The organism is Citrobacter sp. wls829 (genome assembly GCF_005280825.1).
In the GTDB taxonomy this organism is placed as follows: Bacteria; Pseudomonadota; Gammaproteobacteria; order Enterobacterales; family Enterobacteriaceae; genus Citrobacter; species Citrobacter gillenii.
In genome coordinates this window covers 1-57,671 of record NZ_SZWP01000055.1, presented here as the reverse complement: position 1 = coordinate 57,671, position 57,671 = coordinate 1, and the positions used below count along the sequence as shown (strand labels likewise).

The window sequence follows — 57,671 nt, the reverse complement described above, 5'->3', positions numbered from 1 at the left end:
GGCGCCAATTTTATTGCCTCGGGCCACCGCCTGATGCAGTGAGTGCCCTTCCAGCAGTGCGCTGATGACGCCGACCGCAAAGCCATCGCCCGCGCCGACGGTATCGACCACGTTGTCGACCTTCACCGGTGCGACGCAGCCCTGCTCGCCGTTGGCTGCCTTATACCAGGCGCCATCGGCACCCGTTTTAACAATCACTGCCTTCACGCCGTGGCGCAGATAAAAGTCAGCGATGCCTTCAGGCGTCTGTTGTCCCGTCAAAATCATGCCCTCTTTTAACCCCGGCAGAACCCAGTCGGCCTGGAATGCGAGTCGGTTGAGTTTCTCCACCATCTCCGCTTCGCTATTCCACAGCACCGGGCGTAAATTGGGATCGAACGAGATAGTCTTTCCCTGGGCTTTCATGGTGCGGGCGGTATGGGCCAGCAGTTCGTAAGAACTGGCGGACAGCGCTGCCGCCACGCCACTCAGGTGCAGGTGGCGTGCGCTGGAGAAGTACGCTTCGTGATAATCCTCCATGCCAAGATGGCTGGCGGCTGAGCCTTTGCGAAAATATTCCACGATGGGATCGGTTCCATTTTCGACTTTAGATTTCAGCTGAAAGCCGGTTGCGTAGCGTCCATCCAGGGTGACTCCCTGCGCATCAATCCCTTCTTTTTCCAGCGACTTAATAATAAAACGGCCAAAACTGTCGTGACCTACGCGACTCACCCAGCCGACCTTCAGGCCCAGACGGGCAAGGCCGGTTGCCACGTTAAGCTCTGCGCCCGCGACCCGTTTGATAAATGTCTCTACATCCGCCAGTTCGCCGGTTTGCGTGGCGACAAACATCGTCATTGCTTCGCCAATGGTGACGACATCCAGTGAATTTTTCATGTGTTACTCCTCGCGTAGCAGTTCGACGTAGTGACGGGTCACCGCCGCTAAGTCGTGCCCTTCCAGGGGGAATTCAATGCCGCGCGGGACGTCCGTGGGCAGCGTGTTTAACAGTGCCAGCCAGCGCGGGTCTGCCCGATCGGGCGCAACGGCACGGAAGCTGTCGAGATGCGGAGTGGCGGCCTTCACATGGATATATCCCACGGTTGAGGCGAGCGCCTGCGCGGCGTCTTCGGGGGAGTCGCCGACCCACAGCCAGTTGCCCATATCAAAGGTCAGGGATACCGGCAGCTCCTGCTTCTGGCAGGCATCCCTGAAGTGCAGCATAGGCTGCAGGCGTCCGCAGGGCGTTTGATCGTTCTCGACCACCAGTTCCATACCGCTGTCGTTGAGCCACTCACGCAGTGTGTCGAATTGCTGAGTATGGGAAAAATGACCCAGAGAGACTTTTAACCATAACGCCTGCAACGTTTGGGCTTCCTGAAGGAGCGCCGGCAGGTGGGGATTGAGATGACCATCTTGTAGAAATAGCGGTTCTGGCGCGGAGTAGCAGGCCAGCAGGCCGAAGATTTCAATCGCGGATGCCAGGGTTGGCAGCGTTTTAAGCTCGGTGTCGCTCAGCATTTCGCGGCGAATTTCAACGCCGTCAGCACCAGCTTCAGCAATAATAGGCAGCATGGCAGCTTGCCCGCCTGCTGCATGCACCTGGTCGTAACCGTAAGCAGCGGTGACCACCATAATTTTTCTTTTCATGGAAACTCCAAATCGTGCGTTCTTGCTATAACGCTAGATGGAACCGGTTCCAAAGAAAAGACTATGATGCCGAATTTATGATCACCATCACGAAGGAAATTTAACGGGCGGTAGACCCGCGAACGATCAGCTCACCGGAGAAAACCTGTTCCTGAACAGCATCCGATTTACCATCGATCCGGCGTACAACCTGCTCGACGGCGGTATAGCCAATCTGCCAGGTGGGCTGCTTCAGGGTGGTGATGCCGACGCCAGCCAGTTCGGCCCATTCCAGTTCGTCAAAACCGAGCAGGCCGATGTCGCTGCCCCAGTTGAGGCCAATACGCTTCAGCGAGCGGGCCACCTGCAGCGTGAGCGCGCCGTTGGCAGAGATAACGGCCTTACGCATTCCGCGATGCTGCTGATGAAACTGACGCAGCGTGTCATCCAGTTGCGTATTTTCCGCCAGCGAAACCTCGGCATTTTCGGCGATAACGCCGGGATATCGCGCCAGCGTGGCGCGAAAAGCAGTCAGACGTTCGCGTCGGGTGTTAACCATCCCCAACGGCTCGCTGAGGAACAGAATAGCTTCGAAGCCTTGTTCAATCAGGTGCTCAGTGGCAGCTGTCGCCGCCTGGGTGTTATCCAGACCGACCATATCACAGGCGAAATCCGGAATTTTACGATCAATCAACACCATCGGTAGTGCAGACTGTTGCAGGCGGTTCAGCCCTTCTTCGCGCATGCCGACGGCATTCACCACAATCCCCTCAACCTGATAGCTACGCAGCAGATCGAGATAATGCAGCTCCTGGTCCACTTCGTTGTTGGTATTACAGACCAGCGGGGTAAAGCCTTTTTCGCGACAGGCAGCTTCGATACCGCTTAACACGTTAACGGAGTAGGGGTTGGTAATGTCGGCGATAATCAGGCCTATCAGGCGGGTACGGCCATGCTTCAGGCCTCGTGCCATCAGGCTGGGGCGATAGTCGAGTTCGGCAATGGCGTGTTCAATGCGGGCCAACAGCGCGTCGGAAAGCAGATGCTTCTCACCGTTGAGGTAGCGTGAAATGCTGGTCTTACCCGTTTTTGCGGCTTTCGCCACATCGCTGATGGTGGCACGTGTTGATTTGCTCATCGCTGATTTCCCTGAATTTAGTGTGAACACCTTATCGTGAAAATCAACGATGGCAAGTGCTTCATGCCGGATAAGGCGCAGCCTGTCTCCGGCACAAAACGTTACTGAATTGGACTCAACGTGATCTCTACGCGGCGGTTTTGTGCTTTACCTTCCGCGGTGCTGTTGCTGGCTATTGGATTCGCCGGGCCCATTCCACGGGTGCGGATACGGTTAGCTTCCACACCCTGAGTGATCAGGGCGCTGGCAACGGAGTCCGCACGCTGCTGTGACAGACGCATGTTCAGATCCTGGCTGCCGGTGCTGTCGGTGAAGCCCAATACGTTGACCGCGGTTTTATTGTACTCTTTCAGTACCATAGCCACGCCGGTCAGGGTGTTGGCCCCGGCAGGTTTCAGGTTGGCGCTGCTGCTGTCGAAGGTGACGTTGTTGGGCATATTCAGAATGATGTTATCGCCACTGCGCGTCACGCTCACGCCGGTTCCCTGCATTTTTTCGCGCAGTTTTGCTTCCTGCACGTCCATGTAGTAACCGATACCACCACCCACGGCGGCCCCTGCGGCTGCGCCAATCAACGCGCCTTTGCCGCGATCTTTCTTCGACGAGGAGAGCGCGCCAATGCCCGCACCCACCAGCGAACCAATGCCCGCCCCCATGCCGGATTTACCCGCTTCGCGTTCACCGGTGTAAGGGTTTGTTGTGCAGCCAGAAACCGCCAGGGCGCCGCTCACGATGGCAGCAATCACAAATACACGTTTCTTCATCTTAATTCCTTAATGACTTTTTTATTCTTTACCACAGCGACTGTGGCGGTTGATTATGACGTGTGAACATGAAGAAAATTCCAGGGAAGACTCTGAAATTTGTAAGTAACATTGAACGGCATAATAAATAAGCCGTCACATCGCATTCAGGAGCGCCATCTTGGCTAATTCACCCGCACATTACTCGGTATTAACCGCCGCCCACTGGGGACCCATTCTTGTTGAAACCGATGGCGACACGGTTTTCTCCTCGCGTGGCGCATTGCCCACTTCACAGCCCAATTCGTTGCAGACCGTGGTGCGCGATCAGGTACACAGCAAAACGCGGGTGCGTTTTCCGATGGTGCGTAAAGGCTTTCTGGCCTCGCCGGAGGCCCCACAGGGTGTGCGCGGGCAGGATGAGTTTGTCCGTGTCAGCTGGGATGAGGCGCTGAATCTGATCCATACCCAGCATAAGCGCATTCGCGACAGTTACGGTCCGTCCTCCATTTTTGCCGGTTCGTACGGTTGGCGTTCGAACGGTGTGTTACACAAGGCCGCGACCCTGCTGCAGCGGTATATGGCGCTGGCGGGTGGTTATACCGGCCATTTGGGGGATTACTCAACGGGGGCGGCGCAGGCCATCATGCCGTACGTCGTGGGCGGGAACGAAGTCTATCAGCAGCAGACCAGTTGGCCCGTCGTACTGGAGCACAGCGACGTGGTGGTGCTTTGGAGCGCGAATCCGCTCAACACCCTGAAGATTGCCTGGAACGCCTCTGATGAGCAGGGGCTCGCGTACTTTGAGGCGTTACGCAACAGCGGTAAACGCCTGATCTGCATTGATCCGATGCGATCGGAGAGCGTGGATTTCTTTGGTGACAAAATGGAGTGGGTCGCCCCGCATATGGGTACCGATGTCGCCCTGATGCTCGGCATTGCCCATACGCTGGTGGAAAACGGCTGGCAGGACGAGGCGTTTCTTGCCCGCTGTACCACCGGTTATGAACGATTTGCCGACTATCTTGTGGGGAAATCCGATGATGTCGCCAAAACGGCAGAGTGGGCTGCGGAGATTTGTGGTGTACCTGCGGCGAAAATACGTGAACTGGCAGAAATATTTCACCAAAATACCACCATGCTGATGGCCGGGTGGGGTATGCAACGTCAGCAGTATGGTGAACAAAAGCACTGGATGATCGTCACGTTGGCCGCCATGCTTGGGCAAATTGGCACGCCTGGCGGTGGTTTTGGTCTCTCTTATCATTTTGCTAACGGCGGCAATCCGACGCGTCGCGCGGCGGTGCTCGCCTCCATGCAGGGGAGCGTAAAAGGTGGCACCGATGCGGTGGATAAAATCCCGGTTGCGCGCATCGTTGAGGCTCTGGAGAACCCCGGAGGGTTCTACCAACACAACGGTATGGACCGCCATTTCCCGGACATCCGTTTTCTCTGGTGGGCGGGCGGGGCAAACTTCACCCATCATCAGGATACCAATCGTCTGATTCGCGCCTGGCAAAAGCCAGAGCTGGTGGTGATCTCCGAGTGTTTCTGGACTGCGGCGGCGAAGCATGCCGATATCGTTTTGCCCGCCACCACCTCTTTTGAGCGCAACGACCTCACCATGACCGGTGATTACAGTAACCAGCATCTGGTACCGATGAAGCAGGTTGTGCCGGCACGCGATGAGGCGCGTAATGATTTTGATGTCTTTGCTGAACTCAGCGAGCGCTGGGAGCAGGGCGGGTATGAACGGTTTACGGAAGGCAAAAGCGAGCTGGAATGGCTGGAGACCTTTTACAAGATTGCCGGGCAGCGCGGGGCCAGCCAGCAGGTGACGTTGCCGCCCTTTGCCGAGTTCTGGCAGGCCAACAGGCTTATCGAAATGCCGGAAAGTGCCGTCAACGCGCAGTTTATTCGCTTTGCTGATTTTCGCCGTGACCCGCAGGCGCATCCGCTGAAAACTGACAGCGGCAAAATCGAAATCTACTCGCAGAAGATTGCAAGTTACGGCTACGCGGATTGTGCAGGGCACCCGATGTGGCTGGCGCCGGATGAATGGTTCGGTAATGCTGAGCCCGAGCAATTACAGGTGCTGTCGGCCCATCCGGCGCACCGTTTGCACAGCCAGTTGAATTACAGCACGTTACGCGAGCAGTACGCGGTGGCGGATCGCGAGCCGGTGACCATTCACCCGCAGGATGCGAGGGCGCGGGGGATTGCCGATGGCGACACGGTCAGGGTGTGGAATCATCGCGGGCAAATTCTGGCCGGGGCGGTGGTGACGACAGGCATCAAAGCGGGCGTGATTTGTATTCACGAGGGCGCCTGGCCAGATTTGGACCTGTCCGCAGGGGGTATTTGTAAGAATGGCGCGGTGAATGTGCTGACCTGCGATCTCCCCAGCTCGAAGCTGGGGAATGGCTGCGCGGGCAACACCGCGCTGGCGTGGCTGGAAAAGTACACCGGGCCCGCACTGGCGCTTACGGCGTTTGATCCGCCTGCCAGTTCATAATCCACGTGGGGTGATGCGTCTCTTCCTGCCATGCGCTGTCTTCAATACGAAAACCCAGCGCATGGTAGAAATTCACCGCCGACTGGTTCTTCTGATAAACCTCAAGGCTGAGTAACGAAAAGCGCTGCTGGACATGCTGCACCAGCGCTTTGCCGATCCCGCTTCTGATGGCGGTAGGTTCAACAAACAGTGCGCCCAAAAAGCGCGCTTCCATCACGCTGGCAAAGCCTTTGAGCTGGCCGCTTTCCTCCCATACCCAGGTTTGTGCTGCGGGCAGGTAGACATCGCGTACGATGGGTTCACTCTCACGCCAGTAGCGTTCTTCAATAAACGGATGAGCATAAATCGTGCTATCCATCCACAGCGCCAGAATCGGCGCCAGATCGTCAGGCGTTGATTGGCGAATCATGTTGACCCTCCGGGTAGCAAATACAGCCGGTGACATGGTCGTTGACCAGCCCGCATGCCTGCATAAAGGAGTAACAGATGGTGGTGCCGACAAACTTAAAGCCGCGCTTTTTTAACGCTTTTGAGAGCGCGTCAGACGCAGGGGTTGAGGTGGGGATGTCGCTCAGGCTGGCGGCGCGCGTCAGCTGCGGTTGATGATCAACGAACGACCAGACAAACTCGCTAAACGGTTCGCCGTTTTTCGCCATCGCCAGGTAGGCGCGTGCGTTGCCGATAATGGCCTGAATTTTCCCTCGATGACGAATAATACCGGCATCCAGCACCAGCCTTTCGACATCATCTTCGGTCATCGCGGCAACGGCGACAGGATCGAAATGGTGGAAAGCATGACGATAGTTTTCCCGTTTCTTCAGGACGGTTATCCACGATAACCCCGCCTGCTGCCCCTCCAGACAGATCATCTCGAACAGCTTTTGACCGTCGGTTTCGGGGACACCCCACTCCTTGTCGTGATAGGCAATGTATAGTGGATCCTGACTGACCCAGCCGCAACGCTGCATATTCTTCCTCGCTGTTTTTACTGGCGTAAAAATTTCATTCGGCTCGCCTTGACGCGCCCGCTAAAAAGACAATATTTAATACAGGGCCTAATGTGCCCGATATCCTTCACACAATGACAATAATATCGCCGAATTCGGCTCTTTTCTGGAGTCGCGTTGATGATTATAAGAAACAGTAGTGGTCGCCAGAGGTTCAACCTTCTGGTGAGCGTCGTGGTCTGTGCGCTGTCTACCCATACGGCCTATGGCTGGCAACAAGAATATATCGTTGATGCTATGTCAGGTCATACGGCTGAACGTTATACATGGGACAGCGATCACCAACCACGCTATAACGACATACTTGAAGAACGCATTCGTTCCACGAAGAGCGTGGCGGGTCCGGTGGTGAACCTGGCGGACCAAACGACGCTGGATACGACCAGCGGTATGAGTATGGGCTGGAATTTCCCCGTGTCCAGACAAGTGACGACCGGCCCGATCGCAGCCCTACATTATGACGGTTCGGCAACGTCCACCTATAACGAGTTTGGCGACAGTGCGACGTCCGTCACGCAGACCGATCCGTTATGGCATGCCAGCGTCAGCACCTTAGGCTGGCGGGTTAATTCGCAGTTTGGCGATGTGCGTCCGTGGGCGCAAATCAGCTATAACCAGCAGTTTGGCGAGAATATCTGGAAGGCGCAATCGGGCCTAAGCCGGATGTCTGCGGCGAGTCAGGACGGCAACTGGCTGGATGTTACCGTGGGGGCTGATATGCTGCTCAATCCGCATATGGCGGCCTATGCTGCGCTCTCTCAGGCGGAAAATAGCACCAATAACAGTGACTATATGTACACCATGGGAGTAAGCGCTAAATTTTAACGCGAACATGCGTAAATAAAACAACTCCGTTACAAATTAGAATCAATAATCACACGCGTCTCAGTGATAGCGGGTACTCACTTGTGTGAAAAAATCCGGTCCTCTCACTTTTTGTCTCGTCATTCATTCCGCAATCCAGGCATTTCATTCCGTTCTGATGGCACTTCATGCCGTTTTCCCCTCGTCATAAATGCACTTCGGTATGGTTGTTGGCAGAGAATTTCCCATTTTGCTTATGCAGGAATACTGCCATGAAAACTTCTGATTATCAGCGTACCCGGTGGCTGACCCTGATCGGCACCATCATTACCCAATTTGCCTTAGGTTCGGTTTACACCTGGAGCCTGTTCAATGGCGCGCTTTCTTCAAAGCTGGATGCGCCGGTCAGCCAGGTGGCTTTCTCCTTTGGCCTGTTAAGCCTGGGCCTGGCGATTTCTTCTTCTGTCGCCGGGAAACTTCAGGAACGTTTTGGCGTGAAACGCGTCACCATGGCATCCGGTATCCTGCTGGGCGTGGGCTTCTTCTTAACCGCACACTCTGACAGCCTGATTATGCTGTGGCTGAGTGCGGGTGTACTGGTGGGCCTGGCGGATGGTGCGGGCTACCTGTTAACGCTGTCCAACTGCGTAAAATGGTTCCCTGAGCGTAAAGGGCTGATTTCCGCCTTTGCTATCGGCTCTTATGGCCTCGGCAGCCTGGGTTTCAAGTTTATCGACACTCATCTGCTGGAAACCGTCGGGCTGGAGAAAACCTTTGTTATCTGGGGTGCCATTGTGCTGGTGATGATCGTCTTTGGCTCTACGTTGATGAAAGATGCACCAAATCAGGAAGTAAAAACGGTGAATGGCGTGGTCGAGAACGACTACACTCTGGCGCAATCGATGCGCAAACCACAGTACTGGATGCTGGCAGTGATGTTCCTGACCGCGTGTATGAGTGGGCTGTATGTCATTGGTGTGGCAAAAGATATTGCACAAACTCTGGCGCATATGGATGTGGCGACAGCGGCCAATGCGGTGACGGTGATTTCCATCGCTAACCTGTCAGGCCGTCTGGTGCTGGGCATCCTGTCCGACAAGATTTCCCGTATTCGCGTTATCACCATTGGTCAGGTTGTTTCGCTGGTCGGTATGGCGGCGCTGTTATTCGCACCGCTGAACGAAGCGACCTTCTTCGCGGCGATTGCCTGCGTTGCCTTTAACTTTGGCGGTACGATTACCGTATTCCCGTCCTTGGTCAGTGAGTTCTTTGGCCTGAATAATCTGGCTAAAAACTATGGGGTTATCTATCTGGGCTTCGGGATTGGCAGCATCTGTGGGTCCATCATCGCTTCCCTGTTTGGCGGTTTTTACGTGACCTTCTGTGTCATCTTCGCGCTGTTAATCATCTCGCTGGCGCTGTCTACCACCATTCGTCAGCCTCAGCGTAGCGTATTTACCGAGGCGCACGCCTGATTCTATTAGTGGTGTCATTAATACCTGGCGCATATATTTACAAAAATATATGCGCCATTTTCATTCTCTATAAGCACTTTTGCGTTTACCTGTGGTCTACTTACTCGCGCCCGTAGACATTTCAAACTCTGCCGTTGTCGCATCTTTCACCTGCCCGGTCTAACTGACTGTAAGTAGGGTTTTTTATCCCGTTTTCCAGGTTTTATTGATGAGATATATTAAGTCGATGACGCAGCAGAAGCTCAGTCTCTTGCTGGCAATCTATATCGGTCTGTTTATGAACTCCGCTGTATTTTACCGTCGTTTTAGCGGATATGCGTACGAGTTCACCGTCTGGAAAGGAATCTCTGCGGTTGTTGAATTAGCCGGCGCGGTGCTGGCAACCTTCTTTTTACTTCGTCTTCTCTCTTTATTTGGCCGACGCGCCTGGCGTGTACTGGCGACCTTTGTGGTGCTGTGTTCCGCAGGTGCCAGCTATTATATGACCTTCCTGAACGTGGTGATCGGTTACGGCATTATTGCCTCGGTTATGACCACCGATATTGATTTATCGAAGGAAGTTGTGGGCTGGCATTTTATTGCGTGGCTGGTTTCGGTCAGTATTTTGCCGTTGCTCTTAATCTGGAATAACCGCTGTCGCTACACCCTGATAAAACAGCTGCGCACGCCAGGTATGAGATTTCGCAATGTGGCGGTCGTTTTGCTGGCGGGGATCATGGTATGGGCGCCGATTCGTCTGCTCAGCATGCAGCAGAGATCCGTCGAGCGTGAAACCGGCATCGATTTACCCAGCTACGGCGGCGTCGTGGCAAACTCCTATCTGCCGTCAAACTGGCTCTCCGCGTTAGGGCTGTATGCCTGGGCGCAGGTTGATGAGTCCTCAGACAACAAATCGCTGATGAACCCGGCGAAAAAATTCACTTATGTTGCCCCCAAGAATCTCGATGACACCTACGTGGTGTTTATTATTGGTGAGACCACGCGCTGGGATCATATGGGGATTTTTGGCTACGAGCGAAATACCACACCAAGGCTGGCTCAGGAGAAAAACCTGGCGGCATTCCGTGGGTATTCATGTGATACCGCGACCAAGTTGTCGCTGCGCTGCATGTTTGTACGTCAAGGTGGTGCGGAAGAAAACCCACAGCGGACGCTGAAAGAACAAAACGTTTTTTCCGTACTCGGTCAGTTAGGGTTTAAAACAGACCTTTACGCGATGCAAAGCGAGATGTGGTTCTACAGTAATACCATGGCGGAAAACATCGCCTATCGTGAACAAATTGGCGCAGAGCCGCGTAACCGTGGCAAAACGGTTGACGATATGCTGCTGATTACCGAAATGCAGCAATCCTTAAAGCAGAATGACAGCGGTAAGCGCCTGATTATTCTGCATACCAAAGGTTCACACTTTAACTACACGCAGCGCTACACTCGCGAGTATGCACAGTGGAAGCCTGAGTGTGTGGATGTCGATAGCGGCTGTTCGAAAGAACAGATGATTAACTCTTTCGACAATTCGGTGACCTATGTCGATCACTTTATTACCAAAGTGTTTGATCAACTGCGCGATAAGAAAGCGATAGTGTTCTATGCCGCCGATCACGGTGAGTCTATTAACGAACGTGAGCACCTGCACGGTACGCCGCGTAAAATGGCGCCGCCAGAGCAGTTCCGCGTGCCGATGATGGTGTGGATGTCGGATAAGTATCTGGAAGACCCCGATCATGCGAAGGCGTTTGCTCACCTGAAGCAAGAGGCGGATATGAAGGTCCCGCGCCGTCATGTGGAACTGTATGACACCATTTTGGGTTGTCTCGGTTATACCTCGCCAAACGGCGGTATAAATGAGAACAATAACTGGTGCAACGTTCCGGGCGGGCAGAAAGTCGCGGCGCAGTAACCGGCCTGCTGACTTTCTCGCCGATCGAATGGCATTTTGACACGAAGGGATTGACGGGCGCGCACCTGAGCAGTAAGATGCGCCCGCATTCGGTGATTGGCGCAGCCTGGTAGCGCACTTCGTTCGGGACGAAGGGGTCGGAGGTTCGAATCCTCTATCACCGACCAAATTCAAAGCCCTGCTCAACGAGCAGGGCTTTTTGCATTTGAAGCCGAGAGGATGAGAACCTCCGGGGGCAAGAGGTTCGACTCGAGCGGTAGCGAGAGACATTTGAAGCCGAGAGGATTTGTAGGCCTGATAAGCGCAGCGCCATCAGGCAATTAAAGCGCGTGGGAGTCTGCATCGCCGGATGGCGGCGCAGACGCCTTATCCGGCCTACGGGCTGCTTCCCCGTTTCATCTTCATTTCGCCTGCAAAAATTGTGTACCACTTCCCACTGTCTGTTAACGATTCTGTGACATATTCCATTGTCTTTTTTTATATTTGCTTGAATCTTTTTTTGCGTTACTTATGGCTGAACCTAGCATTTTCCGCTGTGCGCTTTAACGTTCATGGTATTAATCGCTCAGATATGCAGCATTCATTAAGAAATTTTTCACATTTTGCATAAATGTTAATCACTAAACGTTGCTAAATATGAAGATATTTATTCTGGTATAGGCCGCGTAGCACAAATTTCCCTGCTGAAAATGCCCCTCTGCACTTTTTTTAATCTTTGTTTGCGAATTCTCACCGTTGGCGTAAATCACGGTTACCTGTATTGACGTTTTCACATTCTGTTGACAGATTGTAGGGCATGAGGGGCATTTCATGGAGAATCCGCACTGCAACTCAGTCGCTTATGTGAACGGAATCCCCATCCTCTTAACGCCGACCCGGCCGGGTAAAAAACAAAAAAGGCCAGGCGGTGCAAACCCACTGCAAAGGGTAAAACAACAAACATCACATTTGGAGCAGAAGAATGAGTATTTCCTTGAAGAAGTCAGGGATGCTGAAGCTTGGTCTGAGCCTGGTGGCTATGACCGTCGCAGCAAGCGTACAGGCTAAAACTCTGGTTTATTGTTCAGAAGGATCTCCTGAAGGCTTTAACCCACAGCTTTTCACTTCTGGCACAACCTATGATGCCAGCTCAGTACCGATCTATAACCGCCTGGTTGAGTTCAAAACCGGTACGACTGAAGTGATCCCGGGCTTGGCTGAGAAGTGGGAAATCAGCGAAGACGGTAAAACCTATACCTTCCACCTGCGTCAGGGCGTGAAGTGGCAGGACAATAAAGAATTTAAACCGACGCGTACCTTCAACGCTGATGACGTGGTGTTCTCTTTTGACCGCCAGAAAAACGCCCAGAACCCGTACCATAAAGTCTCTGGTGGTAGCTATGAGTACTTCGAAGGGATGGGCTTGCCGGATCTGATCAGTGAAGTGAAGAAAGTCGACGATAACACAGTCCAGTTCGTACTGACCCGCCCGGAAGCACCGTTCCTGGCAGATCTGGCGATGGACTTCGCGTCTATTCTTTCCAAAGAATATGCCGACAACATGCTGAAAGCCGGCTCCCCGGAGAAAGTGGATCTGAACCCAATCGGTACCGGTCCGTTCCAGATGCAGCAGTACCAGAAAGACTCGCGCATTCTGTATAAAGCGTTCGAAGGTTACTGGGGCACCAAGCCGAAGATCGATCGTCTGGTCTTCTCCATCACCCCTGACGCATCCGTGCGTTACGCCAAGCTGCAGAAGAATGAGTGCCAGGTGATGCCGTACCCGAACCCGGCTGATATCGCGCGCATGAAGCAGGATAAAAACCTCAACCTGCTGGAGCAGGCGGGCCTGAACGTGGGTTACCTGTCTTTCAACACCGAGAAAAAACCGTTTGATGACGTGAAAGTGCGTCAGGCGCTGACCTACGCGGTGAACAAAGAAGCGATCATCAAAGCGGTATATCAGGGCGCAGGCGTTGCAGCCAAGAACCTGATCCCGCCAACCATGTGGGGCTATAACGACGACGTTAAAGACTACAGCTACGATCCGGAAAAAGCCAAAGCGCTGCTGAAAGAAGCGGGCCAGGATAAAGGCTTCACCGTTGAACTGTGGGCGATGCCGGTACAGCGTCCGTACAACCCGAACGCACGCCGTATGGCTGAAATGATCCAGGCGGACTGGGCGAAAATTGGCGTCCAGGCCAAAATCGTCACCTACGAGTGGGGCGAGTACCTCAAGCGTGCCAAGTCTGGTGAGCACCAGGCGGTGATGATGGGCTGGACCGGGGACAATGGGGATCCGGATAACTTCTTCGCCACCCTGTTCAGCTGTGCGGCAGCGAAAGACGGCTCCAACTACTCTCGCTGGTGCTACAAGCCGTTTGAAGATCTGATTCAACCAGCCCGCGCGACCGACGACCACAACAAGCGTGTTGAACTCTACAAACAAGCTCAGGTAGTGATGCATGACCAGGCGCCTGCGCTGATCATTGCTCACTCCACCGTGTATGAGCCAGTGCGTAAAGAAGTCAAAGGCTATGTGGTTGATCCATTAGGCAAACACCACTTCGAAAACGTCTCTATCGAATAATTAAAACTCAGGGGTGTTCATGCACCCCATGCCTGGCGGCGCTACGCTTGCGCAGGCCTACGAGAGTAGGCCGGATAAGCGTAGCGCCATCCGGCGTAGTGCTTTACCCACAGTTGTTTATGCGTGGGATAAGATTTGTGAGCAATACAGATTCACGGTTCCAGGCCGTGCGTCATTAGAGAGAATCCGGGTTATGTTGCAGTTCATTCTCCGACGTTTGGGACTCGTCATCCCTACGTTTATCGGTATCACTCTTCTCACTTTTGCCTTCGTCCATATGATCCCCGGCGATCCGGTAATGATCATGGCGGGTGAGCGTGGGATCTCCCCTGAGCGTCATGCTCAACTGCTGGCTGAACTCGGTCTGGATAAACCGATGTGGCAGCAGTACCTCCATTACATTTGGGGGGTTATGCATGGTGACTTAGGCATTTCGTTAAAAAGCCGCTTGCCGGTGTGGGAAGAGTTCGTGCCGCGCTTTAAAGCGACGCTGGAACTCGGTGTCTGCGCCATGATGTTTGCCACCGCGGTAGGCATTCCCGTTGGTGTACTCGCCGCGGTTAAGCGTGGTTCCATTTTTGATCACACCGCTGTGGGTCTGGCACTGACCGGTTACTCCATGCCTATCTTTTGGTGGGGCATGATGCTGATCATGCTGGTTTCCGTGCAGTGGAACCTGACGCCGGTTTCCGGGCGGGTGAGCGACATGGTGTTCCTTGATGACTCCAACCCGCTGACCGGGTTTATGCTGATCGACACCGCCATCTGGGGTGAAGAGGGTAACTTCATTGATGCCGTGGCGCATATGATCCTGCCTGCGATGGTGCTGGGCACCATTCCTCTGGCCGTTATCGTGCGTATGACCCGTTCGTCAATGCTGGAAGTGCTGGGCGAAGATTACATTCGTACCGCGCGCGCCAAGGGGCTGACGCGGATGCGCGTGATCGTCATTCATGCTCTGCGCAACGCCATGCTGCCCGTGGTGACCGTTATCGGTCTGCAGGTCGGTACGCTGCTGGCTGGGGCTATTCTGACCGAAACCATTTTCTCGTGGCCGGGTCTGGGGCGCTGGCTGATTGATGCGCTGCAACGCCGTGATTATCCGGTAGTGCAGGGCGGTGTATTACTGGTAGCGACGATGATTATTCTCGTCAACCTGCTGGTAGACCTGCTGTACGGCGTGGTGAACCCGCGTATTCGGCATAAGAAGTAAGGGGCCATCATGTCACAGGTTACTGAAAATAAAGTTATTGCTGCACCGGTGCCGATGACCCCGTTGCAGGAGTTCTGGCACTATTTTAAACGCAACAAAGGTGCGGTCGTTGGCCTCGTTTATGTGGTCATCGTGCTGTTTATTGCAATTTTCGCCAACTGGATTGCGCCCTATAATCCGGCGGAACAGTTTCGAGATACGCTGCTGGCACCTCCTGCGTGGCAGGAAGGCGGCTCGTGGGCGCATCTGTTTGGTACTGACGACGTAGGGCGCGATGTGCTGTCGCGCTTGATGTACGGTGCACGCCTGTCGCTGCTGGTCGGCTGTCTGGTGGTGGTGCTCTCGCTGCTGATGGGCGTGATTCTCGGGCTGGTGGCCGGTTATTTCGGCGGCATCGTTGATAACGTCATCATGCGAGTGGTCGATATCATGCTGGCACTGCCGAGCCTGTTGCTGGCTTTGGTGCTGGTGGCGGTATTTGGCCCATCGATAGGTAATGCGGCGCTGGCACTGACGTTCGTGGCGCTGCCGCACTATGTGCGTCTGACACGTGCCGCCGTGCTGGTGGAAGTGAACCGCGACTACGTCACCGCCTCTCGCGTGGCGGGTGCCGGTGCGATGCGCCAGATGTTCGTCAATATTCTTCCTAACTGTCTTGCGCCGCTGATTGTTCAGGCGTCGCTCGGCTTCTCTAACGCCATTCTCGATATGGCCGCGCTTGGCTTCCTGGGCATGGGCGCGCAGCCGCCAACACCGGAATGGGGCACTATGCTCTCCGACGTGTTGCAGTTCGCGCAAAGTGCCTGGTGGGTCGTGACCTTCCCGGGTCTGGCGATCCTGCTGACGGTGCTGGCATTTAACCTGATGGGTGACGGTCTGCGTGACGCGCTCGATCCCAAACTGAAGCAGTAAGAGGTTCGAGATGGCGTTATTAAATGTAGACAAATTATCTGTACATTTCGGCGACGTTGGCGCCGAATTCCGTGCCGTAGACCGCATCAGCTACAGTGTGAACCAGGGCGAAGTGGTGGGGATTGTCGGGGAATCCGGCTCCGGTAAGTCCGTCAGTTCACTGGCGATTATGGGGCTGATTGACTACCCCGGCCGCGTGATGGCGGAAAGCCTTGAGTTTAACGGCCGCGACCTGAAACGCATCTCTGAAAAAGAGCGTCGCCAGCTGGTGGGTGCTGAAGTGGCGATGATTTTCCAGGACCCAATGACCAGCCTCAACCCGTGCTACACCGTCGGCTACCAGATTATGGAAGCCATTAAGGTGCATCAGGGTGGCAACAAGAAAACCCGTATTCAGCGGGCGATTGACCTGCTGACGCTGGTGGGCATTCCTGACCCGGCTTCACGTCTTGATGTGTATCCGCACCAGTTGTCTGGAGGCATGAGTCAGCGCGTGATGATCGCCATGGCGATTGCCTGTCGTCCGAAACTGCTGATTGCCGATGAACCGACAACCGCGCTGGACGTGACTATTCAGGCCCAGATCATCGAACTGCTGCTGGAGCTTCAGCAGAAAGAAAATATGGCGCTGGTATTGATTACTCATGACCTGGCGCTGGTGGCAGAAGCGGCACACAAAATCATCGTTATGTATGCCGGTCAGGTGGTGGAAACCGGGGCTGCACACGATATTTTCCGCGCGCCCCGCCATCCGTATACCCAGGCATTGCTGCGTGCGTTGCCGGAGTTTGCGCAGGATAAAGCGCGTCTGGCCTCGTTGCCGGGCGTGGTGCCGGGTAAATACGACCGCCCGAACGGTTGTCTGTTGAACCCGCGCTGTCCGTATGCCACGGACAAATGCCGTAGCGTAGAGCCGGAGCTGAACATACTGGGCGAAGGTCGCCAGTCGAAATGCCACTACCCACTCGATGATGCCGGGAGGCCCACACTATGAGTACGCACGAGGCCACCTCGCAACAGCCATTGTTGCAGGCAATTGACCTGAAAAAACACTATCCGGTGAAGAAGGGGATGTTCGCCCCGGAGCGCCTGGTTAAAGCGCTGGACGGCGTGTCATTTACCTTAGAGCGTGGCAAAACGCTGGCGGTGGTTGGCGAGTCGGGCTGCGGGAAATCAACGCTGGGTCGCCTGCTGACGATGATTGAAGTTCCGACCGGCGGAGAGCTGTATTACCAGGGGCAGGATCTGCTCAAGCATGACCCGCAGGCGCAGAAGCTGCGTCGGCAGAAAATCCAGATTGTGTTCCAGAACCCGTATGGCTCGCTGAACCCGCGTAAGAAAGTGGGGCAGATTCTGGAGGAGCCGCTGCAGATCAACTCCTCGCTCAGCAAAGAGCAGCGTCGTGAAAAAGCGCTGGAGATGATGGCGAAAGTGGGCCTGAAAACCGAGCACTACGACCGCTATCCGCACATGTTCTCCGGTGGTCAGCGTCAGCGTATTGCCATCGCCCGCGGTCTGATGCTTGACCCGGACGTGGTGATTGCCGACGAACCGGTCTCCGCGCTGGACGTTTCCGTGCGTGCGCAGGTGCTGAACCTGATGATGGATCTGCAGCAGGATCTGGGGCTGTCCTATGTCTTTATCTCCCACGACCTGTCGGTAGTGGAACATATTGCCGATGAAGTGATGGTGATGTATTTAGGTCGCTGCGTGGAGAAAGGGACCAAAGATCAGATCTTCAACAATCCGCGCCATCCGTACACCCAGGCGCTGCTCTCTGCGACGCCGCGTCTGAACCCGGACGACCGTCGTGAGCGCATCAAGCTGACCGGCGAGCTGCCAAGCCCGCTGAATCCACCGCCGGGCTGCGCGTTCAACGCCCGCTGCCGCCGTCGTTTTGGTCCTTGTACCCAGCTACAGCCGCAGCTTAAAGATTACGGCGGTCAGCTGGTGGCGTGCTTTGCCGTAGACCAGGATGAGAATCCGCAGCAATAAGCGTGGGTTATGACCCAATAACCGGAGCCTTGTGCTCCGGTTTTTTTATATTTCGTTTTTACTTCCACAATGTGAGTCCATTGGCAGAACATTATTCCACAGCGTCTAGAATGTAGTCAGATTCTTGAGCGTCACCGAAATATCTACTTCGCAGTTGCTAACTACCTGGAGCAAATGTGGTCACGATACGCTGGGATATTAAAACAATTGATCGCCTGTCTATGGTTGAGGATGTCCTGAAGGAGTTTTCCTGCTGTGATATCAATATCATCTCAATGAAAGTGACGGCAGGCCGGATCCTGATTAAATCCTGGTGTCGTCAGTTGCAGGATATTTCCTGCGTGCAATCCAGCTTAAGTCAGCGTGCCGATATTATTAACGTTGCTTACTTTTGCGAAGAGATAAGCGAACTGTCGATGCCCGAAGTGGAACGCCCACGCTATTTTTCAGACATTATTTGCAGCAGCCAGAGCATGCAGGCACTGATCGAAAAAGCGATCAGAATTGCGGACAGCAAGTATACCGTCCTGATCCGCGGTGAAACCGGCACCGGTAAAGAGCTGCTGGCCCGAGCGATTCATAACTCTGGCCAGCGTAGCTTTTATCCATTTATTCCGGTTAACTGCTCTGCATTACCCGAGTCGCTGATGGAGAGTGAATTCTTCGGATACGAAAAAGGCGCCTTCAGCGGTGCGGACGGTAAAGGCAAAAAAGGGCTGTTTGAAATGGCGGATAAAGGCACCCTTTTCCTGGATGAATTTGGTGAGATGCCGCTGAATTTACAGGCCAAATTACTGCGAGTACTGCAAGATGGCGGGATCCGCCGCGTGGGCGGGGCGCAGATTATTCCGGTTAACGTGCGTATTATTGTGGCGACCAACGCCAATCTGGAAGAGATGGTCGAACAACGCCTGTTGCGCGCCGACCTGTATTATCGAATTAACGTCCTCTCCCTGACTATTCCTCCGTTGCGGGAACGCCCGCAGGATCTCAGCCTGCTGATCCGCCATTTTGTGCAGAAATACGCGAAAGAATTTCAGCGCCGGTTAATTTTGGATAAAGGCTGCTTTGATGCGATGCATCATCATGGTTGGCCGGGGAACGTGCGCGAACTGGAAAACACCATTATTCGTCTGATGTTGATGGCAGAATCTGATGTGATTACCCGAGAGGATTTGGATATCGCGAGTATAACCTCAGTTAATCAGGCCCGCGGCGGACAGCCTTTTAAACAGCAGGTTCAGTGCGCTGAGCGTCAGTTGATAGAGCAGATGGTGGATGAGAATGTTTCATCGCGGCATATTGCCAAAGCGTTGGGGGTGTCGCATACCACGGTACTGAATAAAATCCGTAGCTATCAGCTGGAGAGCGTGGAGTAAGCGCCGTCAGGGCTGACGGCGCTGTCATCGGGTTATTTAATTTGTTATTCAATCAGCTTCAACAGCGGTGACAGGCACAGCAACATTCCGTACAGCAGGATAAGCCAGGTTTTTACCCCGCGCAGTTTTTCCAGCTGTGTGACTTTATAAATCAGGAAGAACGGAATAATGCACGAGACGATACCGTAAAGCGGGCTACCCAACTGGAAGAACACCAGTACTGATACGCGGAACGACACCCAAATCACCAGCGTGGTGACGATAAAGGCGCAAATCCCCAGCGTCAGAACCAATGGATTAATTTTCTCAATGTCGATAACACGACCCAGTACGTTAAGAATAATACCCTTCATAGCCTCATGGAATCCCAGATAAATACCGAAGAATGCTGTCAGTACGGCAAAAATATTCAACACCGTGGAGGTGATGTGAATAATTTGTCCTGGGATAACTTGAGCCGCCAGCGCCAGTGCGGAAATATTTTGTTCGAAGGCTGAGACCGCTTCTTCATGGCTAATAGAGAAGGTAAAGGAAAATGAGAAGAACAGAATGACTGCAATCAATGTAATATAACTGATGCGGTGGGTACGAATGACCATGCGCGTAGCCAACACCCGGTCTGACACCCGTTTGCGGTAGGCAATATTCATGGGGTTCAGCACCTGAATAAACACCGCCGAGAAGAAACAGAACGGGATGGTTAACAGGACATCGCGGAAGAAGACGCCTGCCTCAGGGAATGCGCTGATATTATTAAAGTTCCAGTGCGGGACCATCGCAAAGCCAAACACAATGATGATGCCAACTTTTACCACCACCATCGGGCCGGAGATTTTGAACAGCAGCTTTTCTCCGCCGGAAGCAATGGCAACCAGCACCGCAAAAATCGCGACTTTGTAGATAATTGACTGCGAAAGATCGGCATCGGTGAGTCCGAAGGTTTTGATATAGGACGCACTGTCAAAAACAACCGATAATGAATAAATAAAGATGCCGTGGATAATCATCAGAAAATAGATGACGCCAAGAAATACGCCCCAGTTCTTACCTAAATAATGACTAATAATATCGGTGTAGTCATTACAGGTTTCACTTTCAGAGAGCGTTTTTAAATAAATATCCTGCACAATATAGGTGGCGGGATAAGCAATAATAAAGGCGACAATAAATACCCAAATACCGGTTAAACCAATTTGTACCGGCATCAGCACCGTTCCGGCGCCAATTGCCATGCCGATACAGAGTAATACCCAACCAAAATCGTATTTTGTAAAAGGTAGCTTTGTTGAGAAGGATGCGGCGGTTGCTGTAGTGTTGCTTAATTGTAATGTGTTGTCCTGCATAGAACCCCCTGCCGAAAATACACGCTCTCCCCCCGAAAAGGAATTACGTGTATAGCCAGGCTGTTGTGCCTTGATTCTCAACGGCCTGAACCGATCTGCATCGGTTCAGGCCGTAATAGTCAGAATGTTGCCTTTCTGATGGCGTGTTCAAGGTCGTTAATAATATCTTCTGGATCTTCAAGACCAACAGAAAGACGGATAAGTCCGTCGGTAATACCTGCTTTAAGCCGTTCCTCTGGCGCAACGGGCGAATGTGTCATAGACGCTGGGTGCTGAATGAGGGTTTCGGTGTCACCGAGACTGACCGCGAGGAGGCACAATTCTACAGAATTGATCATCCGTCTGCCAGCCTCGAGGCCGCCGGCGATTTCGAAGCTGATAATTCCTCCCGGCAGGCTCATCTGACGTTTACCCAGCTCATACTGCGGATGTGAAGGCAAGCCAGGGTAATACACGCGGGTAATGGCCGGATGCCCTTCCAGGAAGCGGGCAATTTTTAACGCGTTTTCACAATGGCGCTCCATTCGGATGCCCAGCGTTTTCACGCCGCGCAGCGTCAGCCAGGCGTTAAACGGACTCATGCAGCCGCCGGTGATATCTTTCAGCCCGACGAATCGTGCCTGGTCGATAAATTCCTGCTTGCCAACAATCACACCGCCAATCACGTCCCCGTGGCCGTTGATGTACTTGGTCACGCTGTGCACCACGATGTCGGCACCTAACAGCAGAGGTTGCTGGCAGTAGGGTGACATAAAGGTGTTATCCACGACCAGCAATGCGCCTTGCTGATGGGCGATCCCGGCGACCGTTTCAATATCAACCAGCGAGAGCGTTGGGTTTGCTGGTGTTTCGATATACACCACTTTGGTTTCCGGGCGCATGGCCGCGCGGATTTCTTCCGGCTTGGCGGCGTCGACGAAGCTGACGTTAATGCCGAACTTCGGCAGGCTGTGTGACAGAAAAGCGTGAGTGCAGCCGTAAATGGCACTGGCGGAAACGATATGGTCGCCCTGCTGGCACAGGGTCAGCAACGAGGTGGTGATGGCTGAAATACCGGATGCAGTTGCCAGCGCGGCATCGCCTCTTTCCAGCACAGCCAGCTTTTTCTCCAGCGCGTCGGTGGTGGGGTTTCCAAGGCGCGTATAGATGTAGCCGGGTTCTTCAAGCGCAAAGCGGGCGGCGCCCTGTTCGGCACTGTCAAAAACGAAGGTTGACGTCTGGAAAATAGGCGTACTGAGCGCGCCAGTGGAAGGGTCGGGTTGTTGGCCCGCATGAACGATCTGGGTATTGAATCCGTAAGCACGACAGTCAGACATGATATCTCCTTTGATTCGGAACAGAACAGCTCACAGTCAAATAGCAATCGCTGTGCCAGAACATGAATTTATAGATATCAATGTGTTAGTAATTTAATCATTTGAGATGCCGTCAGGAAAGTTGCCAGCTGGCAAATAACTTTCCAGTTACGGCGAGATAAACGTGAATGCGAGGCTTCACGCAGACGGGGTACTGGCGAAGTGGTTGGGGTGATGTGTTACCGCAGAATCATCGATAAGCCGGGCTTGTCCGGTGAGGCGTAATCTTGCGGCCTTTTTCGCCTTTCTGTCGGTAAACTTCCACGCCAGGCGTCAAACCTGCGGCGAAAATACACGATGGGAACTTTTCAGATAGCGCCTCTCTTAATAACGCTATGATCGGGTATACTCTGACGGCAGTTTTATTTATCCATGGAGAGTCAGTTTGCGTGTCAGTCGCTCGTTAACAATTAAGCAGATGGCGATGGTTGCGGCCGTAGTCATGGTGTTTGTTTTTATTTTTTGCACCGTTTTGCTGTTTCATTTGGTACAGCAGAACCGCTATAACACGGCTACGCAACTGGAAAGTATCGCCCGCTCTGTACGTGAGCCCCTGTCGGCCACCATTCTGAAAGGGGATATCCCCGAAGCGGAGACGATTTTACGGCGAATTCAGCCCGCGGGCGTGGTTAGCCGCGCCGATGTGGTACTGCCGAATCAGTTTCAGGCTTTGCGGATGAGCTTTATTCCCGAACGTTCGGTCCCGGTAACGGTGACGCGTCTGTTCGAACTGCCGGTGCAGATCTCGCTGCCGGTCTATTCTCTGGAGCGTTCTGCCAACCCACAGCCGCTGGCCTATTTGGTGCTGCAGGCAGATTCGTACCGTATGTACAAATTCGTGATGAGCACGCTCTCAACGTTAGTGACCATTTACTTACTTTTATCCCTGGTCCTGACGGTGGCGATCTCCTGGTGTATTAACCGCTTGATTGTGCATCCGTTACGTAAAATAGCCCGAGAACTGAATGAGATCCCTCAGCAGGCGTTAATGGGCTACCAACTGGCGTTGCCGCGCCTGCATCAGGATGATGAGATTGGCATGCTGGTGCGCAGCTACAACCTGAACCAGCAGTTGGTACAGCGCCGCAGCGAAGAGTTGAGCGACTATTCGATGCGTTTTCCGGTCTCCGAACTGCCCAACAAAACGTTTTTAATGGGACTGCTGGAGCAGGTTGTATCCCGTAAGCAGACCACAGCACTGATGATTGTCACCTGCGAAACGTTGCGGGATACCGCAGGCGTGCTGAGCGAAACTCAGCGGGAAATCCTGCTGCTGACGGTTGTCGAAAAACTCAAGTCGGTACTGGCGCCCAGAATGGTGCTTACCCAGGTCAGTGGCTACGATTTTGCCATTATTGCGCATGGTGTGAAGGAACCCTGGCATGCCATCACATTAGGTCAGCAAGTACTCACTATCATTAATGAGCGTTTGCCTATCCACGGCATCCAACTGCGCCCCAACTGCAATATTGGGGTCGCGATGTTTTATGGCGACTTAACCGCAGAGCAGCTTTACAGCCGTGCGCTCTCTGCGGCACTCACCTCACGCCGGAAGGGTAAAAACCAGATTCAGTTCTTTGACCCGCAGCAAATGGAAGAAGCTCAGCAGCGTTTGACGGAAGAGAACGACATTCTTACCGCGCTGGACAACCAGCACTTTGCGCTGTGGATGCAGCCGCAGGTAGAAATTGCCAGCGGCAAAATACTGAGTGCGGAAGCGCTGTTACGGATGCAGCAGCCGGATGGAAGCTGGGAACTGCCGGAAGGGTTAATCGACAGGATTGAATCCTGTGGTCTGATGGTAACTGTCGGGTACTGGGTGCTGGAAGAGTCCTGCCGCCAGCTTGCTGCCTGGCAGGAGCGCGGTTTGATGCTTCCACTATCGGTCAATCTTTCTGCACTGCAGTTAATGCACCCGAATATGGTGTCAGACCTGCTGGAACTACTAAACCGGTATCGTGTGAAGCCCGGCACGCTGATTCTCGAAGTGACCGAAAGCCGACATATCGATGATCCCAACGCGGCCGTTGCCATTTTGCGCCCGCTGCGTAATGCAGGTGTGCGTATCGCGTTGGATGACTTTGGTATGGGCTACGCCGGTTTACGCCAGCTACAGCATATGAAGTCGCTGCCGGTGGATGTGCTCAAAATCGATAAGATGTTTGTCGACGGCGTGCCTGAGGATTGCAGCATGATCACGGCGATTATTCAGCTGGCGCACAGCCTCGATTTACAGATGATTGCCGAAGGTGTCGAAACCGAAGCCCAACGCGCGTGGTTAGAGCAGGCGGGTGTGGAAGTGGCGCAGGGATTCTTATTTGCCCGTCCAGTTCCGGCAGATATCTTCGAAGAACGTTATTTAACGCAGTAATGGGCTGATTACAAAACTTAAAAAAGGGTGCGCTTGTGCGAGTCAGCTCAAAATTTTTAACATTTTTGTATCAATTATGATCTTTGTACATTTCTGTCATGTTGTGTGGGTGTTACTTTAGGGCCGCAGGTTAAATAAAACCTTACAAGACCTGTGGTTTTTACTTTAAGGACACCCTATGAAAACCTCAATATTCAAAAGCCTTTACTTTCAGGTCCTGACAGCGATTGCCATCGGTATTCTCCTTGGCCATTACTACCCTGAATTGGGCGCCCAAATGAAACCGCTTGGCGACGCGTTCGTTAAGCTCATTAAGATGGTCATCGCTCCCGTCATCTTCTGTACTGTCGTTACCGGCATTGCAGGCATGGAAAGTATGAAAGCAGTTGGCCGCACGGGTGCGGTTGCACTGCTTTATTTTGAAGTAGTCAGTACGATTGCGCTGATCATCGGTCTTATCATTGTCAACGTGGTGCAACCCGGTGCCGGGATGAACGTTGATCCGGCCACGCTGGATGCCAAAGCTGTCGCGATTTACGCTGAGCAGGCAAAAGACCAGGGGATTGTGGGCTTCCTGATGGATATTATCCCAGGTAGCGTCATTGGCGCGTTCGCCAGCGGCAACATCCTGCAGGTATTGCTGTTCGCGGTGATGTTTGGTTTCGCGCTGCACCGTCTGGGCAGCAAAGGCCAAATGATTTTCAACGTGATTGAAAGCTTCTCGCAGGTCATTTTCGGCATCATCAATATGATCATGCGCCTGGCGCCAATCGGTGCTTTCGGGGCCATGGCCTTTACCATCGGTAAATATGGCGTCGGTACGCTGGTACAGCTGGGGCAGTTGATTATCTGCTTCTACATCACCTGTATTCTGTTTGTGGTGGTGGTGCTGGGGTCTATTGCTCGTGCAACCGGCTTTAGCATCTTCAAGTTCATCCGCTATATCCGTGAAGAATTGCTGATCGTTCTGGGGACATCATCTTCCGAGTCCGCGCTGCCGCGTATGCTTGATAAGATGGAAAAACTGGGCTGTCGGAAGTCGGTGGTCGGGCTGGTTATCCCTACCGGTTATTCGTTTAACCTTGATGGGACCTCGATCTATCTGACGATGGCGGCGGTGTTTATCGCTCAGGCCACGAACAGTCATATGGATATCTTCCATCAGATAACCTTGTTGGTGGTGCTGCTGCTCTCCTCGAAAGGGGCTGCGGGTGTCACCGGAAGTGGCTTCATTGTCCTGGCGGCGACGATCTCCGCTGTGGGCCATTTACCGATTGCCGGTCTGGCGTTGATTCTCGGTATTGACCGCTTTATGTCTGAAGCCCGTGCGCTGACCAACCTGATTGGTAACGGTGTGGCCACGGTCGTTGTGGCTAAGTGGGTGAAAGAATTGGATACCAAAAAGCTGGATGACACGCTGAATAACCGTGCGCAGGATGGCAAAACGCACGATTTATCCTCTTAATCTCGTCACTTCTGCCCGTAGTCCCTTGTAGGGCTACGGGCTCCTGCGCATAATTACCCCCTGTACCTGAAGCCGTCGATCCGATGGCTTCGGGATTTTTTCACTTCTTCCGTGACATTTTTATGTTTTCGCGGTCTAACACGAAGTGTTTTAACGTCATATTCAGAGAGTCCTGTTCAGGGCTGTCTTTTTATTACCAGGATTGTTGATCAGGGGTTCACATGCAGGGCACAAAAATTCGACTTTTAGCGGGCAGCTTGCTGATGATGGCCTCTGCCGGCTATGTGCAGGCAGATGCGCTCCAGCCTGACCCGGCGTGGCAACAGGGTACGCTGGCAAACGGTTTACAGTGGCAAGTATTAGCCACCCCCCAGCGCCCCAGCGACCGTATCGAGGTTCGCCTGCTGGTTAATACCGGTTCACTCACCGAAAATACACAACAGAGTGGTTTCAGCCATGCGATCCCGCGTATCGCGCTGACGCAAAGCGGTGGCCTTGATGCCACGCAAGCCCGTTCACTGTGGCAGCAGGGGTTCGATCCCAAGCGTCCAATGCCGCCTGTTATCGTTTCCTATGATTCCACACTGTATAACCTCAGCTTGCCCAACAGCCGTAACGACCTGCTGAAAGAGTCGCTCTCTTATCTGGCGACTATCTCCGGCAAACTGACCATCACGCCAGAAACCATCAACCATGCGCTGAGTAGCGAAGATATGGTGACAACCTGGCCGGTGGACACCAAAGAAGGCTGGTGGCGCTACCGACTGAAAGGATCAACGCTGCTGGGACACGATCCTGCCGATCCGCTGAAAACCCCGGTCGATGCTGAGAAAATCCAGTCGTTCTACCAGAAATGGTATACCCCGGATGCCATGACGCTGATTATCGTCGGCAACGTTGACGCACGTAACGTGGCAGAGCAAATCAACAAAACCTTCGGCGAATTAAAAGGTAAACGTGAGACTCCGGCACCGGTGCCGACACTTTCTCCGCTACGCGCTGAAGCGGTGAGCATTATGACCGATGCGGTACGCCAGGATCGCCTCTCAATCATGTGGGATACGCCGTGGCAACCGATTCGTGAATCTGCCGCGCTGTTGCGCTACTGGCGTGCTGATTTAGCCCGTGAAGCGCTGTTCTGGCACATTCAGCAGACGCTTACTAAAAACAATGCGAAAGATATCGGCCTCGGCTTTGACTGTCGGGTGTTGTTCCTGCGTGCGCAGTGCGCCATTAACGTTGAGTCACCGAATGATAAGCTGAATGCGAATCTGGGTACGGTGGCGCGTGAGTTGGCGAAAGTGCGTGATAAGGGGCTGCCGGAAGATGAATTTAACGCGCTGGTGGCACAAAAAAATCTGGAACTGCAGAAGCTGTTTGCCACCTATGGCCGAACCGATACCGATATCTTAATCAGCCAGCGCCTGCGCTCGCTGCAAAATCAGGTGGTGGATATTGCGCCGGAACAATACCAGCGTTTACGCCAGAACTTCCTCAATGGCCTGACCGTAGAAATGTTGAATCAGGACCTGCGCCAGCAACTGTCGCAAGAAATGGCACTCATTCTGCTGCAGCCGAAGGGTGAGCCGGAATTCAATATGAAGGATCTGCAGGCAACGTGGGATGCCATCATGGCGCCGGTGGCCGCTGCGGCAGCGTCGGTTGAAACCGATGAGTCGCATCCTGAAGTGACGGATATTCCGTCAGTACAGTAGAGGGTATCGTAACCTGTAGGCCGGGCAAGCGAAGCGCCCCCGGCGTACCCAATGCCGGATGCGGCGTTAACGCCTTATCCGGCCTACAAGAACAATAAGTTACTGCGGCATTGCGTCGCGGGGAATAATCGCCCCGCGATGCTGAATCACCGTGCTGGCCGTCAGATGACCGCGTTTGGCGGCTTCTGCGGCATCACCACCGGTTAAGCGTACGGCCAGATACCCGGCGCTGAACGAGTCGCCCGCGGCAGTGGTATCAATCACTTTCTCTTTCGGCAGTTTTACCGCCGGTACATCAATGAGCTCTTCGCCATTGATAGACACCAGGCACGAGTCTGCGCCGCGTTTCACCACTACTTCTTGCACACCGGCCGCGTGGGTACGGGCAATGACCTCAGCAACGGGTTTTTCACCCCACAGCGCGTCTTCATCATCCAGCGTCAGGAACGCGATATTGGTGCACTCCAGCATCTGCTGATACACCTGCTGCGTCTCTTCTTTACTGCTCCACAAGCGCGGGCGGTAGTTGTTGTCAAAAATGACTTTTCCGCCGTTGGCGCGGCATTCGCGCAGCAGTGACAGCAGTTTCTCGCGGCTGGTCGGGCTTAAGATCGCCAGGCTTATACCGCTCAGGTAAAGGTAGTCGAACGTCGCCAGCTCTTCGCAAATGGCGGCGGATTGTTCACTCTCCAGCCAGAATTTTGCCGCGGCTTCATTACGCCAGTAATAGAAGGTACGTTCGCCGGTGCTGTCTGTCTCAATGTAATAGAGACCCGGAAGGCGATTGTCCATGCGTTGCGTTAATGAGGTATCGACGTTTTCGCCATGCCAGGATTCCAGCATCTGTTGGCTAAAACTGTCCGTGCCCAGCGCCGTGACATAGTGTACAGAAAGGGCCGCAGAATCGACCTGACGGGCGATATAAACGGATGTATTCAACGTGTCGCCACCGAAACCGCGCTGAACGTCTGCGCCTTTCTGTGACAGTTCAATCATGCATTCGCCAATCACGGCAATCTTGCTGGACATAGTCGTAACCTGCTCTGAAAAAAATTAACGGTAGTGTGCGCTGTGGGTGTTAAGTGGTCAACTATATTAAAACATCGTTCCATTAATTTTTTGAGCCAACGCGTATTCTGCGCAATTTTTTGCTGCCTGGTTTTTATTTTGCGATGTGCTGAACGTAAAGTTCTGCGCCCGAGCGCCGATAACCTTTGACGAGTCCGGTCAGTCACACTCTTATTTACAGGACATCTCAGATGATAAAGCAGGTTACCCAGCAGCTAATTACGCCTGATGCGAGTATCGAGAGCTTGCTGGAGAGACGCTATTGGCTGCAGTGCGAGCGTGCTTACACCTACCAGCCGATTTACCAGACCAATGGGCGGCTGATGGCCGTTGAACTGCTGACAGTAGTGAGCCATCCTGACAATCCTGCCCAGCGTCTTGCGCCGGACCGCTATTTTGCCGAAATAGCCGTACGTCATCGTATTGACGTGGTGAAAGAGCAGCTTCTGCAACTCCAACTGAAAAGCGACTTTTTCAGAGCCCACGACCTGCTGGCGTCGGTGAACGTCGATGGCCCGACGCTGCTGGCGATGCGCCAGGATCCCGACATACTGAAAATCATTGAATGCCTGCCGTGGCTGCGCTTTGAACTGGTGGAGCATATTCGTTTACCGAAGGGAGCGTCATTTGCCTCAATGTGCGAGTTTGGTCCGCTTTGGCTGGATGACTTTGGCACCGGGATGGCGAATTTCTCCGCTCTGAGCGAAGTCAGCTATGACTACATTAAGGTAGCGCGGGATCTGTTTATTATGCTGCGCCAGACGCCGGAAGGCCGCAACCTGTTCACACTGCTGCTGCAGTTGATGAACCGTTATTGCCGCGGCGTGATTGTTGAAGGTGTGGAAACACTGGAAGAGTGGCGCGACGTGCAAAACTCACCGGCGTTCGCTGCGCAGGGCTACTTTCTCTCGCGTCCGGTTCCCCTGAATACCCTTGAAGAGGTGATATTGTCGCTGTGATGTTGGCGTCATCGGCCTCCTTTTAACCCTGCTGGACTATCTTTAGAACAGGCAAGGAAGAAAGTGAGGAGGTAAAAGATGACGAAAGCAGGCAAAATAACCACAGCAGTATCAGGGGTTTTCTTGTTGTTGATCGTCGTACTCATCATCGTGATTGCGACATTTGACTGGAACCGGCTCAAACCGACCATCAACCAGAAAGTCTCTACTGAGCTCAACCGACCGTTCGCGATACGCGGTGATTTGGGTGTCGTCTGGGAACGCCAGAAGCAGGAAACCGGCTGGCGAAGCTGGGTTCCGTGGCCGCACATTCATGCGGAGGATATTATCCTCGGCAACCCGCCGGATATCCCTGACATCACCATGGTGCATCTCCCGCGCGTTGAAGCCACGCTCGCGCCGCTGGCGTTGCTGACCAAAACCGTCTGGCTACCGTGGATTAAGCTGGTGAAACCGGACGCGCGGCTTATTCGCCTGTCGGAGAAAAACAACAACTGGACCTTTACCCTCGCGGGGAGTGAAAACCCCGATCCCAACACCCCGCCTTCAGCCTGGTCATTTCGACTCGATAATATTTTGTTCGATCAAGGACGTATCGCCATCAACGATAAGATCACCCAATCGGAGATTGAGATCGTCGTTGATCCGCTGGGCAAGCCGTTGCCCTTTAGCGAAGTGACGGGAACGAAAAGCACAGAAAAGCGTGCCAACGTTGGCGATTACGTTTTCGGCCTGAAGGCACAAGGGCGGTATCGCGGTGAACCGCTAACCGGCAGTGGAAAAATCGGTGGAATGCTGGCGTTACGCGGCGAAGGCACACCGTTCCCGGTGCAGGCCGATTTCCGTTCAGCTAATACGCGGGTGGCCTTTGTCGGTGCGGTAAATGACCCGATGAATATGGGCGGCGTCGATCTTCAGTTGAAATTCTCCGGTGATTCGCTCGGGGATTTGTACGATTTGACCGGCGTTCTGCTGCCGGATACTCCCCCCTTTGAAACTGACGGGCGGCTGGTGGCCAAAATAGGCAGCGAGAAATCTGCCGTATTTAGTTATCGCGACTTTAATGGCCGCATCGGCGACAGCGATATTCACGGCACGCTGGCTTACACCACCGGTCAGCCGCGCCCGAAACTGGAAGGCGACGTTGAGTCGCGCCAGCTGCGGCTGGCGGATTTAGGGCCGCTGATTGGCGTGGATTCCGGTAAAGGTGCACAACGCGCCAAACAATCTGAACAGCGTAAAGGCGAGAAGAGCGTTCAGCCCGCGGATAAAGTCTTGCCGTACGACCGTTTCGAAACCGATAAATGGAACGTGATGGATGCCGATGTGCGCTTCAAGGGACGGCGTATTGAGCACGGCAGCAGCCTGCCGGTAAGCGATCTCTCCGCCCATATCATCCTGAACAATGCCGACCTGCAACTGCAGCCGCTGAAATTTGGTCTGGCGGGAGGCAGCATCGTCTCTCGCATTCATCTGGAAGGGGATAAAAAGCCGATGCAGGGCCGGGCGACTATTCAGGCGCGTCGTCTGAAGCTGAAAGAGCTGATGCCGGATGTAGAACTGATGCAGAAAACGCTCGGTGAAATGAACGGTGATGCCGAATTTCGCGGGAGCGGGAATTCGGTGGCTGCGCTGCTCGGAAACAGTAATGGCAACCTGAAGTTGTTGATGAACGACGGGTTGATCAGTCGAAACCTGATGGAAATAGTGGGGCTGAATTTGGGCAACTATATCGTCGGACAGATATTTGGTGATGACGAAGTGCGAGTGAACTGTGCGGCGGCGAATCTGGATATCGTCAATGGCGTTGCGCGCCCGCAAATTTTTGCTTTTGATACCGAAAATGCGGTTATCAATGTTACGGGAACAGCGAGTTTTGCCTCTGAACAGCTGGATTTAACCGTCGATCCGGAGAGTAAAGGCATTCGTATTATTACGCTGCGCTCACCGCTGTATGTTCGCGGGACATTCAAAAATCCGCAGGCCGGAGTGAAAGCAGGGCCGCTGATTGCGCGTGGGGCCGTCGCCGCGGCACTGGCAACGCTCGTCACACCGGCTGCCGCCCTGCTGGCACTGATCTCACCGTCAGAAGGTGAGGCTAATCAGTGCCGGACGATTTTGTCGCAAATGAAGAAGTGATGTCTGGCCGGATGTTTACCCGGCCTGGATTTCATGCTCAACGTAGGCCGGATGAGGTGGTTACACCGCCATCCGGCAAAAGAATCACAACGACTGATGACGCGTCTCGTGGATTAACAGCAGCGCGATCAGCGTTAATGCGGCCATCGATGCCAGATAAATCCCGACGGCCGGCAAACCATAGTTACCTTGCAACCATGCCGCGATGTAGGGGGCCACGGACGCGCCGAGAATCGATGAAACGTTATACGAGAACGACGCGCCCGTGTAGCGCACCTCGGTCGGGAACAGCTCCGGCAGCAGCGCGCCCATCGGGCCGAATGTCAGCCCCATCAGGCTCAGCCCCAGCAGCAGGAAGACAAAGACCAGCGCCGGATTGCCAGAACCCAGCAGCGGTTTAAAGGCGAACAGGGCGAACAGAATGATAAGCGTGGTGATGATGAGCATGCTCTTGCGACGACCAAACGCGTCGGCCAGCAGTCCGGCAACCGGGACCATCACGCCAAAGCCAATCACCGCCATCATCAGCATCCACAGGACTTCATTACGCGGTAAACCAAGGCCCACAGGGGCGGCGGCGGTACTGAAGGTCATTGAGTAAACGGTCATGATATAGAACAGCGTATAGGTCGCCAGCATGATAAACGTGCCGAGGATCGTGACGCGAACATGTTTTGTCAGCAGGGTTCCCAGCGGGATCTTGACCTGCTTTTTCGCTGCCGCGACTTTGGCGAACACCGGGGATTCATGCAGTGAGACGCGAACGTACAGACCGATAATCACCAGTACCGCAGAGGCTATAAACGGTACACGCCAGCCCCAGCTCATAAACTGCTCATCGGTCAGCAGCCAGGAGAGCAGCAGAAACGTGCCGTTGGCAAAGAAGAAGCCGATCGGTGCGCCCAACTGCGGGAAGGACCCATAGAGCGCCCGTTTGCGCGGTGGGGCATTTTCTGTGGCCAGCAATGCAGCACCGCCCCATTCACCGCCAAGACCCAATCCCTGACCAAAACGCGCCAGTGCCAGCAGGATCGGGGCGAAAATCCCAATCGACGCATAACCCGGCAACAAGCCGATAATCACCGTCGAAATCCCCATGGTCAGCAGCGAAGCAACCAGCGTGACCTTACGCCCGACGCGGTCGCCGAAATGTCCGAACACCGCCGAGCCGATCGGCCGCGCCACAAAGGCGATAGCAAAGGTGGCGAGAGACTGCAGCGTGGCCGCCGCCGGGTCGCCCTGCGGGAAGAAGATATGGGGGAAAACGATCACCGCAGCGGTCGCGTAAATATAGAAGTCGAAGAACTCAATGGCGGTACCGATGAGTGAGGCGACGACGACTTTATTGCGCGAATTGACCGGGGTGTGTTCCTGTTCGTTGTCGAGCGTTGTGGCGGTTGCTTGCATATTATTTTCTTATTTTTTGTCGAACGAACGGTCATATTACGCACAGCAAAAGAGACATTTCAATCTGTAACAATCGTTGCGCTTGGTCAAAAATCGGGCAAAAAGGGGATAATGTTTAGGCCGAAGATTTCGCTTCTATGAAATGCTTCACATAATTTAAAACTTGGATGATAAAACTGGTTTTTGGTTAAATAAAAGTTACGGGTTGGATTTATTCACTGAATCAGTGAGAGCGGGCGGCATTATAATTGCCGGATGGCGCTACGCTTATCCGGCCTACAAAACTCACCAGTAGGGCAGATAAGCGTAGCGCCATCCGGCAGTTAACGAAGATTAGCGGTGTGTTTTCCCCGGCATCCGCGGGTCGTCTTTGTATTCCGCGGTGGCTATCCAGGCGGCGCAGAACAGGGTCAAACGGGCGAAGAAGTAGAAGAAAGCCATTAGACCTAATACCGAGCCAAACGCCGCGCCTGACGGGGATTGCACCAGCGACGGCAGCGTGTAAGTCATAATAATTTTGATTGCTTCAAAGCCAAAGGCCGCAATAAAGGTACCGCGAATGAGTGCCTTCTTACGTGGGCGATGACGCGGGAGTCGCCAGAAAATCCAGAAGAACAACAGATAGTTGGCGAAAATAGAGATCGCCAGGCCGATCAGTCGCCAGGCGGGTTTCAGCCAGTCAATACCATCGAGGTACAGGGCCGAGATTATCATCTGCTGGGCGGAACCGGCGATGGAGGTAATTGACAGGGTGACAATCAGCGCAATCAGTAATCCAATCAGCGAGACAAAATCGCGCAGATATTTGACCCAGATTTTCTCCTGATCCTGCGGCGTGCGTTCCCAGACATCACGCGACTGGGCGCGAATGGCCTCGCGCAGGTTTCCCATCCAGTTAACCCCGGAGTAAAGGGCGATACCCAGCCCGACCAGCCCGACGGTGGTACGTTGCTGAACGGCGGTATTGATGGTGTTTTTCAGCGTGGATGCCAGCGTCGGATCGCTGACGTTGGCCAGGATTTTACTGAAGATATCCTGCAATAACGTGGGGTGCGATGCGAGAATAAAACCGGCGGCAGCGAACGATACCATCAGGATAGGGATCATCGACAGGAACGAGAAATAGGTGATTGCCGCGCCAAACTGGTTTCCCATCCGGTCATTAAAACGTTCTGCGGCGCGGATAAGGTGGGCGATCATGGGCTGGCGTTGAACGCGTTCCGCCAGAGTCAGGGCTGTTTTCAGCGCCTGATGGGTCTTATTGTTGGTTTCTGTCTGGTCACGCTCTGGGGTGTCAATTTTGGCGATCGGCGCGTGCTCAAGTTCCTGAATGGGGCGTTTTACGTCTTTTTCCTGCGTCATCAGGGCGGTAGTCCTTATTCTGTGCATTCACAGGACAGTATAGCGCGTCAGTCCACATAGTCTTTCATCACGCCGGTCAGCCATTCCATAAACAGGTGGACCCGGCGGGAGAGATTACGGCGATGTGGATACAGCAGAGAAACCGGCATCGGTTCGGCGCGATACTGCGGTAAGACTTCAACCAGCGTACCGGCGCGCAATGCCTCACGTACACCCACGCGTGGGACCTGAATGATGCCCAACCCGGCAAGACAGGCCGCATGATAGGTTTCGGTACTGTTCACCGTCAGCATGCCGCCGGTTTTTATCCAGCGGGGCCCGTTGTCGGTCGCTATTTCAAAGCCCTGAGAACGGGTACCCAGATTTACCGCGTAATGCACCACCGCATGCGAGGCCAAATCGTCCAGACTTTCGGGATAACCAAAACGGGCCAGATACTGTGGGCTGGCGCAGTTAATCTGCGTCAATTTCCCCAGCGGGCGGGCAATCAGCCCTGAATCTTTCAGCGCACCCACGCGCACCACGCAGTCGAAACCCTCACGGATTAAATCCACCAGACGGTCGCTGCTGCTGAGTTCTAGCTCAAGTCCTGGATACTGATGCAAAAAGGCAGGCAGGCGGGGCATCACCAGATTTCTGGCCACGCCAACCGGCATATCGACCCGCAGTTTACCGCTGATGCTGGTGGGATCGTGATGAAAAAGTCCGTCCAGCTCATCCAGATTGCTCAACAGATCTTTCGCACGTTCGTAATAGATCATCCCGTCCTGGGTCAGTTGAACGCGGCGGGTGGTGCGATGCAGCAACTGGGTACCCAGATGATTTTCCAGCGCCTGGATTTGTCGCGATACGCTTCCCTTAGGCAGTCCGAGGGTGTCGGCCGCACGCGAAAAACTCTCCAGTTCTGCGACGCGGAGGAACAACTGCATTGCGTGAATTTTATCCATCTCTCTGCCCTATTGTTGTTCCCAAGGAAACAGTAATGCGCAATTCGACATATTTATTGTTTTTCTAACACCTAATAAGCTTTATCTCAATCTTCACAACGCCTGAAATGAGGTTTCTTATGACGCAACGTATTGTATTGGTGACCGGCGGCGGTCGTGGACTGGGGAAAAACGCGGCGCTTAAGCTGGCGAGTAAAGGAATGGGCATCATTCTGACGTGGAACAGCAATGAAAAAGAAGCTCAACAGGTGGTGGATGATATTCGCCAACTTGGCGGAAAAGCAGCAGCATTGCCGCTGAATGTCGGCGATATTTCAACGTTTCCGCGCTTTGTTGAACAAATGCAGGAGACGCTGCAAACCCAGTGGCAATGTACGAGGTTTGATTATTTATTGAACAACGCCGGGATCGGCATAACTGCGCCGTATTCTGCCTTCACCGAAGCGCAGTTTGACCAGCTTTTGAACATCCAGTTTAAAGGGCCTTTTTTCCTGACGCAGAGCCTGTTGCCGCTGATAAACCAAGGGGGAAGGATCCTCAATGTGTCGACCGGGCTGTCGCGTTTTGCCCTGCCAGGCTACAGCGCCTATGCCGCCATGAAAGGCGCGATGGAAGTGCTGACCCGCTATCAGGCAAAAGAGTTGGGGGAGCGCGGTATTACGGCGAACATTATTGCGCCCGGCGCGATTGAAACCGATTTTGGCGGCGGGAACGTGCGGGACAATGCGCAGCTGAATGCATATATTGCCTCGCAAACCGCATTGGGACGTGTCGGGCTGCCGGATGATATTGGTGATGCCATCGCTGCGTTGCTTAGTGATGACCTGGCGTGGATGACCGCGCAGCGCATTGAGGTCTCTGGCGGGATGTTCCTGTAAACCCGTCCCGTGCTTATTCGGTCACTGACTCTGATTAAATAAGCACTTCATGCTACATTATTTTTTGTAACATATTTCCCTGACATGCCATGTTCCTTATTTTTGGTGAAAAACATAGACTCTGATTAATTAATATTACTTGGCGAGAGGTATGCGCTAATAATAAGGAATTCCTTAATTCAGAGTCTTTTTATGACCTCTTTATGTAATCCTTTTGTTTGAGCTGTAACTATTCATAACTTCTGCTTCTCTCTTCTTCTTTCATCGGTAGAATGGCCCCTGCCAAATGGTGAGTTCTTATTTTACCCCGTGGGTAATACCCTTCCGCGTGTTAAGGCCAATATCTTATTCAGACGGAGAGAAATAATGCAGGTAATAATGTTTGACAGGCAGTCAATATTTATTCATGGAATGAATGTCAGTTTACAAGAAAATCTTCCAGGAGTGGATGTTCAGGGTGTCAGTCAGGCAGATGACCTTTGGCAAAAGCTGGAAGACAATCCCAATGCGTTGGTTATGCTTGATGGCGATCTTGGCAGTGAGTTTTGCCGTGAACTGCTCCAACAACTCGCGCAACGCTATGCGACAGTAAAAGTACTGATCACCGCCACAGATTGCCGTAAAAAATGGCTGCAGGAGGTGACACAGTTAAATGTGCTGGCCATTGTGCCGCGCGACGCTGACGCAGAAACATTCGCGCTGGCGCTCAATAGCGTGGCAATGGGCATGATGTTTTATCCCAGAGATTGCTTAACGCCAACCGCGTGCGGTAGCCAAAATATAAAAGCACTAAGTTCGCGTCAGCGCGAGATCTTGACCATGCTGGCTGCGGGGGAGTCCAATAAACAAATTGGTCGCCTGTTAAATATCAGCACCGGGACGGTAAAAGCGCATCTGGAGTCGCTGTATCAGCGTCTGGAGGTAAAAAACCGTACCCAGGCGGCGATGATGTTAAACGAAGTACATTAATCAACGCTTATTTCACAGTCAGATCGTCTCTGGCTGTGAAATATGAGCAGGCCACATTTCTGATGCGCAAAACCGGGTTATCCCCACGCTAAACATCCACGCAATTAATGCTTCCAGCTGAAACAGATCGTTCAGTTGCGGCAATTTCGCCTGGATTAATTCCTCGCAAGCGTAGAGATCCATGAGCAGCAGCGTTTCTGCCTGTGCTACTGAAATTTGGCTCGTGAAGGTTTCACCTACGGTGATTTCATGCCCGTAGCCAATGACCCAGACCCCGCGTTCATCCTGATATTTTTCCAGCGACAATCCCTGTCCTTGTTTAATAAAGGCGATACAGGCGGGCGTAAAATGTGATGAATGGCGGTACATACTGATTTCTCTGCAAAGAGAACCATTCTAGAGAAAACCTTCCGTTACGGTACCTGCCATACAGCCCGTTTTTTCAGTAAGACGCCTTATGACGCGCGGAGCGGATATTCGTGCTTTAACAGGCCGAAAATCCAGTCATCGTGCCAGGTTTGATGCAGCCAATAGCTTTCGCGCAGTGTACCTTCGAGAATAAATCCCGCCTTTTCCAGCAGACGTCGAGACGCATAATTGCCGGCGGTGACGCAGGCCGTCATACGGTGTAGCCCGCCGTTTGTAAACGCGAAATCACACACGGCATGCAAAGACTCCGCGCCATAGCCTTTACCTTGCGCTTCGGGCGCGAGCAGAAACCCCACTTCGGCACACTCATTATTTTCGTGAACATATCCGGTGACGCCGAGCGGCGTTCCCGAGTCGTTATCGCACATGACCAGGCATAGCCAGTGTGTGCTTCCGGGAGACCATTTAGCTAAACGCGAGTCGAATATTGCCCGTACGTCTTGTTCAGAGCGCGCATCGGAGACATAGTGCATTACGCTAGGATCCTGCTGTAATGCTAAGAAAAAATCCCAATCAGACGCCGTCAGCGGGCGGCAGGTCAGTCGTGGTGTTTTTAACACGGGCACAGGCTTATCTCCTGGATAATTTTCCATGATTACGAGGTCATCACTGTAAAACACATTCATTTGTTATATGAATGTGTTTCAGTTTACACCGGCCCGTTTTAATACGGCGTCGCGTTTATAAAAAGAGCAATAAAGACCATTGTGAGGCCGTACCGTTACGGCCCTTTTAGGGATGATAATGACCAATAGCGCATTACCGGCGACATGTACGCCATTTGAACACTGTTTGGGGATCATCCGCCAGGCATCGGTGGAAATCCTGTTGTTGTTAGGTGTGCATGTTGCAGAGGGAAAAGACCCGCGCTGGTTTCTGGAACAGCTCGACCAGGCTCGCCTGAATCTGGGTGGCTGGGGGGCGGTAGCCAGACGATTGCAGATGAACGATGCGCAATTAAGCCAGTTCACCCTGCGGTTACGCCATCTTCAGCAAAACGTTCCCCAGTATGAAAGTGGTCAGGATGTCAGTGAAAACCAGCTCATTTCTGCGCTGCGTTTTGTCGCGTCTCTGGAGCAACTGCGCCAGCTTCAGCCGATCCTGCACTATCAAACCGATATTGAAAGTGGAGGACAGGAGGCGCAGCTGCAAGCGCAGAGCCAACTTCGTGCTATAGAGTTAACCCTCAAAGCCCTTGTCGCAAGGGTATGGCCGGACCAGCATCCGCTCAACAGCTTCCTGAAACAGCACTTCGGTGCCGACCGGCTGCGCCGCTGGCTTAAGCTGGGTGAGGGGCGTGATGCGCTGGACGGCATGTTGTTTAGCGAGCTGGCGCTGATGGTGGTCGATAAGAAACTGTTCGTGCGCCACTTTACCCAGATTTTTAATGACACTTCGGTACTCACGCTGTTTGTCGAACCGCGCTTAACGCTGCGCATGTTTCTTGATGATTGCCGGATAGCACGTAATAGCATTCTTGCTCAGCAGCCGCTGACCTCGGTACAGCTGATGTTGTTAAAGTATCAGTACCGACAAATTACCCACCCCGTGCAGCGGGCGTTTGAAGAACGTCGTGTCCGCATCAATCCCGCATCGTATCTGGAATCTGATCAGGGTCTCGTTCGCCAGTTCTGGGAAACGGCAAAGCAAAAGGCTGAACAGACCGGGGATGATAAACACGAAATTGCCGACAGCATTGACCCACCAGAAAAGCGAGCGCAGCGTACGGCTGAAGAGCGTGAGCAGCTGATTTCCAACATGCTGTGGGTCGCCGTTGGCGCGATGGTGCTGGCAATATCGCTGGGTGCATTCTGGTTATTTAGCTCGCCTGCGCCGCGGGTGACCGCCGGTCAATCGGTTGAAATCATACAAGAGGAACCGCGACGTGATGCACCTTCCGCACGGGAAGCCGTGACCCGCATGGGCATTTCGTGGGATGCGTTTACCATGCGGGCGGCTATCGATCGCAATGATACCCGCATTACGTCATTGTTTTTACAAGGCGGGATGGACTGGAAGCTGGCATGGACGGAGCAGGCGTTCTCTGCGGGCAATACTGCTGTGCTGAAGCTGTTGTTGCGCTATCCCTCGCAGATGGATGAAACCCAGCCCTGTCAGCAGTTTATGAGTACGCTAAGTCATGCGATGTCGAACGGCGCATCGCTGACGTCGCTGCATAAAAGCTATCTGCAAAGTTTTTGTGCTAAACCGGACGTTGTCGCGCGCCAACGGTATGACGCCGAGCAAGCCGAACGACGCGCTCGCGCGGAGCCAAACGCCGAAAACAAGAAATGGCAGAAAATTCATACCGCGCTGTATGACGCCATTAACTGACGGCCTGATAAGCAACGTCCTGTCAGACCGTTACGGCTCGCCGTAGAGACCGATTAATCGGCGCACGACGCCGTTGGTCCAGCCAAAGCCATCCTGCAACGGGTACTCGCCGCCGCCGCCTTCACGTGGCGTGCCGTCGGCGATATGGTACTTCTCGATAAGCTTATGGTGCTCCTGATAAAAAAGGTTAACCGTTTTCAACCAGTTGCGGGCAATCTCATCTCCCAGGTGGTCGTCACCGTACAGCTTGAAGCCCTGAATCGCCATCCACTGCAGCGGTGCCCAGCCGTTGGGTTTATCCCACTGTTCACCGGTTTCGTATTCCGTCGCCATAATACCCCCGGGGGTTAACAGACGGCTGCGTACGGCATTAGCGAGGCGGTCGGCTTGTGCATGGGTTGCCATACCGACATACAGCGGCACGATACTGGCGGCGGAGAAGAGGGCCATCTCTTCGCGTCGCCAGTCATAATCCCGATAACAGCCGTTTTCATCATCCCATAGAAAGTGGTCCACGGCGGCGCGGCGGTTGGTGGCTTTCTGGCGAAACAGAGCCTCGGTTTCGCGATCGCCTTTCAGTGCCGAAATGTTTGCAATGGTGCTTTCCAGTTTGTACAGGAAGGCGTTGAGATCAATGGGGATGAACTGGGTGGTGCGGATGCTGGCAAGGCGGCCCGCATCGCGCAGCCAGCGTGAGGAGTAATCCCAGCCGGAAGCCGCACCGGCACGCAAATCCCGATACACCTCATTCGGCGGCCGGCCAGAATGCTTGGCCGTTTCGACGTCTTCGATCCACGATTCATCGCGCGGGGTATCACGATCGTCCCAATAACGGTTGAGCAGAGAACCATCTGGCATTCTGATGACATGACGGTACGCCTGGTTTAACGCCAGGGAATCTGCGCCATCCATCCAGAACGCGTATTCCATTTTGAGATGATCCAGATAACGCCGCGCGCCGCGCACGCCATCTTCTTCAAACAGTTCCACCATCAGTGCAAACACCGGCGGCTGAGAGCGACTCAGGTAGTAGGTCCGATTACCGTTCGGGATATGGCCATAGTTTTCAATCATCCAGGCAAAGTTATCCGCCATACATTTCAGCAGATCCCCCCGACCGCTCTCCGCCAGACCGAGCATAGTGAAGTAGGAATCCCAGTAGTAGGTTTCGCTAAAACGTCCGCCCGGCACAATATACGACTGCGGCAGCGCCAGCAGCGAGGACCAGGGAATGTGATCCTGCGGTTCGCGTGTCAGCACTGGCCACAGCTGGTCAATATGCTCTTTCAGAGAGTCCTGCGGGTTGGAAACGTACTCACTCGACGGGGTCTCGGGGAGCCAGAAATGGTTCTCAACAAAGCGCTGCAGGTCAAAGTCCCGGTGCCGCTTAACCTTGCGATAGCGGATCAAAATGTCCAGCGGGTCCATTTTGGGTGCGCAGTCGGGGAAGGTTTTGCTGTCGGCAAACAGCTTTGACGACTGAACATGTTCGAACAGTTCGAGGTAACGATCGGCGGGCGTTAACGCATCTGAGGCAGGCAGCCCTTCAATCATCTCCGGCTCAGGCTCTGCCTCAATCATTTCATCCAGCTTTAACTCGCACGGATCCATTTCATAAAGCAGATCGAGGTCGATCGTCAGTTCTTCTGAAGGGGCGTGGGGTAGTTTCTGGTTGAGCATAATGAGAAAGACCTCCGGTAAAGAGATGTTGAAAGGAAACGGCTATTGCCCGGCTGTCTGTTAAGCGTAGACATTCGCTTCGGTGTCGGGTGAGTAAAGCGTGCGGTTGATCACGTTCTTATGTTTTTTAATATTTAAAAAATAAAACTATCTTAATGATAATAATGAAGAATTATTGGTATTGTGCGATCTGTATATTTTCCATTTTCAGAACATTCGATTGCAACGAGGTGTGAACAGAATCAGCTAACATCCGATCCCTGTAATAGGTGCAGGCTATTCTAATGATAGTTCTGGCCCATGTAATTGATTGATACTTATCAAAATAATACTCCACTTATTTTCTATGATGGTCAAGTCTGACAAAGACTGCGCATTAATTATTTCAATTTTCTGGGTCACAATAACTCACAACGGTGAGGGTAAAATAATGAAAATCATTACCCGTCTTACCGCGATTGCCATAACAGGCATCGTAATTTGTTATTTTGGATTATCCGGTTATGTGTGGTATCACGATAATCAACGTAGCAAACAGGCTGATGTTCAGGCCTCTACGCTGGAAGCCAATAATAAGGTATTAGGATTTTTACGCGAAAAGGGATGTGATTATTGTCACACGCCTTCAGCTGAATTACCTTTCTATTCTTCCTTTCCCGTCGCTAAACAATTGATGAATTATGACATTCAATTAGGATACAAATCATTCAATCTTGAAGCTGTTCGTGCCGCGCTGGTTGCGGATAAACCCGTTTCGCAAAGTGATTTGAATAAAATTGAATGGGTGATGCAGTATGACACCATGCCACCAACGCGTTATACCGCGCTGCACTGGGCCGGTAAGGTCAGCGATGCTGAGCGAGAAGACATTCTTGGCTGGGTAGCCAAACAACGTGAGCAGTACTACGCCAGCCGTGATACCGCCACGCAGCATCGCAATGAGCCCGTACAGCCAATACCGGAAAGTATTCCGACTGATGCCCGCAAAGTGGCGCTGGGCTTTACGCTGTATCATGACCCGCGCATTTCTGGCGACAGCACGATCTCCTGTGCGCACTGCCACGCCTTAAACGCAGGCGGTGTGGATGGCAGGAAAACGTCAATCGGTGTCGGTGGCGCCGTTGGACCGATTAATGCACCGACGGTGTTTAACTCGGTCTTTAACGTGGAACAATTCTGGGACGGTCGCGCACCAACATTGCAGGCGCAGGCGGGTGGTCCACCGTTAAACCCGATTGAAATGGCGTCGAAATCCTGGGATGAAATTATCCAGAAGTTAGATAAAGACCCGGTGCTGAAGCAAGAATTTATCACCGTTTATCCTCAGGGATTCAGCGGGGACAATATTACCGATGCGATTGCTGAGTTTGAGAAGACGTTAATTACGCCAAATGCACCGTTTGATAAATGGCTGCGGGGTGATGAAAGCGCGTTAACGGCTCAGCAAAAACATGGCTATCAATTATTTAAGGAAAATAAATGTGCCACCTGCCATGGCGGTATTATTTTAGGCGGGCGTTCATTTGAACCCTTAGGCTTGAAAAAGGACTTTAATTTTGGTGAGGTCACTGCCGTAGATATTGGTCGAATGAACGTCACCAATGAATTACGAGATAAGCTGCGCCAGAAAGTCCCTGGATTACGCAACGTTGCACTGACTGCGCCTTATTTCCACCGGGGAGATGTGCCAACCCTCGACGGCGCGGTAAAACTGATGCTGCGTTATCAGGTCGGCAAAGAACTGCCGCAAAAAGATATCGACGATATCGTGGCGTTCCTTGAAAGCCTCAACGGGATCTATACGCCGTATATGCAGGATAAGTGATTAATACAATGCCGAAGGGCGACTTATGCTTTATCTGGCCTACATATTACGGTGTTTGTAGGCCGGATAAGGCATTAGCTGCCATCCGGCATTTATAGTATTAACGCATGGTGACAAATTCTTCCGACGCGGTCGGGTGAATAGCGACTGTGTTGTCGAAGTCTTTCTTGGTCGCGCCCATTTTCAGTGCCACGGCAAAGCCCTGCAGCATTTCGTCCATGCCAAAGCCGATGCCGTGAATACCGACAATCTTCTCTTCCGGACCCACGCACACCAGCTTCATACGGCACGGCTGACGGTGTGTGGTGACAGCGGTATACATCGCGGTAAACGATGATTTATACACTTTCACCTGATCATCGCCGTGCTGCTCGCGCGCCTGTTGCTCGGTTAAGCCGACGGTGCCAATTGGCGGATGGCTGAAGACCACGGTCGGGATGTTGCTGTAGTCCAGATGTTCGTCCGGCTTGTTGTTAAACAGACGTTCGGACAGGCGACGACCCGCGGCAACGGCAACCGGCGTTAATTCAACGGCACCGGTGTTATCGCCCACGGCGTAAATCCCAGGAACGCTAGTGTTCTGGTATTTATCAACGATGATGTAACCTTTTTCGTTGGTTTTCACGCCAGTAACCGCCAGGTTAAAGTTATCGGTTGCCGGTTCACGGCCAATCGCCCAGATCAGGCAATCCACGGTCTGGCTACGACCATCTTCCAGCTCCAGGGTCAGGCTGCCATCTGCATTTTTAACCACCGCTTTTGGAATCGCGTGTGTATGCAGGGTCGGGCCTTCGGCATTCATTACCTCAACCAGCGTGTCGACGATCATCGGGTCAAAGCTGCGCAGCGGCGCGTGTTTACGCACGAACAGATGTGTTTCTGCGCCCAGGCCGTTAATCACGCCAGCCAGTTCAACGGCGATGTAACCTGCACCAACTACCGCAACGCGCTTCGGCAGGGCTGGCAGTTCAAAGAAACCGTCGGAATCAATACCGTATTCCACGCCTGGAATGTTCGGGTGGCTCGGGCGGCCGCCGGTAGCAATCAAAATATGATCGGCGGTGATGGTTTCACCGTTTACTTCAATGGTCTTGGCATCAACGAAGCGGGCAAAACCTTTGATCACATCGACATTATTTTTACCCAGTACGTTGTCGTACGAGGTGTGAATGCGGTCGATATAGGCGGTACGGGTGGCAATCAGCTTGTCCCAGTCGAATTTATTGATGGTGGTATCGAAGCCGTAGTCCGGGCCGTACATATGGATCGCTTCACGAACCTGTGCGGCATGCCACATCACTTTCTTCGGTACACAGCCAACGTTGACGCAGGTACCGCCCAGTTCTTTGGCCTCAATCAACGCGCATTTCTGACCGTACATGGCCGCGCGGTTAATGGAGGCGATACCGCCGCTGCCGCCGCCGATAGCGATGTAATCATAGTGTTTGGTCATGACCGCTCCTTCATGTTCATTGTAGGGCGGAGAAGCGTTATGCCTTCCGCCAAAATATTCGCGATTGTATACCTGAAATCAAAAGGTTCCACCGATGGCTGCGATTACTCCGGTACGATCCAGCTTACCGAGGTATGTCCGGTTCCCGCCGGAACCAGTTTGCGGTGCAGCCATGGCAGCACATTGTTCATTTGCTGTTCCAGCTTCCACGGTGGGTTAACCACAATCATGCCGGACGCCGTCATGCCGCGTTGATCGCTGTCCGGACGAACCGCCAGCTCAATTTGCAGGATGCGGCGAATGCCGGTCGCTTCCAGCTCTTTGGTCATGCGTTTGATTTGCTGGCGCAGGACTACCGGATACCACAGGGCATAGGTGCCGGTCGCGAAACGCTTATAGCCTTCGTGGATACCGGCCACTACTGCCTGGTAGTCGGTTTTAATTTCGTATGGCGGATCGATGAGGATCAGCCCGCGACGGGAGACGGGTGGTAATTTCGATTTCAACTGCTGATAGCCGTCGGCTTTTGCCACGCGCGCGCGCTCATCTTTCTGGAATTCGGAGCGCAGCAGCGGAAAATCGCTCGGGTGCAGTTCGGTTAGCTGCAGGCTGTCCTGCGCGCGCAGCAGCTGGCGGGCAATCAGCGGAGAGCCTGGGTAGTAGCGCAGTTGACCGCTACGGTTGAAATGATTCACTACGCTGATGTACGGCTCGAGTTCTGCCGGCAGGTCGTCCTGCTGCCAGATGCGGGCGATGCCTTCCAGATACTCACCGGTACGTTCAGCACGTTCACTGCTCAGCTGATAACGGCCCGCACCGGCGTGGGTGTCCAGATAGAGAAACGGTTTATCTTTCTCTTTGAGCGACTCGATGATCAGGCTCTGAACCGTGTGTTTAAGGACGTCGGCGTGGTTGCCAGCGTGAAAGCTGTGGCGATAACTGAGCATGGGTAAACGTGTTCCAGGTTGTAAACGTAGGCCCGATAAGCTGCGTGCCATCGGGCGAAAATAGAGCGTATCGCCACAGTATACAGAAAAGTCGTCACTGCCGCGAAAGCGCAACGCCTGGCATTGAAATCCTCTACACTTAACCCCATTCTACAAATAATATGCACAGCGCCGGATGCGCGCTTCATTCACTCTTTTCTACAGGACTGCGCTAATGACCAATCCATTGCTGACTCCCTTCGAACTGCCGCCGTTTTCCAAAATTCAGCCGGAGCATGTTGTACCCGCCGTCACTAAGGCGCTGAACGACTGCCGCGAAAACGTCGAGCGCGTGGTTGCGCAGGGGGCGCCATACACCTGGGAAAATCTTTGCCAGCGGCTGGCGGAAGTGGACGATGTTCTGGGGCGTATCTTCTCTCCGGTCAGCCATCTGAACTCGGTGAAAAATAGCCCGGAACTGCGCGAAGCCTACGAACAAACGCTGCCGCTGCTGTCTGAGTACAGCACCTGGGTTGGGCAACATGAAGGCCTGTACCAGGCGTACCGCGATCTGCGTGAAGGTGACCATTACGCCACTCTGAATACCGCGCAGAAAAAAGCCGTCGATAACGCCCTGCGTGACTTTGAGCTTTCTGGTATCGGCCTGCCGAAAGAAAAACAGCAGCGCTACGGTGAAATCGCGACCCGCCTGTCTGAACTTGGCAACCTGTACAGCAACAACGTGCTCGACGCCACCATGGGTTGGACCAAACTGGTCACCGACGAATCTGAGCTGGCTGGCATGCCGGAAAGCGCGCTGGCGGCAGCAAAAGCCCAGGCCGAAGCCAAAGAGCAGGAAGGTTATCTGCTGACGCTGGATATCCCGAGCTATCTGCCGGTGATGACCTACTGCGACAACCAGGCATTGCGTGAAGAAATGTACCGCGCCTACTCCACCCGTGCGTCCGATCAGGGGCCCAATGCGGGCAAATGGGACAACAGCCCGGTGATGGAAGAGATCCTCGCGCTGCGCCACGAGCTGGCTCAATTGCTGGGCTTTGAAAGCTATGCCTTTAAATCTCTCGCCACTAAAATGGCCGAGAACCCGCAGCAGGTGCTCGACTTCCTGACCGATCTGGCAAAACGTGCCCGTCCGCAGGGTGAAAAAGAGCTGGCCCAGCTGCGCGCCTTTGCCAAAGCAGAGTTTGGCGTTGATGAGCTGCAGCCGTGGGATATCGCCTACTACAGCGAGAAACAGAAACAGCACCTGTACAGCATCAGCGACGAGCAGTTGCGCCCGTATTTCCCGGAAAACAAAGCCGTAAACGGCCTGTTCGAAGTGGTTAAGCGTATTTATGGCATCACTGCCAAAGAGCGTACCGATGTTGACGTCTGGCACCCGGAAGTGCGTTTCTTTGAGCTGTATGACGAACACAACGAACTGCGCGGCAGCTTCTATCTGGATCTTTATGCGCGTGAAAACAAGCGCGGTGGGGCATGGATGGACGACTGCGTCGGGCAGATGCGTAAAACCGACGGCACGCTGCAAAAACCGGTCGCTTACCTGACCTGCAACTTTAACCGTCCGGTCAGCGGCAAGCCGGCGCTGTTTACCCACGATGAAGTGATTACCCTGTTCCACGAGTTCGGTCACGGCCTGCATCATATGCTGACCCGCATCGAAACGGCCGGTGTTTCCGGTATCAACGGTGTGCCGTGGGATGCTGTCGAACTGCCAAGCCAATTTATGGAAAACTGGTGCTGGGAGCCGGAAGCGCTGGCGTTTATCTCCGGTCACTATGAAACCGGTGAGCCGCTGCCTAAAGAACTGCTGGATAAAATGCTGGCGGCGAAAAACTACCAGGCGGCGCTGTTCATCCTGCGTCAGCTGGAGTTCGGCCTGTTCGACTTCCGTCTGCACGCTGAGTTTAACCCGCAGCAAGGGGCGAAAATTCTCGACACCCTGGCGGAGATCAAAAAACAGGTTGCCGTGGTGCCAGGCCCAAGCTGGGGTCGTTTCCCGCATGCTTTCAGCCATATTTTTGCCGGGGGTTATGCGGCGGGATATTACAGCTACCTGTGGGCTGACGTGCTGGCGGCGGACGCCTTCTCCCGCTTTGAAGACGAAGGGATTTTCAACCGTGAAACTGGCCAGTCGTTCCTCGATAACATCCTGACCCGTGGGGGTTCCGAAGAGCCTATGGAACTGTTCAAACGCTTCCGTGGCCGTGAGCCGCAACTGGATGCGATGCTGGACCATTACGGCATCAAGGGCTGAAGACTGGCGTGAAAATTTGTTTACTGGATGAAACGGGCGCCGGAGACGGCGCCTTATCTGTTCTGGCTGCTCGCTGGGGACTGGAACACGATGAAGACAATCTGATGGCGCTGGTGATGACACCGGCGCATCTGGAACTGCGCAAGCGCGATGAACCTAAGCTCGGCGGCATCTTCGTTGATTTTGTTGGCGGGGCGATGGCCCACCGGCGCAAATTTGGCGGCGGTCGCGGTGAAGCGGTGGCGAAAGCCGTTGGCGTGAAAGGCGATTATCTGCCGGACGTGGTGGACGCGACGGCCGGGTTGGGACGCGATGCGTTCGTGCTGGCCTCCGTGGGCTGTCGCGTACGGATGCTGGAACGTAACCCGGTAGTGGCGGCGTTACTCGACGATGGCCTGGCGCGCGGTTATGCCGATGCGGAAATTGGCCCGTGGTTGCAGGCGCGTTTGCAGTTAATTCATGCATCCAGCCTGACGGCGCTCACCGATATCACCCCACGCCCGCAGGTGGTGTACCTCGACCCGATGTTCCCGCATAAGCAGAAAAGCGCGCTGGTGAAAAAAGAGATGCGCGTGTTTCAGTCGCTGGTGGGGCCGGATTTAGATGCCGATGGCCTGCTGGAGCCTGCGCGCCAGTTAGCCACTAAACGCGTGGTGGTCAAGCGCCCGGACTATGCCCCGCCGCTGGCGGAGGTGGCAACGCAGAACGCGGTGGTGACCAAAGGGCACCGGTTTGATATTTATGCCGGAACTCCGTAGGCCGGATAACACGCGTCGCGTCGCCATCCGGCATGGTTTGCTGCCCGATGGCGCTGCGCTTATCGGGCCTACGCGCAGCCTTGCGAGTACGCTGACATCCGGCAATATCAATTACACAAACGGTGCCAGCGGGTCGGCAATCTCAAAGGCGACTGCACGGTCCGCTTTCGGTGGATAAATCAGCTCGCTGACGATTGATCGCTTCAGTTTCTTCGCCTCTGCGCGCGTCAGTTTCACCTGCTGATCCCAGCCTTCGCTGTACACCGCGCCCCACGCGCCCAGATCCAGACAGGTGACGTAGTTTTCCTGGCGATAGGGCAGTGGCATCACATCTAACAGGCTGGCAGCGGCATTGTTCCCGGCGAATTTACCCAACAGAATCGCGTGCTGGCAGGTCATTAAGGCGTGGTTGCCTTTGTCATCAGTGGCGGCCCAGGCGACATCACCCGTCGCGTAGATATCCTCGTGGCCCACAACCTGAAGATGCGCACTCACATGCAGACGGCCCTGACGATCGCGCGGGGCGTCGATCTGTGCCGTTAAGCCGTTTGCCTGCACGCCGACCGTCCAGATAACGGTTTGTGATGCAATCGTCTGCCCGTCTTTCAGCGTCACGCCGGACGCATCCACGCTTTCGACTTCTGCATTGACCCGCCATTCCACACCCAGTTCAGCGGAGGCTTCGGCGATCACATCGCGCAGCTCCTGGCTCCAGCGTGCACCCGGTTGCGGGCCGCGTTCAACTACGACTACTCTGGTCTTAGCATCAGCACCGAGAATGTCGCGCAGGCGACCCGGTAATTCCAGCGCCATTTCGATCCCGGTAAAGCCGCCACCGCAGACCACCACGGTATTGCGCGCCTCGCTTTCTGGTCTGTGCGCGAGATCTTTCAGATGCTGCTCCAGTACGGTTGCGCTTTCCAGCTGATCGAGGTCGAAGGCGTGCTGCGCAGCGCCGGCAACCCTATTGCGATTAACTTCACTGCCGCTGGCCAGAATCAGCCGGTCGTAGCTGAGAAGTTGTTTTTGGCCCGTCGCGTCCGTCCAGCTCACTTCTTTAGATTGTGGAAGCAACTGGGTAACCGTGCCGCGCAGGAAGTTCACACCGGTGACATCAAACAGCGGCTGCAGTGGCGCAACCAGCGTCTGGACATCATTCTCATAAAAACGCGGGCGCACGCGCAGCTCTGGCTGCGGCGCAATAACAGTAATATCAATGGACTGCTGATGTTTATCCGCCAGTCGTGCGGCGCTTAATGCTGCCCACATACCGGCAAAACCGGCGCCCACGATCAGAGTTTTTTTACGCATTGGCGTTTCTCACTGGTGACTATGAATTATTTACTCGGATTTTATTGGTCGCAGTTAAAGATTGCAATGTGATTTCCTGTAAAAGCGCTTCTTTGCCTGTCAAATTGTGTTTATATATTTGATATTTAATGAATTAAATTTTATTTATGAGCGGGTGAATTCTGAGTATCTGGAATGTGCAGGCCGAAAAAGTTACAATAACTCAGATTCATTTTGGCTGAGATAAGAACATGGCATTCTACAGTTCCGGGGTTGAGTACGGCATCCATAGCCTGATGTGTATGGTTGACAGTAAGGGGGATGCGCGGGATATGAGCGTACGGGAAATTGCTGAGCTACAAAGCGTGCCGCATGACTATCTGGCGAAGATCTTCACCCGTCTGTCGAAGGCCGGACTGGTGCGCAGCAGTGAAGGAAAGGGCGGCGGTTTTCAGCTCGCCAGGCCCGCCGAGCACATCACGGTGCTGGACGTGGTCAATGCCATTGACGGCGATAAGCGCATCTTCGAATGCCGTGAAATCCGCCAGCGCTTAGCGGTCTTTGAGGAACATCCGCCGGAGTGGGCCTGTGAAGGGATTTGCGGCGTGCGCTCAGTGATGGATATGGCGCAGCAGCGTATGGAAGAGGCGCTTGGTCAGCACACGATCCTGGATTTGGCGCGTAAGATGTATCGCAAAGCACCGGATACGTTTGTCGTAGAAGTGCAGGACTGGATCGACGCACGCAAAGGATAACCACTAAAAATGCCCGATAGCGCAAGGCGTATCGGGCACGGCGTATTACTGTTCAGTACTCGGCGTATTAATCATCCGGTTCAGCCAGGGCACCATAATCGCCATCACTACCGTGACGGCCAGCGTGACCAGACCGATTTTACTAAAGACGTTGGTATAGATAGGCAGCGTCTGTAGCGGGTCGGTGATGTTTTCCGGTACCGCGGTGAACGTTGCCACGTAGCCACCCATCAGGAACGCTGCAGCCTGGGTCAGGAACCACATCCCCAGAATAAAGCCCATCAGATGCTGCGGCACCAGCGCGGCGACCATGGCCAGCCCCAGGGCGCTAATCAGCAACTCACCCAGACTCTGGAACAGATATACCAGCACAATGAACCACGGCGAGGTCAGCCCCTGCGCATCGGCAAACCACATACCTGCGGCAGCCGCGGTCAGGAAGCCCAGCGAGCACAGGAACATACCGAGCGTAAACTTCATCGGCATGGTCAGGTCTTTGCCCTTGCTGCCCAGACGGGTATAAATCACCGCCAATAGCGGGCTGGCAAGCACCACCCAGAACGGGTTCAACGCCTGGAAGCTCACCGGGTTGATGGCGAAGCCGAGAATTTCATGGTGTACGTTATTGATGGCAAAGAAGTTCAGTGATGTCGGCATCTGCGCGTACAGCACGTAGAATACCACCGCTTCCAGCATCAGGATAAAGGCCACGAACATCTTATTGCGCCCGGTTTTATCCAGTTTGAATGCCTGACGGAAGAAGATGATGGTGACGATAATCGACAGGACGATCAGCACCAGGTTGGCAACTTTCACGTTGTGCATCAACCAGGCGCACACGAATATCATCACCACGGTACCGGCCAGTACACACAGCAGATTGCGGAATACCAGCGGCTTATGGTCCGGCTCAGAACCGATATCCTTCACCATGCCACGGCAGGCAAAATAGACCAGCAGTGCAACGATAAGTCCCGCGCCACACAGGTTGTAAGTCACCGCATAGCCAAACTTATCGGCAATGACCGGCGCCAGCGACAGCGACAGCAGGGAGCCGATGTTAATCGACATATAAAACAGGGTGAAGGCGCCGTCCAGTCGGGCGTCTTTTGGCGGATAGCATTTTGACAGCAAGCTTGCCGGGTTAGCTTTAAACAGCCCGTTACCTACGGCGATGGTACCCAACGCAATAAAAATCAGGTCGGGTTTCAGCAGCGACATTCCGGTCATGAAATAGCCAATGGCTAACACTATAGCGCCGAGAACCAGCGTGCGCTTGGTGCCCAACAGGTGGTCGCCAACGTAGCCGCCAATGGATATCAGGCCGTACACCAGCGCGGCAAACGCACCGAAGGTGATAAACGCCTGTTCCTGAGAGAAGCCGAGTTGTTTAACAAAAAATACCGCCAGGATGCCCTGAACGCCGTAATAGCCAAATCGTTCCCATAATTCTACAAAAAAGATCATGAAGAACGGACGAGGTTGCTGCAGCAAGCCCGTAGGTGCTCGTGTATTCATATTCCTTCGCCTTTCAAAGCCATCCCGAAAAGTATGAACGCGTATTCTAAAACGCGCCGAAAAAGTCTTATTTTGTTATAGACTGCGGTGATAGGCCGCGCGGGTAGAGTATTATAGAGATAGTTTTCGATCCAATTAGTTGATCACACTAATTATGATTTATTTGTTGGATTGATGTACTGATAGGCAATAATTTTCACGCAAGGTACAAAAACAAAAACGCCCGCACAGGCGGGCGCTTACAGGCTTAAATGTTTACAGCGGGGCGGGTTACCCCCCGACAGCTAGCATTTTATGCTTCTTCGTCATCTCGCAGCGGGACAATCAACATGTCGACGTGAACAGTGTTGATCAGCTGGCGCGCAGAGGACATCAGCTTGCTCCAGAAATCCTGGTGATGGCCGCACACGACAAGATCCATATCGTATTTTTTGATGGCATCAACCAGAACCTGACCCAGATCGCCGCTACCGCTCAGGGTTTCGGTGATAGGGTAGCCTGCGTTGGTGGACAGTTCGGTTAACGCGTGATGAGTTTCTTCAGAAATGCGTTTCTGCATGTCGCCCAGATTTACGTCGATTAGCCCGGTGTACAGGTCGGAATAGTTTACGTCAACGTGGATAAGGGAAACTTTTGCATTGTAAGGCCGCGCCATAGAGACCGCTTTTTCAACCAGAACTTTGCTTTCCGGAGAAAGATCAACCGCGATGAGAATGTGTTTATAAGCCATAGTGTTACTCCTTCCATAAGTTGTCGATGACTAGCCTTCTGGCGATCGTTTGCCGCCGCGTCATCCGCATCCTGCGGACCTTACGCGCGGGGCTAGCCCAGTCGTAAAGACGTACCCTATAGGGACTATCCTTACATTATAGCGACTAGGATAATCCGTCAATCCACCTTGATTGCCAAGTAGTTAAACAAATTTTTCAGTTAATTGTATTGATAGTGATTAACCTTCTGGCAAAAAAATTAACTAATCTCCTACACTATCTAGAGAGGCGCTCGGATGCGTGACACTAACACGAGCGGTTTCGGTAGCACTCTTCACTGCATAGTTTGGTAGGGTATCGGGGAGCGGTAGTCCCGGAGAGGAACTCCGTGGGCGGGTCGCCGGGGAGGGGGTATGATAAGCACCATTGCGTTATTCTGGGCTTTGTGTGTCGTTTGCATTGTTAATATGGCGCGCTATTTCTCGTCGTTGCGCGCACTGTTAGTGGTACTTCGTGGTTGCGATCCATTGCTTTACCAGTATGTTGATGGCGGAGGCTTTTTTACCTCGCATGGGCAACCCAACAAGCAGATGCGTCTGGTGTGGTATATCTACGCCCAGCGCTATCGCGATCATCATGATGATGAGTTTATTCGCCGCTGTGAGCGCGTGCGCGGTCAGTTCATTCTCACCAGTTCGTTATGTGGCCTGGTATTAATCAGTATGGTTGCGCTGATTATCTGGCACTGAAGCTGATGACAGCGTAAAAAAAAAAGCGGACCTGTTTGCAGGCCCGCTTTTTTATTGCGCATTCGCTTAGATAAGCTTCAGGGAGAGCCAGTACAGCCCCCCGGAAAGAATAATCGCCGCAGGCAGGGTGAAGACCCAGGCCATCAGAATGCTGGTCACTGTTTTACGCTGTAAGCCGCCACCGTCAACGACCATCGTACCCGCAACGGAAGAGGAGAGTACGTGGGTGGTGGAAACTGGCATACCGGTATAACTGGCGAGACCGATAGAGACGGCGGCCGTCATCTGCGCCGACATCCCCTGAGCATAGGTCATGCCTTTCTTACCGATTTTCTCACCGATAGTGGTTGCCACGCGACGCCAGCCAATCATCGTACCGCAGCCCAGAGCCAGCGCAACGGCCATGATGATCCACACCGGAGCGTACTCAATGGTGCTCAGCATGTCGGTTTTCAGTTTCTTCAACAGACGCTGATCGTCGTTGCTTACACCAGGCAGTTTCACGACCTTATCGGTGGTATCGGAAATGCACAGCATAATACGGCGCAGTTGTCCGCGCTGCTCAACGCTTAACTTGTCGTAGGTTTCCAGATTCGCCAGCATACCTTTCGCACGTTCCAGCGCGTTAATGGTATTAGCCGGGTGGCAATGGAACTCTGTCGTCGTCGCTGTACCTGTTTCCGTCGGTGACGGAATCAACTGGTCTACGCCGGTCGCCTGCTTGAGCAGGTCAGGACGTTGCTGGAAGAAGGTTTCGACGTTATTGATAGCATCGCGGGTACGGGTAATTTCGTAACCGGAAGCGTTCATATTCACCACGAAACCGGCAGGTGCTACGCCAATCAGTACCAGCATGACCAGACCAATGCCTTTCTGCCCGTCGTTTGCGCCATGAGAGAACGCCACGCCGATTGCGGAGAGGATCAGTGCGATACGCGTCCAGAATGGCGGCTTTTTCTTGCCGTCTTTCTTTTCACGCTCTGCTGGCGTCAGGTGAATACGGGCACGTTTTTTAGTACCGCTCCAGTAGCGACGCAGCAAAAAGATCAGGCCGCCTGCAACCACCAGGCCGACAATCGGCGAGATGATAAGAGAGGCAAAAATACCCATCACTTTCGGGATGTTAAGTGCATCCACGACCGATGTGCCATTCATCAACGCATTGGTTAAACCAATACCGATAATCGCGCCAATCAGCGTGTGGGAGCTGGATGCAGGCAAACCAAAGTACCAGGTACCCAGGTTCCAGATAATTGCCGCCAACAGCATAGAGAACACCATGGCGAGGCCATGTGATGAACCCATGTTGAGCAGCAGATCCGTTGGCAACATATGCACGATGGCATACGCTACGCTGAGACCGCCCAGCAAAACACCAAAGAAGTTAAACACCGCAGCCATGATCACCGCCAATTGCGAACGCATGGCACGGGTGTAGATCACAGTAGCGACGGCATTGGCTGTATCATGGAAGCCGTTAATTGCTTCGTAGAACAGAACAAAAGCCAAAGCAAGCAAGAGTAAAAGCCCGGTATGTAAATCCAGGCCAGCAAACAAATGTAGCATAGGACGTTACGCCATTTTGAGGACATGAACGCGGCGCATTATCAGTGACTTTGGCGGCGCGGGCAAAGTGAAATATAGAGTTTTTTTGATTTGTCTCCTGCTTTGTATGACACCACTAAAGAATTATCTTATAGAATTCAGATAAATACCTATTTTTGATGGTTTGGTGCTGGTGCGGCCACTGAGGAATCTTTACAATTCACGCCCGCTTTTTAGAGAGGATCGCAACGTGGAAAGGTTTGATACCGTTATTATAGGCGCTGGCGCAGCGGGTATGTTCTGTGCCGCGCAGGCAGGACAAGCAGGAAGTCGAGTACTGCTTATTGATAATGGTAAAAAGCCCGGGCGCAAGATCCTCATGTCTGGCGGGGGGCGCTGTAACTTTACCAATCTTTATGTCGAGCCTGCGGCTTATTTGAGTCAAAACCCTCATTTCTGTAAGTCAGCGTTGGCGCGCTATACCCAGTGGGATTTTATCGATCTGGTGGGTAAACACGGCATTGCCTGGCATGAAAAAACGCTCGGCCAGCTTTTTTGTGACGACTCCGCGCAGCAAATAGTCGATATGCTGGTAGCGGAATGCGAAAAAGGTAACGTTACGATGCGCTTACGTAGCGAAGTTCTGAGCGTTGCACGGGATGATGAGGGCTTTACGCTGGAGCTCAACGGCGCAACCGTTGGTGCGACGAAACTGGTGATTGCCAGCGGTGGGCTTTCTATGCCGGGTCTGGGTGCGACGCCATTTGGTTATAAAATTGCCGAACAGTTTGGCCTGAATGTGCTGCCAACGCGTGCGGGTCTGGTGCCTTTTACGCTGCATAAGCCGCTGCTTGACCAGCTTCAGGTGCTCTCCGGCGTGTCTGTTCCCTCTGTCATTACCGCCGAGGACGGCACCGTATTTCGTGAAAACCTGCTCTTTACGCACCGTGGGCTGTCAGGCCCGGCCGTTTTACAAATTTCGAGTTTTTGGCAGCCGGGTGAATTTGTCAGCATTAATTTGTTGCCAGATGTTGACCTCGAAAGCTTCCTTGATGAACAGCGCAGCGCGCATCCCAATCAGAGTCTGAAGAACACGCTGGCGATGCAATTACCGAAGCGACTGGTGGAGTGTTTGCAGCAGTTGGGGCAAATCCCGGACGTGACGTTGAAGCAGCTTAACCTACGCGATCAACAAGCGCTGGTGGAAACGCTGACCGAATGGCGCGTGCAGCCAAACGGCACGGAAGGGTATCGCACGGCAGAGGTGACGCTGGGCGGAGTAGACACCAACGAATTGTCTTCACGGACCATGGAAGCCCGCAAAGTACCGGGCCTTTATTTCATTGGCGAAGTGATGGACGTCACCGGCTGGCTGGGTGGTTATAACTTCCAGTGGGCATGGTCGAGCGCCTGGGCGTGTGCGCAGGATTTAGTGTTGTCCGAGGACAATAAAGTTGTACACAAAGCACTAAAGTTGTAACCATTCTCAAAAAACGACGCTAATGTTGTATACTTACTGAATGTGTGGTTATAGGGTTGGAGACTATAAAATGCACATATAGGTACGTATCAATGTCGTTTTTAGGGTACGATCATGGCTAGGGGTAGGCGTCTCAAATCCTATTTGGATTATGAAAATGCGCTAGGTGACGGCATAGGAGTGGGCTATGGCCAAAGTTATCAGCCCTGGCTTAGAGCTCAGGACGTTAAATCCCGTGGAAACCGTTCGATAGTCTTTGGCCTTAAGACGTTTCGAAACCATCATCTCCTTTCTTCTGTCGAAAGTAACTTTTTCTATCTGGCTGAGTTTAATGACTCGGTGATTGATATCCGGGAACAATTCCCACTCTTTCCTCTCCGGCTTACCCAACAAATAGCAAATCATCTACATTTTCAACATCCTATGGTGAGGGGAGTAAGAGGAGTACCTGTCGAAGTTCTGAATGTTATGACAACCGATTTTTTACTGACCTTGAGAACTCCTGAAGGCGGACTTCGATACAAAGCTATAGCAGTAAAACATAACGAGAGCATACCTGAACGCGAAGCCCAAAAACTTGAAATAGAGAGGATGTTTTGGCAGTTGATTGATGTTGAGTTTCAAATTTATGTTGGCTCGGAACTCAATAACGTCGTCGGTAAAAACATTTGCTGGGCGGTGATGCTGCCAACTTACTGATTTAGT

46 protein-coding genes, 1 tRNA gene and 1 pseudogene (1 of these 48 running past the window's edge) are annotated in these 57,671 nt (G+C 53.4%); 27 read left to right on the top strand and 21 right to left on the bottom strand.

Annotation, left to right across the window (positions count from 1 at the left end):
* The 4 genes from FDW88_RS09990 to FDW88_RS09975 form a co-directional block, all read right to left on the bottom strand.
* Positions 1–876, bottom strand: the 5' portion of a protein-coding gene (locus FDW88_RS09990) for a sugar kinase (RefSeq protein WP_137362486.1). It extends 63 nt beyond the left edge of the window; 876 of the gene's 939 nt are visible here — the first part of the coding sequence; it begins with the start codon at positions 874–876; the stop codon falls past the left edge of the window.
* A gap of 3 nt (positions 877–879) precedes the next feature.
* Positions 880–1,629: a sugar phosphate isomerase/epimerase gene (locus FDW88_RS09985; RefSeq protein WP_137362485.1), complete on the bottom strand. Its 750-nt coding sequence runs from the start codon at positions 1,627–1,629 to the stop codon at positions 880–882.
* Between the two features lie 100 nt (positions 1,630–1,729).
* Positions 1,730–2,746 (bottom strand): LacI family DNA-binding transcriptional regulator, encoded by a 1,017-nt coding sequence (locus FDW88_RS09980; protein ID WP_135911245.1) that lies wholly within the window; start codon positions 2,744–2,746, stop codon positions 1,730–1,732.
* Between the two features lie 101 nt (positions 2,747–2,847).
* On the bottom strand, positions 2,848–3,510 hold the full coding sequence (locus FDW88_RS09975) for an OmpA family lipoprotein (protein ID WP_045448680.1): 663 nt from the start codon (positions 3,508–3,510) through the stop codon (positions 2,848–2,850).
* A gap of 160 nt (positions 3,511–3,670) precedes the next feature.
* On the opposite strand from FDW88_RS09975, the gene FDW88_RS09970 reads away from it, so the two are divergent.
* Complete coding sequence (locus tag FDW88_RS09970; protein WP_137362484.1) at positions 3,671–6,004, top strand: molybdopterin guanine dinucleotide-containing S/N-oxide reductase; 2,334 nt, start codon at positions 3,671–3,673, stop codon at positions 6,002–6,004.
* On the opposite strand, the gene FDW88_RS09965 is transcribed toward FDW88_RS09970, so the two are convergent.
* Together FDW88_RS09965 and tag are read right to left on the bottom strand one after the other, a co-directional pair.
* Positions 5,973–6,413, bottom strand: coding sequence for an N-acetyltransferase (locus tag FDW88_RS09965; RefSeq protein WP_096759154.1), 441 nt, complete (start codon positions 6,411–6,413; stop codon positions 5,973–5,975). The two genes, FDW88_RS09970 and FDW88_RS09965, sit on opposite strands and share 32 nt — an antisense overlap.
* The gene (gene tag / locus FDW88_RS09960) at positions 6,391–6,972 is read right to left on the bottom strand and encodes a DNA-3-methyladenine glycosylase I (protein WP_137362483.1); all 582 of its coding nucleotides are present in this window, start codon (positions 6,970–6,972) and stop codon (positions 6,391–6,393) included. Before tag ends, FDW88_RS09965 begins: the two co-directional genes overlap by 23 nt.
* A 159-nt stretch (positions 6,973–7,131) precedes the next feature.
* On the opposite strand from tag, the gene FDW88_RS09955 reads away from it, so the two are divergent.
* The 11 genes from FDW88_RS09955 (at position 7,132) to FDW88_RS09905 (ending at position 19,258) form a co-directional block, all read left to right on the top strand.
* Positions 7,132–7,836 (top strand): autotransporter outer membrane beta-barrel domain-containing protein, encoded by a 705-nt coding sequence (locus tag FDW88_RS09955; RefSeq protein WP_137362482.1) that lies wholly within the window; start codon positions 7,132–7,134, stop codon positions 7,834–7,836.
* Between the two features lie 251 nt (positions 7,837–8,087).
* Positions 8,088–9,290, top strand: a complete 1,203-nt coding sequence (locus tag FDW88_RS09950) for an MFS transporter (RefSeq protein ID WP_096759157.1) — start codon at positions 8,088–8,090, stop codon at positions 9,288–9,290.
* Between the two features lie 208 nt (positions 9,291–9,498).
* A complete protein-coding gene (gene eptB, locus FDW88_RS09945) occupies positions 9,499–11,190 on the top strand; it encodes a kdo(2)-lipid A phosphoethanolamine 7''-transferase (protein WP_117342512.1) in 1,692 nt (563 codons plus the stop codon).
* A gap of 90 nt (positions 11,191–11,280) precedes the next feature.
* Positions 11,281–11,357 (top strand) — tRNA-Pro (locus FDW88_RS09940).
* A gap of 643 nt (positions 11,358–12,000) precedes the next feature.
* Positions 12,001–12,237, top strand: coding sequence for a hypothetical protein (locus FDW88_RS22450; protein ID WP_162604169.1), 237 nt, complete (start codon positions 12,001–12,003; stop codon positions 12,235–12,237).
* Entirely contained in the window at positions 12,152–13,759 is a 1,608-nt protein-coding gene (dppA, locus tag FDW88_RS09930; protein WP_115257213.1) for a dipeptide ABC transporter periplasmic-binding protein DppA, read from the top strand. The genes FDW88_RS22450 and dppA overlap by 86 nt, the downstream gene beginning before the upstream one ends.
* 193 nt (positions 13,760–13,952) lie before the next feature.
* Complete coding sequence (gene dppB / locus FDW88_RS09925) at positions 13,953–14,972, top strand: dipeptide ABC transporter permease DppB (RefSeq protein ID WP_096759162.1); 1,020 nt, start codon at positions 13,953–13,955, stop codon at positions 14,970–14,972.
* 9 nt (positions 14,973–14,981) lie between these two features.
* On the top strand, positions 14,982–15,884 hold the full coding sequence (gene dppC, locus FDW88_RS09920) for a dipeptide ABC transporter permease DppC (RefSeq protein WP_115257214.1): 903 nt from the start codon (positions 14,982–14,984) through the stop codon (positions 15,882–15,884).
* 10 nt (positions 15,885–15,894) lie between these two features.
* The gene (dppD, locus tag FDW88_RS09915; protein WP_096759164.1) at positions 15,895–16,878 is read left to right on the top strand and encodes a dipeptide ABC transporter ATP-binding protein; all 984 of its coding nucleotides are present in this window, start codon (positions 15,895–15,897) and stop codon (positions 16,876–16,878) included.
* The gene (gene dppF / locus FDW88_RS09910; RefSeq protein WP_115257215.1) at positions 16,875–17,879 is read left to right on the top strand and encodes a dipeptide ABC transporter ATP-binding subunit DppF; all 1,005 of its coding nucleotides are present in this window, start codon (positions 16,875–16,877) and stop codon (positions 17,877–17,879) included. The genes dppD and dppF overlap by 4 nt, the downstream gene beginning before the upstream one ends.
* 176 nt (positions 17,880–18,055) lie before the next feature.
* On the top strand, positions 18,056–19,258 hold the full coding sequence (locus FDW88_RS09905) for a sigma-54-dependent Fis family transcriptional regulator (RefSeq protein ID WP_137362480.1): 1,203 nt from the start codon (positions 18,056–18,058) through the stop codon (positions 19,256–19,258).
* Positions 19,259–19,302: 44 nt separating this feature from the next.
* Here the strand turns inward: FDW88_RS09905 and FDW88_RS09900 are convergent, their stop codons facing one another.
* Entirely contained in the window at positions 19,303–20,601 is a 1,299-nt protein-coding gene (locus tag FDW88_RS09900) for an amino acid permease (protein WP_135911248.1), read from the bottom strand.
* A 119-nt stretch (positions 20,602–20,720) separates the two neighbouring features.
* Positions 20,721–21,917, bottom strand: coding sequence for a methionine gamma-lyase (megL, locus tag FDW88_RS09895; protein ID WP_096759168.1), 1,197 nt, complete (start codon positions 21,915–21,917; stop codon positions 20,721–20,723).
* 424 nt (positions 21,918–22,341) lie between these two features.
* Between megL and hmsP the strand changes: the two genes are divergently transcribed.
* The 3 genes from hmsP to FDW88_RS09880 all read left to right on the top strand — a co-directional run bounded on the left by hmsP (position 22,342) and on the right by FDW88_RS09880 (position 27,507).
* The gene (gene hmsP, locus FDW88_RS09890) at positions 22,342–24,327 is read left to right on the top strand and encodes a biofilm formation regulator HmsP (protein ID WP_096759169.1); all 1,986 of its coding nucleotides are present in this window, start codon (positions 22,342–22,344) and stop codon (positions 24,325–24,327) included.
* A 178-nt stretch (positions 24,328–24,505) separates the two neighbouring features.
* The gene (locus tag FDW88_RS09885) at positions 24,506–25,792 is read left to right on the top strand and encodes a dicarboxylate/amino acid:cation symporter (RefSeq protein WP_115257217.1); all 1,287 of its coding nucleotides are present in this window, start codon (positions 24,506–24,508) and stop codon (positions 25,790–25,792) included.
* Between the two features lie 221 nt (positions 25,793–26,013).
* Entirely contained in the window at positions 26,014–27,507 is a 1,494-nt protein-coding gene (locus FDW88_RS09880) for a pitrilysin family protein (protein WP_137362479.1), read from the top strand.
* Positions 27,508–27,606: 99 nt separating this feature from the next.
* Here FDW88_RS09880 and FDW88_RS09875 read toward each other — a convergent pair whose 3' ends face one another.
* Entirely contained in the window at positions 27,607–28,536 is a 930-nt protein-coding gene (locus FDW88_RS09875) for a sugar kinase (RefSeq protein ID WP_096759172.1), read from the bottom strand.
* A 230-nt stretch (positions 28,537–28,766) separates the two neighbouring features.
* Between FDW88_RS09875 and pdeH the strand changes: the two genes are divergently transcribed.
* Positions 28,767–29,534, top strand: coding sequence for a cyclic-guanylate-specific phosphodiesterase (pdeH, locus tag FDW88_RS09870; protein ID WP_096759173.1), 768 nt, complete (start codon positions 28,767–28,769; stop codon positions 29,532–29,534).
* Between the two features lie 78 nt (positions 29,535–29,612).
* On the top strand, positions 29,613–31,673 hold the full coding sequence (locus FDW88_RS09865) for an AsmA family protein (protein ID WP_135911249.1): 2,061 nt from the start codon (positions 29,613–29,615) through the stop codon (positions 31,671–31,673).
* Positions 31,674–31,757: 84 nt separating this feature from the next.
* Here the strand turns inward: FDW88_RS09865 and FDW88_RS09860 are convergent, their stop codons facing one another.
* The 3 genes from FDW88_RS09860 to FDW88_RS09850 all read right to left on the bottom strand — a co-directional run bounded on the left by FDW88_RS09860 (position 31,758) and on the right by FDW88_RS09850 (position 35,389).
* On the bottom strand, positions 31,758–33,080 hold the full coding sequence (locus tag FDW88_RS09860) for an MFS transporter (protein WP_096759175.1): 1,323 nt from the start codon (positions 33,078–33,080) through the stop codon (positions 31,758–31,760).
* A gap of 333 nt (positions 33,081–33,413) precedes the next feature.
* Positions 33,414–34,442, bottom strand: a complete 1,029-nt coding sequence (gene yhjD, locus FDW88_RS09855) for an inner membrane protein YhjD (protein ID WP_115257221.1) — start codon at positions 34,440–34,442, stop codon at positions 33,414–33,416.
* Positions 34,443–34,489: 47 nt separating this feature from the next.
* Positions 34,490–35,389 carry a LysR family transcriptional regulator gene (locus tag FDW88_RS09850; RefSeq protein ID WP_096759177.1) on the bottom strand — a complete coding sequence of 300 codons (900 nt, stop codon included), beginning with the start codon at positions 35,387–35,389 and terminating at the stop codon, positions 34,490–34,492.
* Positions 35,390–35,508: 119 nt separating this feature from the next.
* On the opposite strand from FDW88_RS09850, the gene FDW88_RS09845 reads away from it, so the two are divergent.
* Both FDW88_RS09845 and FDW88_RS09840 read left to right on the top strand, forming a co-directional pair.
* Complete coding sequence (locus FDW88_RS09845; protein WP_137362478.1) at positions 35,509–36,267, top strand: SDR family NAD(P)-dependent oxidoreductase; 759 nt, start codon at positions 35,509–35,511, stop codon at positions 36,265–36,267.
* Positions 36,268–36,633: 366 nt separating this feature from the next.
* Entirely contained in the window at positions 36,634–37,236 is a 603-nt protein-coding gene (locus tag FDW88_RS09840) for a response regulator transcription factor (RefSeq protein ID WP_096759179.1), read from the top strand.
* An 18-nt stretch (positions 37,237–37,254) separates the two neighbouring features.
* On the opposite strand, the gene FDW88_RS09835 is transcribed toward FDW88_RS09840, so the two are convergent.
* Positions 37,255–37,605: a glycoside hydrolase family protein gene (locus FDW88_RS09835; protein ID WP_117342504.1), complete on the bottom strand. Its 351-nt coding sequence runs from the start codon at positions 37,603–37,605 to the stop codon at positions 37,255–37,257.
* Between the two features lie 86 nt (positions 37,606–37,691).
* Positions 37,692–38,231, bottom strand: a complete 540-nt coding sequence (locus FDW88_RS09830) for a GNAT family N-acetyltransferase (RefSeq protein WP_137362477.1) — start codon at positions 38,229–38,231, stop codon at positions 37,692–37,694.
* Between the two features lie 178 nt (positions 38,232–38,409).
* Between FDW88_RS09830 and FDW88_RS09825 the strand changes: the two genes are divergently transcribed.
* Entirely contained in the window at positions 38,410–39,999 is a 1,590-nt protein-coding gene (locus tag FDW88_RS09825) for an STY4199 family HEPN domain-containing protein (RefSeq protein WP_137362476.1), read from the top strand.
* A 30-nt stretch (positions 40,000–40,029) separates the two neighbouring features.
* Here the strand turns inward: FDW88_RS09825 and FDW88_RS09820 are convergent, their stop codons facing one another.
* On the bottom strand, positions 40,030–41,679 hold the full coding sequence (locus FDW88_RS09820; protein WP_115257227.1) for an alpha,alpha-trehalase: 1,650 nt from the start codon (positions 41,677–41,679) through the stop codon (positions 40,030–40,032).
* A 430-nt stretch (positions 41,680–42,109) separates the two neighbouring features.
* Here FDW88_RS09820 and FDW88_RS09815 point away from each other — a divergent pair, with 430 nt between their 5' ends.
* Positions 42,110–43,504: a cytochrome-c peroxidase gene (locus FDW88_RS09815; RefSeq protein WP_115257228.1), complete on the top strand. Its 1,395-nt coding sequence runs from the start codon at positions 42,110–42,112 to the stop codon at positions 43,502–43,504.
* A gap of 100 nt (positions 43,505–43,604) precedes the next feature.
* Here FDW88_RS09815 and gorA read toward each other — a convergent pair whose 3' ends face one another.
* Entirely contained in the window at positions 43,605–44,957 is a 1,353-nt protein-coding gene (gene gorA / locus FDW88_RS09810; protein WP_115257229.1) for a glutathione-disulfide reductase, read from the bottom strand.
* A 104-nt stretch (positions 44,958–45,061) separates the two neighbouring features.
* Positions 45,062–45,904 (bottom strand): 23S rRNA (adenine(2030)-N(6))-methyltransferase RlmJ, encoded by an 843-nt coding sequence (locus tag FDW88_RS09805; RefSeq protein ID WP_096759184.1) that lies wholly within the window; start codon positions 45,902–45,904, stop codon positions 45,062–45,064.
* A gap of 214 nt (positions 45,905–46,118) precedes the next feature.
* Here FDW88_RS09805 and prlC point away from each other — a divergent pair, with 214 nt between their 5' ends.
* Complete coding sequence (gene prlC / locus FDW88_RS09800; protein WP_096759185.1) at positions 46,119–48,161, top strand: oligopeptidase A; 2,043 nt, start codon at positions 46,119–46,121, stop codon at positions 48,159–48,161.
* Positions 48,162–48,169: 8 nt separating this feature from the next.
* Complete coding sequence (gene rsmJ, locus FDW88_RS09795) at positions 48,170–48,919, top strand: 16S rRNA (guanine(1516)-N(2))-methyltransferase RsmJ (RefSeq protein ID WP_137362475.1); 750 nt, start codon at positions 48,170–48,172, stop codon at positions 48,917–48,919.
* 111 nt (positions 48,920–49,030) lie between these two features.
* Here the strand turns inward: rsmJ and FDW88_RS09790 are convergent, their stop codons facing one another.
* Complete coding sequence (locus FDW88_RS09790) at positions 49,031–50,230, bottom strand: NAD(P)/FAD-dependent oxidoreductase (RefSeq protein WP_137362474.1); 1,200 nt, start codon at positions 50,228–50,230, stop codon at positions 49,031–49,033.
* A 230-nt stretch (positions 50,231–50,460) separates the two neighbouring features.
* On the opposite strand from FDW88_RS09790, the gene FDW88_RS09785 reads away from it, so the two are divergent.
* The gene (locus tag FDW88_RS09785) at positions 50,461–50,964 is read left to right on the top strand and encodes an Rrf2 family transcriptional regulator (protein ID WP_137362473.1); all 504 of its coding nucleotides are present in this window, start codon (positions 50,461–50,463) and stop codon (positions 50,962–50,964) included.
* 45 nt (positions 50,965–51,009) lie between these two features.
* On the opposite strand, the gene dtpB is transcribed toward FDW88_RS09785, so the two are convergent.
* Both dtpB and uspA read right to left on the bottom strand, forming a co-directional pair.
* Positions 51,010–52,482, bottom strand: a complete 1,473-nt coding sequence (gene dtpB, locus FDW88_RS09780) for a dipeptide/tripeptide permease DtpB (RefSeq protein ID WP_137362472.1) — start codon at positions 52,480–52,482, stop codon at positions 51,010–51,012.
* A gap of 292 nt (positions 52,483–52,774) precedes the next feature.
* Entirely contained in the window at positions 52,775–53,212 is a 438-nt protein-coding gene (gene uspA / locus FDW88_RS09775; protein ID WP_003023368.1) for a universal stress protein UspA, read from the bottom strand.
* A gap of 393 nt (positions 53,213–53,605) precedes the next feature.
* On the opposite strand from uspA, the gene uspB reads away from it, so the two are divergent.
* Positions 53,606–53,941, top strand: coding sequence for a universal stress protein UspB (uspB, locus tag FDW88_RS09770; protein ID WP_096759190.1), 336 nt, complete (start codon positions 53,606–53,608; stop codon positions 53,939–53,941).
* A gap of 66 nt (positions 53,942–54,007) precedes the next feature.
* Here uspB and pitA read toward each other — a convergent pair whose 3' ends face one another.
* Complete coding sequence (gene pitA / locus FDW88_RS09765; RefSeq protein WP_096759191.1) at positions 54,008–55,507, bottom strand: inorganic phosphate transporter PitA; 1,500 nt, start codon at positions 55,505–55,507, stop codon at positions 54,008–54,010.
* Between the two features lie 229 nt (positions 55,508–55,736).
* Here pitA and FDW88_RS09760 point away from each other — a divergent pair, with 229 nt between their 5' ends.
* Both FDW88_RS09760 and FDW88_RS09755 read left to right on the top strand, forming a co-directional pair.
* Positions 55,737–56,966 carry an NAD(P)/FAD-dependent oxidoreductase gene (locus tag FDW88_RS09760; RefSeq protein WP_137362471.1) on the top strand — a complete coding sequence of 410 codons (1,230 nt, stop codon included), beginning with the start codon at positions 55,737–55,739 and terminating at the stop codon, positions 56,964–56,966.
* 114 nt (positions 56,967–57,080) lie between these two features.
* Positions 57,081–57,644, top strand: a pseudogene (locus tag FDW88_RS09755) (TnsA endonuclease N-terminal domain-containing protein); the annotation flags it as partial.
* Positions 57,645–57,671 lie beyond the last annotated feature (27 nt).

Bases quoted from the DNA above. Each gene is read 5' to 3' on its own strand.
- FDW88_RS09985 (WP_137362485.1), bottom strand. From the start codon at position 1,629: ATGAAAAGAAAAATTATGGTGGTCACCGCTGCTTACGGTTACGACCAG.
- FDW88_RS09980 (WP_135911245.1), bottom strand. From the start codon at position 2,746: ATGAGCAAATCAACACGTGCCACCATCAGCGATGTGGCGAAAGCCGCA.
- FDW88_RS09975 (WP_045448680.1), bottom strand. From the start codon at position 3,510: ATGAAGAAACGTGTATTTGTGATTGCTGCCATCGTGAGCGGCGCCCTG.
- FDW88_RS09965 (WP_096759154.1), bottom strand. From the start codon at position 6,413: ATGATTCGCCAATCAACGCCTGACGATCTGGCGCCGATTCTGGCGCTG.
- tag (WP_137362483.1), bottom strand. From the start codon at position 6,972: ATGCAGCGTTGCGGCTGGGTCAGTCAGGATCCACTATACATTGCCTAT.
- FDW88_RS09955 (WP_137362482.1), top strand. From the start codon at position 7,132: ATGATTATAAGAAACAGTAGTGGTCGCCAGAGGTTCAACCTTCTGGTG.
- FDW88_RS09950 (WP_096759157.1), top strand. From the start codon at position 8,088: ATGAAAACTTCTGATTATCAGCGTACCCGGTGGCTGACCCTGATCGGC.
- eptB (WP_117342512.1), top strand. From the start codon at position 9,499: ATGAGATATATTAAGTCGATGACGCAGCAGAAGCTCAGTCTCTTGCTG.
- FDW88_RS22450 (WP_162604169.1), top strand. From the start codon at position 12,001: ATGGAGAATCCGCACTGCAACTCAGTCGCTTATGTGAACGGAATCCCC.
- dppA (WP_115257213.1), top strand. From the start codon at position 12,152: ATGAGTATTTCCTTGAAGAAGTCAGGGATGCTGAAGCTTGGTCTGAGC.
- dppB (WP_096759162.1), top strand. From the start codon at position 13,953: ATGTTGCAGTTCATTCTCCGACGTTTGGGACTCGTCATCCCTACGTTT.
- dppC (WP_115257214.1), top strand. From the start codon at position 14,982: ATGTCACAGGTTACTGAAAATAAAGTTATTGCTGCACCGGTGCCGATG.
- dppD (WP_096759164.1), top strand. From the start codon at position 15,895: ATGGCGTTATTAAATGTAGACAAATTATCTGTACATTTCGGCGACGTT.
- dppF (WP_115257215.1), top strand. From the start codon at position 16,875: ATGAGTACGCACGAGGCCACCTCGCAACAGCCATTGTTGCAGGCAATT.
- FDW88_RS09900 (WP_135911248.1), bottom strand. From the start codon at position 20,601: ATGCAGGACAACACATTACAATTAAGCAACACTACAGCAACCGCCGCA.
- megL (WP_096759168.1), bottom strand. From the start codon at position 21,917: ATGTCTGACTGTCGTGCTTACGGATTCAATACCCAGATCGTTCATGCG.
- FDW88_RS09885 (WP_115257217.1), top strand. From the start codon at position 24,506: ATGAAAACCTCAATATTCAAAAGCCTTTACTTTCAGGTCCTGACAGCG.
- FDW88_RS09880 (WP_137362479.1), top strand. From the start codon at position 26,014: ATGCAGGGCACAAAAATTCGACTTTTAGCGGGCAGCTTGCTGATGATG.
- FDW88_RS09875 (WP_096759172.1), bottom strand. From the start codon at position 28,536: ATGTCCAGCAAGATTGCCGTGATTGGCGAATGCATGATTGAACTGTCA.
- pdeH (WP_096759173.1), top strand. From the start codon at position 28,767: ATGATAAAGCAGGTTACCCAGCAGCTAATTACGCCTGATGCGAGTATC.
- FDW88_RS09865 (WP_135911249.1), top strand. From the start codon at position 29,613: ATGACGAAAGCAGGCAAAATAACCACAGCAGTATCAGGGGTTTTCTTG.
- FDW88_RS09860 (WP_096759175.1), bottom strand. From the start codon at position 33,080: ATGCAAGCAACCGCCACAACGCTCGACAACGAACAGGAACACACCCCG.
- yhjD (WP_115257221.1), bottom strand. From the start codon at position 34,442: ATGACGCAGGAAAAAGACGTAAAACGCCCCATTCAGGAACTTGAGCAC.
- FDW88_RS09850 (WP_096759177.1), bottom strand. From the start codon at position 35,389: ATGGATAAAATTCACGCAATGCAGTTGTTCCTCCGCGTCGCAGAACTG.
- FDW88_RS09845 (WP_137362478.1), top strand. From the start codon at position 35,509: ATGACGCAACGTATTGTATTGGTGACCGGCGGCGGTCGTGGACTGGGG.
- FDW88_RS09840 (WP_096759179.1), top strand. From the start codon at position 36,634: ATGCAGGTAATAATGTTTGACAGGCAGTCAATATTTATTCATGGAATG.
- FDW88_RS09835 (WP_117342504.1), bottom strand. From the start codon at position 37,605: ATGTACCGCCATTCATCACATTTTACGCCCGCCTGTATCGCCTTTATT.
- FDW88_RS09825 (WP_137362476.1), top strand. From the start codon at position 38,410: ATGACCAATAGCGCATTACCGGCGACATGTACGCCATTTGAACACTGT.
- FDW88_RS09820 (WP_115257227.1), bottom strand. From the start codon at position 41,679: ATGCTCAACCAGAAACTACCCCACGCCCCTTCAGAAGAACTGACGATC.
- FDW88_RS09815 (WP_115257228.1), top strand. From the start codon at position 42,110: ATGAAAATCATTACCCGTCTTACCGCGATTGCCATAACAGGCATCGTA.
- gorA (WP_115257229.1), bottom strand. From the start codon at position 44,957: ATGACCAAACACTATGATTACATCGCTATCGGCGGCGGCAGCGGCGGT.
- FDW88_RS09805 (WP_096759184.1), bottom strand. From the start codon at position 45,904: ATGCTCAGTTATCGCCACAGCTTTCACGCTGGCAACCACGCCGACGTC.
- prlC (WP_096759185.1), top strand. From the start codon at position 46,119: ATGACCAATCCATTGCTGACTCCCTTCGAACTGCCGCCGTTTTCCAAA.
- FDW88_RS09790 (WP_137362474.1), bottom strand. From the start codon at position 50,230: ATGCGTAAAAAAACTCTGATCGTGGGCGCCGGTTTTGCCGGTATGTGG.
- FDW88_RS09785 (WP_137362473.1), top strand. From the start codon at position 50,461: ATGGCATTCTACAGTTCCGGGGTTGAGTACGGCATCCATAGCCTGATG.
- dtpB (WP_137362472.1), bottom strand. From the start codon at position 52,482: ATGAATACACGAGCACCTACGGGCTTGCTGCAGCAACCTCGTCCGTTC.
- uspA (WP_003023368.1), bottom strand. From the start codon at position 53,212: ATGGCTTATAAACACATTCTCATCGCGGTTGATCTTTCTCCGGAAAGC.
- uspB (WP_096759190.1), top strand. From the start codon at position 53,606: ATGATAAGCACCATTGCGTTATTCTGGGCTTTGTGTGTCGTTTGCATT.
- pitA (WP_096759191.1), bottom strand. From the start codon at position 55,507: ATGCTACATTTGTTTGCTGGCCTGGATTTACATACCGGGCTTTTACTC.